At 65.0% G+C, this 57,671-nt stretch carries 46 protein-coding genes and 1 pseudogene (2 of these 47 cut by a window edge); 29 read left to right on the forward strand and 18 right to left on the reverse strand.

The features are described 5' to 3' along the window. The 20 genes and pseudogenes from F0P97_RS03310 to F0P97_RS03405 form a co-directional block, all read left to right on the forward strand. Window positions 1-1,926, forward strand: the 3' portion of a protein-coding gene (locus tag F0P97_RS03310; protein ID WP_182285607.1) for an Hsp70 family protein. 948 nt of this gene lie to the left of the window's left edge; only the last 1,926 of its 2,874 coding nucleotides appear in the window; its start codon lies off the left edge, out of view; its stop codon occupies window positions 1,924-1,926. A 195-nt stretch (window positions 1,927-2,121) separates the two neighbouring features. Beyond that, entirely contained in the window at window positions 2,122-3,150 is a 1,029-nt protein-coding gene (locus tag F0P97_RS03315) for a Bug family tripartite tricarboxylate transporter substrate binding protein (protein WP_182285608.1), read from the forward strand. A 12-nt stretch (window positions 3,151-3,162) separates the two neighbouring features. Next, window positions 3,163-3,588 (forward strand): DUF2809 domain-containing protein, encoded by a 426-nt coding sequence (locus F0P97_RS03320; RefSeq protein ID WP_232538112.1) that lies wholly within the window; start codon window positions 3,163-3,165, stop codon window positions 3,586-3,588. 6 nt (window positions 3,589-3,594) lie between these two features. Then, the gene (locus tag F0P97_RS03325) at window positions 3,595-4,920 is read left to right on the forward strand and encodes a nitrate regulatory protein (RefSeq protein ID WP_232538113.1); all 1,326 of its coding nucleotides are present in this window, start codon (window positions 3,595-3,597) and stop codon (window positions 4,918-4,920) included. Window positions 4,921-5,179: 259 nt separating this feature from the next. After that, window positions 5,180-6,451, forward strand: a complete 1,272-nt coding sequence (locus F0P97_RS03330) for a CmpA/NrtA family ABC transporter substrate-binding protein (RefSeq protein ID WP_182285609.1) — start codon at window positions 5,180-5,182, stop codon at window positions 6,449-6,451. 26 nt (window positions 6,452-6,477) lie between these two features. Continuing rightward, window positions 6,478-7,470 carry a nitrate ABC transporter permease gene (gene ntrB / locus F0P97_RS03335; protein WP_182285610.1) on the forward strand — a complete coding sequence of 331 codons (993 nt, stop codon included), beginning with the start codon at window positions 6,478-6,480 and terminating at the stop codon, window positions 7,468-7,470. 109 nt (window positions 7,471-7,579) lie between these two features. Next, window positions 7,580-8,392, forward strand: coding sequence for an ABC transporter ATP-binding protein (locus F0P97_RS03340; protein ID WP_012836969.1), 813 nt, complete (start codon window positions 7,580-7,582; stop codon window positions 8,390-8,392). A 367-nt stretch (window positions 8,393-8,759) separates the two neighbouring features. Continuing rightward, a complete protein-coding gene (nirB, locus tag F0P97_RS03345; protein WP_182285611.1) occupies window positions 8,760-11,234 on the forward strand; it encodes a nitrite reductase large subunit NirB in 2,475 nt (824 codons plus the stop codon). Between the two features lie 176 nt (window positions 11,235-11,410). Continuing rightward, a complete protein-coding gene (gene nirD, locus F0P97_RS03350; RefSeq protein WP_182285612.1) occupies window positions 11,411-11,809 on the forward strand; it encodes a nitrite reductase small subunit NirD in 399 nt (132 codons plus the stop codon). Between the two features lie 79 nt (window positions 11,810-11,888). Next, window positions 11,889-12,002, forward strand: coding sequence for a hypothetical protein (locus tag F0P97_RS27940; protein WP_182285613.1), 114 nt, complete (start codon window positions 11,889-11,891; stop codon window positions 12,000-12,002). Continuing rightward, entirely contained in the window at window positions 11,999-12,112 is a 114-nt protein-coding gene (locus tag F0P97_RS27945) for a hypothetical protein (protein WP_182285614.1), read from the forward strand. Before F0P97_RS27940 ends, F0P97_RS27945 begins: the two co-directional genes overlap by 4 nt. Beyond that, window positions 12,109-14,970, forward strand: a complete 2,862-nt coding sequence (locus F0P97_RS03365; protein ID WP_182285615.1) for a nitrate reductase — start codon at window positions 12,109-12,111, stop codon at window positions 14,968-14,970. Before F0P97_RS27945 ends, F0P97_RS03365 begins: the two co-directional genes overlap by 4 nt. Before the next feature lie 36 nt (window positions 14,971-15,006). After that, window positions 15,007-15,831: a uroporphyrinogen-III C-methyltransferase gene (gene cobA, locus F0P97_RS03370; RefSeq protein WP_182285616.1), complete on the forward strand. Its 825-nt coding sequence runs from the start codon at window positions 15,007-15,009 to the stop codon at window positions 15,829-15,831. 145 nt (window positions 15,832-15,976) lie between these two features. Continuing rightward, on the forward strand, window positions 15,977-17,419 hold the full coding sequence (locus tag F0P97_RS03375) for an NAD-dependent succinate-semialdehyde dehydrogenase (RefSeq protein ID WP_182285617.1): 1,443 nt from the start codon (window positions 15,977-15,979) through the stop codon (window positions 17,417-17,419). Window positions 17,420-17,673: 254 nt separating this feature from the next. Beyond that, window positions 17,674-19,626 (forward strand): TonB-dependent receptor plug domain-containing protein, encoded by a 1,953-nt coding sequence (locus tag F0P97_RS03380; protein ID WP_420093906.1) that lies wholly within the window; start codon window positions 17,674-17,676, stop codon window positions 19,624-19,626. 5 nt (window positions 19,627-19,631) lie between these two features. Continuing rightward, entirely contained in the window at window positions 19,632-20,528 is an 897-nt protein-coding gene (locus tag F0P97_RS03385; RefSeq protein ID WP_232538116.1) for a substrate-binding domain-containing protein, read from the forward strand. A 13-nt stretch (window positions 20,529-20,541) separates the two neighbouring features. Next, on the forward strand, window positions 20,542-21,093 hold the full coding sequence (locus F0P97_RS03390) for a DUF2478 domain-containing protein (protein ID WP_182285619.1): 552 nt from the start codon (window positions 20,542-20,544) through the stop codon (window positions 21,091-21,093). After that, a pseudogene (locus F0P97_RS03395) lies at window positions 21,087-22,135 on the forward strand (iron ABC transporter substrate-binding protein). Before F0P97_RS03390 ends, F0P97_RS03395 begins: the two are co-directional and overlap by 7 nt. A 155-nt stretch (window positions 22,136-22,290) precedes the next feature. Further along, window positions 22,291-23,259, forward strand: coding sequence for a FecCD family ABC transporter permease (locus tag F0P97_RS03400; RefSeq protein ID WP_182287093.1), 969 nt, complete (start codon window positions 22,291-22,293; stop codon window positions 23,257-23,259). Continuing rightward, entirely contained in the window at window positions 23,259-24,014 is a 756-nt protein-coding gene (locus F0P97_RS03405; RefSeq protein WP_182285620.1) for an ABC transporter ATP-binding protein, read from the forward strand. Before F0P97_RS03400 ends, F0P97_RS03405 begins: the two co-directional genes overlap by 1 nt. 5 nt (window positions 24,015-24,019) lie before the next feature. Here F0P97_RS03405 and F0P97_RS03410 read toward each other — a convergent pair whose 3' ends face one another. The 3 genes from F0P97_RS03410 to F0P97_RS03420 form a co-directional block, all read right to left on the reverse strand. Next, complete coding sequence (locus tag F0P97_RS03410; RefSeq protein ID WP_182285621.1) at window positions 24,020-26,014, reverse strand: FUSC family protein; 1,995 nt, start codon at window positions 26,012-26,014, stop codon at window positions 24,020-24,022. After that, window positions 26,011-26,502: a MarR family winged helix-turn-helix transcriptional regulator gene (locus tag F0P97_RS03415; protein ID WP_182285622.1), complete on the reverse strand. Its 492-nt coding sequence runs from the start codon at window positions 26,500-26,502 to the stop codon at window positions 26,011-26,013. Before F0P97_RS03415 ends, F0P97_RS03410 begins: the two co-directional genes overlap by 4 nt. Before the next feature lie 178 nt (window positions 26,503-26,680). Then, entirely contained in the window at window positions 26,681-27,769 is a 1,089-nt protein-coding gene (locus F0P97_RS03420; protein ID WP_182285623.1) for a YeiH family protein, read from the reverse strand. A 263-nt stretch (window positions 27,770-28,032) separates the two neighbouring features. Between F0P97_RS03420 and F0P97_RS03425 the strand changes: the two genes are divergently transcribed. Beyond that, window positions 28,033-28,977 carry a LysR family transcriptional regulator gene (locus F0P97_RS03425; RefSeq protein ID WP_182285624.1) on the forward strand — a complete coding sequence of 315 codons (945 nt, stop codon included), beginning with the start codon at window positions 28,033-28,035 and terminating at the stop codon, window positions 28,975-28,977. Window positions 28,978-29,116: 139 nt separating this feature from the next. Next, complete coding sequence (locus F0P97_RS03430; RefSeq protein WP_034357313.1) at window positions 29,117-29,338, forward strand: hypothetical protein; 222 nt, start codon at window positions 29,117-29,119, stop codon at window positions 29,336-29,338. 70 nt (window positions 29,339-29,408) lie between these two features. Here F0P97_RS03430 and F0P97_RS03435 read toward each other — a convergent pair whose 3' ends face one another. Further along, a complete protein-coding gene (locus F0P97_RS03435; protein WP_182285625.1) occupies window positions 29,409-29,909 on the reverse strand; it encodes a CreA family protein in 501 nt (166 codons plus the stop codon). Between the two features lie 272 nt (window positions 29,910-30,181). Here F0P97_RS03435 and F0P97_RS03440 point away from each other — a divergent pair, with 272 nt between their 5' ends. Then, complete coding sequence (locus tag F0P97_RS03440) at window positions 30,182-31,375, forward strand: MFS transporter (RefSeq protein WP_182285626.1); 1,194 nt, start codon at window positions 30,182-30,184, stop codon at window positions 31,373-31,375. Here the strand turns inward: F0P97_RS03440 and F0P97_RS03445 are convergent. The 4 genes from F0P97_RS03445 to cphA (F0P97_RS03460) all read right to left on the reverse strand — a co-directional run bounded on the left by F0P97_RS03445 (window position 31,372) and on the right by cphA (F0P97_RS03460) (window position 39,288). Beyond that, window positions 31,372-33,678 carry a TonB-dependent receptor gene (locus F0P97_RS03445; RefSeq protein WP_182285627.1) on the reverse strand — a complete coding sequence of 769 codons (2,307 nt, stop codon included), beginning with the start codon at window positions 33,676-33,678 and terminating at the stop codon, window positions 31,372-31,374. The two genes, F0P97_RS03440 and F0P97_RS03445, sit on opposite strands and share 4 nt — an antisense overlap. A gap of 94 nt (window positions 33,679-33,772) precedes the next feature. After that, a complete protein-coding gene (locus tag F0P97_RS03450) occupies window positions 33,773-34,147 on the reverse strand; it encodes a DUF2946 family protein (protein WP_182287094.1) in 375 nt (124 codons plus the stop codon). A 294-nt stretch (window positions 34,148-34,441) separates the two neighbouring features. Further along, window positions 34,442-37,012 (reverse strand): cyanophycin synthetase, encoded by a 2,571-nt coding sequence (gene cphA / locus F0P97_RS03455; protein WP_182285628.1) that lies wholly within the window; start codon window positions 37,010-37,012, stop codon window positions 34,442-34,444. A 95-nt stretch (window positions 37,013-37,107) separates the two neighbouring features. Continuing rightward, window positions 37,108-39,288, reverse strand: a complete 2,181-nt coding sequence (cphA, locus tag F0P97_RS03460; RefSeq protein WP_182285629.1) for a cyanophycin synthetase — start codon at window positions 39,286-39,288, stop codon at window positions 37,108-37,110. 225 nt (window positions 39,289-39,513) lie between these two features. On the opposite strand from cphA (F0P97_RS03460), the gene F0P97_RS03465 reads away from it, so the two are divergent. From F0P97_RS03465 to F0P97_RS03475, 3 genes are all read left to right on the forward strand, one after another. Further along, window positions 39,514-41,811, forward strand: coding sequence for an ABC transporter ATP-binding protein (locus F0P97_RS03465; protein ID WP_182285630.1), 2,298 nt, complete (start codon window positions 39,514-39,516; stop codon window positions 41,809-41,811). Next, window positions 41,808-42,299, forward strand: coding sequence for a DUF1854 domain-containing protein (locus tag F0P97_RS03470; RefSeq protein WP_182285631.1), 492 nt, complete (start codon window positions 41,808-41,810; stop codon window positions 42,297-42,299). Before F0P97_RS03465 ends, F0P97_RS03470 begins: the two co-directional genes overlap by 4 nt. A gap of 205 nt (window positions 42,300-42,504) precedes the next feature. Further along, a complete protein-coding gene (locus tag F0P97_RS03475) occupies window positions 42,505-42,942 on the forward strand; it encodes a hypothetical protein (RefSeq protein ID WP_182285632.1) in 438 nt (145 codons plus the stop codon). Between the two features lie 66 nt (window positions 42,943-43,008). Here the strand turns inward: F0P97_RS03475 and F0P97_RS03480 are convergent, their stop codons facing one another. The 4 genes from F0P97_RS03480 to gspF form a co-directional block, all read right to left on the reverse strand. Continuing rightward, on the reverse strand, window positions 43,009-43,476 hold the full coding sequence (locus F0P97_RS03480; protein ID WP_182285633.1) for an EF-hand domain-containing protein: 468 nt from the start codon (window positions 43,474-43,476) through the stop codon (window positions 43,009-43,011). A gap of 71 nt (window positions 43,477-43,547) precedes the next feature. Further along, a complete protein-coding gene (locus tag F0P97_RS03485; RefSeq protein WP_003074223.1) occupies window positions 43,548-44,465 on the reverse strand; it encodes a 5'-nucleotidase in 918 nt (305 codons plus the stop codon). A 61-nt stretch (window positions 44,466-44,526) separates the two neighbouring features. Continuing rightward, entirely contained in the window at window positions 44,527-45,729 is a 1,203-nt protein-coding gene (locus tag F0P97_RS03490; protein WP_182285634.1) for an ammonium transporter, read from the reverse strand. 131 nt (window positions 45,730-45,860) lie between these two features. Further along, window positions 45,861-47,084, reverse strand: a complete 1,224-nt coding sequence (gene gspF / locus F0P97_RS03495) for a type II secretion system inner membrane protein GspF (protein WP_182285635.1) — start codon at window positions 47,082-47,084, stop codon at window positions 45,861-45,863. A 160-nt stretch (window positions 47,085-47,244) separates the two neighbouring features. On the opposite strand from gspF, the gene F0P97_RS03500 reads away from it, so the two are divergent. Beyond that, on the forward strand, window positions 47,245-47,994 hold the full coding sequence (locus tag F0P97_RS03500) for an SDR family NAD(P)-dependent oxidoreductase (protein WP_182285636.1): 750 nt from the start codon (window positions 47,245-47,247) through the stop codon (window positions 47,992-47,994). A 72-nt stretch (window positions 47,995-48,066) separates the two neighbouring features. Here F0P97_RS03500 and F0P97_RS03505 read toward each other — a convergent pair whose 3' ends face one another. Continuing rightward, a complete protein-coding gene (locus F0P97_RS03505) occupies window positions 48,067-48,723 on the reverse strand; it encodes a glutathione S-transferase family protein (RefSeq protein WP_182285637.1) in 657 nt (218 codons plus the stop codon). Between the two features lie 93 nt (window positions 48,724-48,816). Next, window positions 48,817-49,506, reverse strand: a complete 690-nt coding sequence (locus tag F0P97_RS03510; protein ID WP_182285638.1) for a helix-turn-helix transcriptional regulator — start codon at window positions 49,504-49,506, stop codon at window positions 48,817-48,819. Between the two features lie 273 nt (window positions 49,507-49,779). On the opposite strand from F0P97_RS03510, the gene F0P97_RS03515 reads away from it, so the two are divergent. Then, window positions 49,780-52,206 carry a penicillin acylase family protein gene (locus F0P97_RS03515; RefSeq protein ID WP_182285639.1) on the forward strand — a complete coding sequence of 809 codons (2,427 nt, stop codon included), beginning with the start codon at window positions 49,780-49,782 and terminating at the stop codon, window positions 52,204-52,206. A gap of 90 nt (window positions 52,207-52,296) precedes the next feature. Here F0P97_RS03515 and F0P97_RS03520 read toward each other — a convergent pair whose 3' ends face one another. From F0P97_RS03520 to F0P97_RS03530, 3 genes are all read right to left on the reverse strand, one after another. Then, the gene (locus F0P97_RS03520) at window positions 52,297-53,295 is read right to left on the reverse strand and encodes an LLM class flavin-dependent oxidoreductase (RefSeq protein WP_182285640.1); all 999 of its coding nucleotides are present in this window, start codon (window positions 53,293-53,295) and stop codon (window positions 52,297-52,299) included. A gap of 45 nt (window positions 53,296-53,340) precedes the next feature. Continuing rightward, complete coding sequence (locus F0P97_RS03525) at window positions 53,341-53,625, reverse strand: hypothetical protein (protein ID WP_003058824.1); 285 nt, start codon at window positions 53,623-53,625, stop codon at window positions 53,341-53,343. A 101-nt stretch (window positions 53,626-53,726) separates the two neighbouring features. Beyond that, complete coding sequence (locus tag F0P97_RS03530; protein ID WP_182285641.1) at window positions 53,727-55,679, reverse strand: hypothetical protein; 1,953 nt, start codon at window positions 55,677-55,679, stop codon at window positions 53,727-53,729. A gap of 170 nt (window positions 55,680-55,849) precedes the next feature. Here F0P97_RS03530 and F0P97_RS03535 point away from each other — a divergent pair, with 170 nt between their 5' ends. Continuing rightward, window positions 55,850-57,028 carry a helix-turn-helix transcriptional regulator gene (locus F0P97_RS03535; RefSeq protein WP_182285642.1) on the forward strand — a complete coding sequence of 393 codons (1,179 nt, stop codon included), beginning with the start codon at window positions 55,850-55,852 and terminating at the stop codon, window positions 57,026-57,028. A gap of 3 nt (window positions 57,029-57,031) precedes the next feature. Here the strand turns inward: F0P97_RS03535 and F0P97_RS03540 are convergent, their stop codons facing one another. Beyond that, window positions 57,032-57,671 carry the end of a GspE/PulE family protein gene (locus F0P97_RS03540; protein WP_182285643.1) on the reverse strand. The gene runs 722 nt beyond the window's last position, so only the last 640 of its 1,362 coding nucleotides appear in the window; its start codon lies off the right edge, out of view; the stop codon is at window positions 57,032-57,034.

The following is a 57,671-nucleotide window of genomic DNA, read 5'->3' on the forward strand; positions in this document are numbered from 1 at the left end:
ATCGGCATCACCTTGCTCGGGGGCGGCAGCAAGCTGCTGGCGGCGACTCAAAGCGTCACGTTGACCCGCGAGCAGGTGCGGCAGTCGGTGGTCGACGGCTTTTTGCCGGTCGTGCAGATCAGCGATATGCCCGCCAGGCGGCAGGGCGCGCTGCGCGGCTTTGGTCTGCCCTATCCGGCCGATGCGGCCATCAGTCGTCATCTGGCGCAATTTCTCGCCCAGCATGCAAGCGGGGGGCTGCCCGATACCGTGTTGCTCAACGGCGGCGTGTTCCACGCCCATGCCATGGTGCAGCGTCTGACGGAATTGCTGGGCCGCTGGCGCGGCAGGCCGGTGCGCGTGCTGCACAACCCGCACCCGGACTGGGCCGTGGCGCGCGGTGCGGCGGCCTATGGGCTGGCCCGCCATCAGGCAGAGCTGGCGGCGACTCAGGTTGCCGCACCCAACCCGCCCGAAGCACGGGCCGGGCAGGCATCAGCAGCGATCAAAACCATGGTGCCGCGCATTGGCGGCGGTTCGGCACGCAGCTACTGGTTGCTGCTGCCGGGCAAGAGAGGCGAGGCTCCGCAAGGCCTGTGCCTGCTGCCGCGTGGCACGGAAGAGGGCGTGCGCATGGTGCTCTCTGGCCGGCGCTTTGCGCTCAAGCTGGGCCAGGCCGTGCGCTTCAGTTTGCTGGCCAACAGCCAGAGCCATGTGCCTGCGCAGCCCGGCCAGATTGCACCTTTGAGCGGTGAGGGCTGGGTAGAGCTGCCGCCCTTGGTCACGGTGCTGCCCGCGCCCGAAGGTCGGGCTGCGGCCCAGGTCGAGGTGCAGCTGCAAGCCTGCATGAGCGAGGTCGGCACGCTGGAAGTGCGCTGCGTGGCCGTGCCGGATGCAGGCCGGTCCTGGTTGCTGTCTTTTGCCGTGCGTGGTGCTGCAGCTTCCGAATCAATAGCTGACAACGTAGATGCGCAAAGCGCTGAGGACCGGAAATCTTCAAATTCTTTGATGGCCAGGCTGCCCGAAGCCGTGGCCCTGGTGGATCGCATCTTCGGCACGCAGGCGCAGGAGGTGACGGCCCGGGAAGTGCGCCAGCTGCGCCAGTCGCTCGAGAGAGTCCTCGGCCCGCGCGAGGGCTGGGAGCTGGGCCTGCTGCGTGCTTTGTTCGATGCGCTGCTGGCCCGTTCCAGGCGCCGCCGCCGCACGGCCGACCATGAGCGCGTCTGGTTCAATCTCGCAGGCTGGTGTCTGCGCCCCGGCGTGGGTGCAGAACTCGATGGCTGGCGCATAGACCAGGTCTGGTCCTTGTATGGCCAGGGCCTGGGTCATGCCAAAGAGGCCGCCAACTGGACGGAGTGGTGGGTGTTCTGGCGTCGCGTGGCGGCGGGTCTGAACGAGACCCGGCAGATGGAGCTGCTCGAAGACGTGGCCGGCCATATGCACAAGGCCGTGCAGCAGAACACGCGCGGCAAATCCAGCCATGGCAGCTATGACGACATGCTGCGCCTGTTCGCGGCCATGGAGGCCGTGCCCTGGCAGTACCGCCAGGAAATGGGGCAGTGGATGCTGCAGCGCCTCAGGCGCGAGGATGAAACCGTGCAGACCTGGTGGGCCATAGGCCGCCTGGCGGCACGCCAATCGCTGGCCGCCAACGCCCATCTGGTGATGCCGCCCGAGGCGGCTCTGGAGTTTGTGAGCGCCACGCTGGCCCAGGACTGGCGCAGGAACGAAACCGCGATGTTTGCCGCCGTACAGATGGCCCGCATGACGGGTGACCGCGCGCGCGACCTGCCCGATGCCATCAGAGCGCAGGTGCTGGAGAAGATGCGCAGCAGCGGTGCGCCCGAGCGCTGGATGACCATGGTCGAGCAGGTGGTGCAGATGGAGGCCGAGGACCAGAAGCGCAGCCTCGGCGACAGCCTGCCGCCGGGCCTGGTGCTGCTTTGATGAGGTCGATCCGCCGCAGCCAGGCTTGGGGTCACTGCATTTGCAGGAGGCTGCCCCTGCCAAACGCGATGGCTGAACAGTGAGCGCTGTTCAGGCCCTCCGGTCAGCGATGCAAGAATGGCCTGTTGCATGGGACGACAGGCCAGCATGGAGGGCTGGCAGCATCCATGTCCACCACCACAGGAAATGATTGCCATGAAGTTTGAAGAAGCTGCGCGCACCGAGATGGCGCGAAACGCTGTTTTTATCTCCGGAAACCAACGCCGCTCGCTGCTGCTTGCGGCGGTGGCTGCCGTGGTGGCGGCTCCTCTGACGCAAGCATTGGCGCAGGGCGGCAACTGGCCTGCCAAGCCGATTACCTTTGTCGTGCCTCAGGCACCGGGCGGTGCCAACGATGTGATTGCGCGAGCCGTGGCGCAGGGGCTGGAGAATTCGCTGGGCCAGCCCGTCATCGTGGAAAACCGCGCCGGTGCCAACGGCAATCTGGGCACGGGCCAGGTGGCGCGCAGCGCGGCCGACGGCTACACCTTTCTGGTGACGGCGCAAAGCGCCTACACCATCAATCCGGCGCTTTATTCCAGGGTGCCGTTCGATCCCATCAAGGATTTCACCCCCGTAATGCAGCTGGCCGTCGCGCCTTATCTGCTGGTGGTGAACCCGAACTTTCCGGCCAAAAATCTGGACGAGCTGGTGGCCTATGCCAAGGCGCATCCGGGCAAGGTGGAATACGCCTCTGCCGGCAACGGCACGCTCAACCATCTGCTGGGCGAGATGCTGAAAAAACAGAAGAACGTGAGCCTGCTGCATGTGCCTTACAAGGGGGCATCGGCCGCCGCCACCGATGTGGTGGCCGGCCAGTTGCCGGTGACCTTTGGCAGCTTTCCGGGCGTGATGCCTTTTGTCAGCAGCGGCAAGCTGCGCGTGCTGGGCGTGGCGTCCGACAGGCCGACCTCGCTGGCACCCGAGATCCCCGTGCTGGGCAAGGGCCTGGCCGTGACCAGCTGGTACGGCTTGTTCGCACCGGCCGGTACGCCGCAGCCGGTGGTGGACAAGCTTTATCAGGCCGTGAAGACCGTGCTGGCAAGGCCCGAGATGGCCGAACGCCTCAAGACTCTGGGCGCCGAGCGCGTGGAGTCCACGCCGCAAAGCTTCAAGGACATGCTGCCGGCCGAGCTGGCGTACTGGAAGCAGGTGGTCAAGGACTCCGGCGCGCATATCGACTAAAGGGGACGCAGCTTGTTGATTCATCTGGCCGCTGCCGGACCCTTTCGTCGCTCACGGATGGTGTTGACCCTGCTCATTGCGGCGGTCATCGCCATCGGGCTGGCCTCGCGCCGGGGCTACGTGCCCTTTCCCGTCGTGCTGGGCAACTATCCGGGCGATGCGCTCTGGGCCTGGGTGCTGCTGCTGTGCGTGGCCTGGCTGCGGCCGACCATCACGCGCGGCAGGCTCATGGCCTGGTCACTGGTCATCGCCTTTGCCATCGAGTTCCTGCAGCTCTATCAGGCCCCCTGGATGCAGGCCCTGCGTGCCAACAAGCTGGCCTATCTGGTGCTGGGCAACGGCTTCGATCCCCTGGATCTGCTGGCCTATGTCGTGGGAATCGGTGCGGGCGCCATGGTGGACCGGCTCTGGGAGAAGCGGCAGCGTCGCCTTGCCTGAGATGGCATGAATCGTGCTGATCGTCCATGGCATCAACATGACGACAAGCACTACCCCATGAAAACGCCTCTGCACTATCTGGTGGCTGCAAGGCAAAGCGAGATTGCCGAGCTGGAGCAGATCAGCCGCGCCAGCAGCCTGGTGGCGAGCGTGTCCGAGCTCGTCCATGCGCTGCAAAAAGAGCGCGGTCTCTCGAATATCTTTCTGGTCAGCGGCGGAGCACAGGCGCAGCAGAGCCTGCTCGACCATGGCCTGCATGTGGACCGGGTCATGGAGCGGGTCTGCCTCGCGCTTGAAGAGCTGGGCGCGCGGGCGCCGGGTGCGCATGGCGCTCGCCTGTTCAATGCGATCGCCAATGCGCTGCAAGGCTTTGAAGCCCTGCCGCTGCTGCGCCGCCGGCGCGATGCGCTGCAGCTCAGTGCCGAGGACTGCACTCAGGCGTTGATCCGCATGATTGCGGCCTGCCTGACCGTGGTGTTCGAGGCGGCGGACAGTGCTTGCGATCCCGATATCGCGAAATTGCTGGTGGCGCTGTTTCATTTCATGCAGGGCAAGGAGCTGGCGGGCCAGGAGCGTGCCACGGGGGTTGCGGCGTTTACCGCAGGGGTAGGCAGGACGGAGCGTCAGCGCCATTGGCTGCATCTGATCGAGTCGCAGGAGCGTTGCTTTCAGGTGTTTGCAGACTTCGCCAGTCCCTCGGGGATGGAGCGCTGGCAGCAGCAATGCGGGGCCTGCCTCGATATGACGGTGATCGAGCGGCTGCGTCGAATGGGCTGCACGGCCGGTGACGGCCTGCCGCTGGACCGCAGCCTGAGCTCGCCGTGGTTCGAAGCCTGTTCCAGCCGGCTCGACGCCATGCACCAGATTGAGGCATTCCTGGCCGATGAGCTGCAGGCTCAATGTCTGCGCAAGCTGGAGCAGGCCGGCGCCGCGCTCTGCCAGCAACTGGCGCTGCTGGAGATGCAGCCGCAGCCGGGGACTCGCGCCGAAGCGGCTGCAGCCTTTCTGGGGGCCACGCAGTCAGCCGCCTCCTTTCCAGCGGAGGGTGCGTACGGGTTGCAGCTCGAGAAAAGCATTGTCTTGCTGGTGCAGGAGCAATCCATGCGGCTGCAGGACATGCAGACCGAAATCGACAAGGCACGCGCCACGCTCAAGGAGCGCAAGACCATAGAGCGGGCCAAGGGCGTGTTGATGAACTACCGCCAGCTCAGCGAGGGCGATGCCTACAAACTGATCCGGCAGACGGCCATGAACCAGAACCGGCGCATGCTGGATGTGGCCGAGGCGATTCTGGCCACGGTGGACCTGCTGCCGGGCAGCACCAATTCATAGCCTTGGCTGCGCTGTGTTTGTTGCGCTGCACCAAATATGGGCCAAAACTGGAGGTGCAAAGCCTGCTCCGCCTCTGATCAAGGCCTGGCATGGTTTGTGCATGACTGTTGATGTCAAGCAGACCAAAGGCGGTCGCGCTTAAAGCGTTATTACGAGTGACCTGGGACAACGGCGTCCTTTTCTCCTCACACCCGAGGAGGGAAGGGCGCCTTTTTGTTTTCCGGATCGCCTTCACCACGATTCTTGATGGAGTTTTCTCATGAGCCAGCGCCTTCCTTCGTCTACTGTTCCTGCGCCCGAGCCCGTATCTGCCGGTGGCCGGCGTGAGTTTCTGCGCGTGGCCGGTGCTGCTGCCCTCTATGGCACGCTGGGCCACCATGGCGCCTGGGCCGCAGGCTCCGACGCGCCGGAGAAGAAGGAGGTCAGGATCGGGTTCATCCCGCTGACCGATTGCGCCAGCGTGGTCATGGCCTCGGTGCTGGGCTTCGATCAGAAATACGGCGTGAAGATCGTCCCCAGCAAGGAGGCAAGCTGGGCCGGCGTGCGCGACAAGCTGGTCAACGGCGAGCTGGACTTCGCCCATGTGCTCTATGGCCTAGTCTACGGCCTGCATCTGGGTGTGGGCGGCCCCAGGAAGGACATGGCCGTGCTCATGAGCCTGAACAACAACGGCCAGGCGATAACGCTCTCCAAGGCCCTGGCCGACAAGGGCGCGGTGGACGGAGCCAGCCTGGCCAAGGTGATGGCCAGGGAAAAACGCGAATACACGTTTGCCGGCACTTTCCCCACAGGCACCCATGCCATGTGGATGCATTACTGGCTGGCGGCTGCGGGCATCAACCCTTTGTCCGAGGCCAAGCTGATCACCGTGCCACCGCCCCAGATGGTGGCCAATATGCGCGTGGGCAATATGGATGGCTTCTGCGTGGGCGAGCCCTGGAATCACCGCGCCATCATGGACGGCATAGGCATTACGGCCAATACCACGCAGGATATCTGGAAGGATCACCCCGAGAAAGTGCTGGGCACCACGGGCGAGTTCGCACAGAAGAATCCCAACACTTGCCGCGCCGTGATGATGGCGATTCTCGAGGCCGGCCGCTGGATCGACGCCAGCCTGCAGAACAAGACCAAGATGGCCGAGACCGTGGCCCAGAAGTCCTATATCAACACCAGCGTGGACGCCATCAACCAGCGCATTCTGGGGCGCTACCAGAACGGACTGGGCAAGACCTGGGACGACCCCAACCACATGAAGTTCTTCAACGACGGGGCCGTGAACTTCCCCTATCTCTCGGACGGCATGTGGTTTCTTACCCAGCACAAGCGCTGGGGCCTGCTCAAGGCTCATCCCGACTATCTGGCCGTGGCCAGGCAGATCAATCGCATCGACCTCTACCAGCAGGCGGCAAGCCAGCTCAAGGTCAGCGTGCCCAAGGATGTGCTGCGCAGCAGCAAGCTGATCGACGGCGTGGTCTGGGACGGCAAGAACCCTGCCCAGTACGCCGACAGCTTCAAGATCAAGGCCTGAGGCCGCCACCCGACAGGAGAACCATCATGGTCAGTGCCGTACTTCACGCGCCGCTCGAACTCGACCCCCCGCACGATCCGCAACTGGCAGCCCAGGCGGCCAATGATGCGCTGCTCGAAACTTCAAAAGAGATAGCTTCTGGCGCAGAACTTGTAAAGGCTGAAGTGCAAAAAGATATCAAACCCAAAGCGATGGTCACGGCTGCGGTTGCGGTGGCACCCAGCCGCTTGCGCCAATGGGCTGAACAGCTATTTGGTCAGGCCCTGCCGCCGCTGCTGGGGCTGGCGCTGCTGGTTGGCCTGTGGTCGCTGGTATCGAGCAGCACCGGCAAGAGCATTCCTACCCCGGCGGAGACCTGGGAGCAGGCCTTGCAGGTGTTCAGCGATCCCTTCTACCGCAACGGACCGAATGACCAGGGCGTGGGCTGGAATGTGCTGTCCTCGTTGCAGCGCGTGGCCCTGGGTTTCGGTCTGGCGGCACTGGTCGGCATCCCTTTGGGCTTCGCGATCGGACGCTTCAGCTTTCTGTCGCGCATGTTCAACCCCTTGATCAGCCTGCTGCGTCCGGTATCGCCGCTGGCCTGGCTGCCTATCGGCCTGCTGGTGTTCAAGGGCGCCAATCCGGCAGCCATCTGGACCATCTTCATCTGCTCGATCTGGCCCATGGTCATCAACACCGCCGTGGGCGTGCAGCGTGTGCCCCAGGACTATATGAATGTGGCGCGCGTGCTCAATCTGTCGGAGTGGAAGATCGCCACCACCATTCTGTTTCCTGCCGTGCTGCCCTATATGTTGACCGGCGTGCGCCTGGCCGTGGGCACGGCCTGGCTGGTGATCGTGGCCGCCGAGATGCTGACGGGCGGCGTGGGCATAGGTTTCTGGGTCTGGGACGAGTGGAACAACCTCAACGTCAAGAACATCATCATCGCCATCTTCGTGATCGGCATCGTGGGCCTGGTGCTGGAGTGGGCCCTGGTCAAGCTGGCTTCGGCCTTTACGTTTGAAGAGGTCAAGACTTAACCCACCCCTGAGCCGCGCCCTCGGGCGCGTCACCCCCTCAAGGGGGCACCACCGGTGGCCCGGCAAAGCCGGCGCCACGGTGGCCTCGGAAAAAAGCAAGGAGTACCTCATGCATACATCTCTCAGCACCAAGTACATCGAGATCCACGGGGTGGAGCAGACCTTCAAGACCGCCAAGGGCCTGTTTCCCGCGCTGCGCGACATCAATCTGAACATTGCCAAGGGCGAGTTCGTCAGTCTCATCGGGCATTCGGGCTGCGGCAAGTCGACGCTGCTCAATCTGATTGCCGGCCTGACCATTCCCACGGGCGGTGCATTGCTGTGCGCCAACAAGGAGATCAAGGGCCCCGGCCCCGAGCGTGCGGTGGTCTTCCAGAACCACTCGCTGCTGCCCTGGCTGAGCTGCTGGGGCAATGTGCACCTGGCCGTGGAGCGTGTCTTCGGCAAGCGCGAAAGCAAGGCACAACTGGCGCAGCGCACCGATGCGGCGCTGGCCATGGTGGGCCTCAGCCATGCGGCGCAAAAGCGTCCCGGCGAAATCTCGGGCGGCATGAAGCAGCGCGTGGGCATTGCCCGCGCCCTGTCCATGGAGCCCCAGGTGCTGCTCATGGACGAGCCCTTCGGCGCCCTCGATGCCCTGACGCGTGCCAAGCTGCAGGACGAGTTGCTGGAGATCGTGGCACGCACCCAGAGCACCGTGGTGATGGTCACGCACGATGTGGACGAGGCTGTGCTGCTGTCCGACAAGATCGTGATGATGACCAACGGTCCCGCTGCCACGATTGGCGAGGTGCTGCATGTGGCACTGCCACGCCCGCGCAGCCGGGTGGAGCTGGCCGAGGATGCCCAGTATCAAAGCTACCGCAAGGCGGTGATCGACTTTCTCTACACGCGCCAGGGCCATGTGGAAAAAGCGGCCTGAGCCTCGCCTCGATGTCTGTTGCATGGCGCCCTGGGGCGCCATGTTTGTTTGGTGCACAGCAAAGCGGCGCACAGGCACAAGGATGGTGCATCTCTTTCTTGCCTGCTGCATTCCACGAGACGGCAGAGCTGGCATGGCAATTGCATGTTCCCTGTCGTGGCCAAGGTGGGCCACAGGGTGATGGTGCAAGGCTGGATCAGAACCCAAAAGACAAAGACGTCTACATGCTCATGCAAGTCATGAAGCATGCAGACGTCTTTTTTTGTTGCCGGGCCGTCTCAGGACACAGGCGCTTCTTCGGAGGTGTTGCTGCCAAGCGCAGGGGTTCTGCGCGGGAGGCCTTTTTCGCAAGCCCACGGGGACTCAGATGAAAAAATCCAAACTGGTCATGATTGGTAACGGAATGGCAGGCGTGCGCGCGCTGGAAGAGTTGCTGGCCATTGCTCCCGATCTGTACGACATCACGGTCTTCGGCGCCGAGCCGCATCCCAACTACAACCGCATTCTGCTGTCGCCCGTGCTCGCCGGCGAGCAGACGCTCGGCGATATCGTGCTCAACGACTGGTCCTGGTACCAGGATCACCATATCCTGCTGCACGCCGGCTATACCGTGACGGCCGTGGACCGGGCCCGGCGCACGGTACATGCGGTCAATGCCCTGGGCGAGACCGCCAGCGCCGAGTACGACCGGCTGATCATGGCGACGGGCTCCAAGCCCTTCATCCTGCCCATCCCCGGCAAGGACCTGGAGGGTGTGCTGGCCTACCGTGACATTGCCGACACCGAGGCCATGATCGAAGCGGCCAAGACACTCAGGCATGCGGTGGTGATCGGCGGTGGCCTGCTGGGACTGGAAGCGGCCAACGGCCTCATGAAGCGCGGCATGCAGGTCACCGTGGTGCATGTCGGCGACTGGCTGATGGAGCGCCAGCTCGACGATCAGGCGGGCCGCATGCTGCAGAAATCGCTGGCCGAGCGCGGCATGCAGTTCCGCATGCAGGCGCAGACGCAGGAACTGCTGGGCGACGAAGACGCAGGACGCAGCGGCCGCGTGCGCGCCGTGCGCTTCAAGGACGGCAGCGAGATACCCGCCGAACTGGTGGTGATGGCCGTGGGCATTCGTCCCAGCACCGAACTGGCCGAGTCCATGCATCTGCATGTGAGTCGCGGCATCGTGGTCAGCGATACGCTGCAGACCGTGACCGATCCGCGCATCTATGCCGTGGGCGAATGCGCGGCACACCGAGGCATTGCCTACGGACTGGTGGCGCCCCTGTTCGAGCAGGGCAAGGTGCTGGCCAACCATCTGGCCGAGTTCGGCATCGGCCGCTATCTGGGTTCCCTGACCTCGACCAAGCTCAAGGTCACGGGCATCGATCTGTTTTCCGCAGGCGATTTCCAGGGCGGCGGCGATACCGAGGAAATTCTCATGAGCGACCCCTACGCGGGGGTCTACAAAAAGCTGGTCATCAAGGACGACAAGCTGGTCGGTGCCTGTCTGTACGGCGACACGGTGGACGGCAGCTGGTACTTCAAGCTGCTGCGCGAGGGCCGCAGCGTGGCTGATATCCGCGACAAGCTGATGTTCGGCGAATCCAATCTCGGCGATACCGGCCACCAGGGGCAGAGCAAGGCCGCGGCCATGGCCGACGGCGACGAGGTCTGCGGCTGCAACGGCGTGACCAAGGGCGCGATCTGCAAGGCCATCAAGGACAAGGGCCTGTTCACGCTCGACGATGTGCGCAAGCACACCAAGGCCAGTGCCAGCTGTGGCTCCTGCACGGGACTGGTGGAGCAGATCATCATGTTCACGGCCGGCGGCGACTACTCGGCGGCCCCCAAGACCAAGGCCATGTGCGGCTGCACCGACCACGGGCACCAGGCCGTGCGCGATGCGATCCGCGATCACAAGCTGCTGAGCACCGATGCGGTGTTCCGCTTCATGGAGTGGCGCACGCCCAATGGCTGTGCCTCCTGCCGCCCGGCCGTCAACTATTACCTGATCAGCACCTGGCCCAAGGAAGCCAGGGACGACCCGCAAAGCCGCTTCATCAACGAACGCAGCCACGCCAATATCCAGAAGGACGGAACGTACAGCGTGATTCCGCGCATGTGGGGCGGCGAGACCACGGCCTCCGAGCTGCGCCGCATTGCCGATGTGGTGGACAAGTACCAGATCCCCACCGTGAAGGTCACGGGCGGCCAGCGCATCGATTTGCTGGGCGTGAAAAAGGAGGATCTGCAGGCCGTCTGGAACGATATCGGCATGCCCTGCGGCCATGCCTATGCCAAGGCGCTGCGCACGGTCAAGACCTGTGTGGGCAGCGAATGGTGCCGCATGGGCACGCAGGACAGCACCCAGATGGGCAAGGACCTGGAGCGCGCCATGTGGCGCATGTACGCACCGCACAAGGTGAAGTTCGCGGTCAGCGGCTGCCCGCGCAACTGCGCGGAGTCCGGCATCAAGGATGTGGGAATCATCGGCGTGGACTCGGGCTGGGAGATGTATATGGGCGGCAACGGCGGCATCAAGACCGAGGTCGCGCATTTCTTCACCAAGCTCAAGACCGCCGAAGAGGTGATGGAGTACACGGGCGCCTTCATGCAGCTGTACCGGCTGGAAGGCTGGTATCTGGAGCGCACGGTGCACTACATCAATCGCGTGGGTCTGGACTATGTCAAGCGACGCATTCTCGACGATGCCGAGGGCCGCAGGGCGCTGTGGGAGCAGCTGCAGTTTGCACTGGACGGCGAGCCCGATCCCTGGTTCGAGACCGACAAGGCGGCCGTGGACACGCGGCAATTCCAGGCTTTGCCCGCTGATGTGTCAGCTATTGCCTGAAACCGAGAACCTCTTTCAATTTTTCAGCAGTTTACGAACCTGGCGCGGCATAGCCAAGGGACGGTGAGCAAGGGCCTGGGCGGCCCCGCCGCCCCGTAGCGAGGCCGTCGCTCCCCTCCCGCAAAGCGAGAGAGGGGGAAGTCGCAAGGCGGCTCAGGGGAGCTTAGGAGATGCAAATGAGCGAATGGATTTCTATCTGCACGATGGACGACATCCCCGTGCTGGGAGCGCGCCGCGTGGCGCGCGCACAAGGGCTGGATGTGGCCGTGTTCCGCAATGCCGACGACGAGGTGTTTGCGCTGCTGGATCGCTGCCCGCACAAGGGCGGCCCGCTTTCGCAAGGCATTGTGTTCGGTCGCAGCGTGGCCTGCCCGCTGCACAACTGGACGATTGCACTGAGCAGCGGCGAGGCGGCTGCGCCCGACGAGGGCTGCACGCCCTATTTCAGCGTGCGTGTGCAGGACGGCGAGGTGCAGCTGCGCGCCGACGAGCTGGCCAACCGCGCCCTGGAGCAGACCCGCCCGCATGCCGGTCCTGCGCATTGCGCGGGCAAATCCGGCTGTGCCACGGCCTAGTGTCTATGTTGATATGAAATGAATAGCTGCATGCGCTTGTTCAGAAAGCGTTACAGCATGATTTCACTGAAAGTCTGCCATGCATGAGACTCGATCCACCTGTCCCTATTGCGGTGTCGGCTGCGGACTCGCCTTCGGCGGTCCGCGTAGCGGTGAACATGAACGCCGCCGCCTCTCTCTGGTGACGCCATGAAAGAAACCAAGTCCACCTGTCCCTATTGCGGTGTCGGCTGCGGACTCGCCTTCGGCGGTCCGCGTTGCGGTGACCATGGGCGCCGCAGCTTCTCTTCGGTGACGCCATGAAAGAAACCAAGTCCACTTGCCCCTATTGCGGTGTCGGCTGCGGCGTGGTCATCGAGTCCGATGGCCTGCAGATTACCGGCGTGCGTGGCGATCCCGAGCATCCTGCCAACTTGGGCCGTCTGTGCACCAAGGGCAGCACCCTGCATCTGACGGCCGCGCCCGCCTATGCCCAGCAGGCCCGCCTGCTGCAGCCCATGCGCAGGCTGGAGCGGACATCCGCGCCGCAGGCCGCGAGCTGGGATCAGGCCCTGGATGAACTGGCGGCGCGCATTGCCGGCATTCGCGCCGCCCATGGGCCCGATGCACTGGGTTTCTATCTCAGTGGCCAGCTGCTGACCGAGGACTACTACGTCTTCAACAAGCTGGTCAAAGGCCTGCTGGGCACCAACAATCTCGACACCAATTCGCGCCTGTGCATGAGCAGCGCCGTGGCCGGCTACAAGGCCACGCTGGGCGCCGATGCACCGCCGGCCTGCTATGAGGACATAGACCTGGCCGGCTGCATGTTCATCACGGGCAGCAATATGGCCTGGGCGCACCCCATTCTGTTCAGGCGTGTGGAAGAGGCCAGGGCGCGCAGTCCGCAACTCAGGATCATCGTGGCCGATCCGCGCCGTACCGAGACGGCAGAGCTGGCCGATCTCTATCTGCCGCTGCAGCCGGGCAGCGATGTGATGCTGTTTCACGGTCTGCTGCACATCATGCTGTGGGAGGGCTGGACGGACAGCGCCTTCATCGCGCAGCACACCAGCGGCTTTGCACAGCTCAAGGAACTGGTGCGCGAAGCCACGCCCGAGAAGGTCGCTGCCATCTGCGGCCTGCCCGTGCCGGACCTGTACCTGGCGGCGCGCTGGATGGCGCTGGGCGGTGCCGAGGAGCCGGCGGACGCGCGTCGTCCCACGCTCAGCCTCTACTGCCAGGGTCTGAACCAGAGCCGCAGTGGCACGGCCAATAATGCGGCGCTGATCAATCTGCATCTGGCGACGGGCCAGATCGGCAGGCCTGGCGCCGGGCCCCTGTCACTGACGGGCCAGCCCAATGCCATGGGCGGGCGCGAGGTGGGCGGACTGTCCAATCTGCTGAGCGCGCATCGTGATCTTTCGAACGCAGGGCACAGGGCAGAAGTGGCACGGCTATGGGGTGTGGAGTCGATTCCGCAGAAGCCCGGAAAGTCAGCGCTGGAGATGTTCGAGGCCGCTGCCGACGGCCAGATCAAGGCCTTGTGGATTGCCTGCACCAACCCCGCGCAGAGCATGCCCGAACAGGCCATGGTGCGCAGGGCGCTGGAGCGCGCCGAGCTGGTGGTGGTGCAGGAGGCCTTTGCAGCGACCGAGACCACGGCCTATGCCGACTGGTTGCTGCCAGCCTCCACCTGGGGCGAGAAGCTGGGCACGGTCACGAACAGCGAGCGGCGCATCTCGCGGGTGCGCGCCGCCGTGGTCGCGCCGGGGGCGGCACGCCATGACTGGCAGATAGGCGTGCAGCTGGCGCGGCGCCTGGAGCAGCATCTGCGGCCCTCGCTGCCAAGCTTGTTTCCCTATGACACTGCGAATGCCGACGCGGGTGCAGAAGCCATCTGGAACGAGCATCGCGAGTCCACACGAGGGCGCGATCTGGATATCACGGGTCTGAGCTGGGCGATGCTCGAGGTCGAGGGACCCCAGCAATGGCCCATGCCTCAAGGCGCTAGCCAGGGCCGGCAGCGTCTGTATGGCGATGCGGTGTTTGCGACCGAGGATGGGCGTGCACGCTTTGATGCACAGCCCTGGCAGACGCCGGCCGTGCCGCGCGATGCACGGCATCCGTTCAGTCTCAACACCGGCCGCCTGCGCGATCAATGGCATGGCATGACGCGCACTGGCCAGTTGGGGCGTCTGTTCGCCCATGCCAGCGAACCTCAGCTGCAGGTCAGTCCCCAGGACATGCAGAGGCAGCAGCTGCAGGACGGCGATCTGGTCCATCTGTCCAACCGCTATGGCGCCATCGTGCTGCCCGTGCAGGCGGACCCTGGCTTGCAGCCCGCACAGCTCTATCTGCCCATGCACTGGGGCAGCATGTACCTGAGCGGCATGGGCTCCAAGGGGCAGCGGCTTGCGGGCGTCAATGCCCTGACCACCCCCGAGCGCTGCCCGCGCTCCAAGCAGCCCGAGCTCAAGCATGTGGCCGTCAGGCTGCTCAAGGCCGAGCTGCCCTGGACCTGTCTGGGCATGGCCTGGCTTGATGACCAGCAGGTGCAGTCGGTTCGGCAGGCCCTGAGCGAACTGATGGCCGAGTTCGACTTTGCCAGCTGCGTGCTGTTTGGACGCGCCGTGCCGCTGGAGAAAGCGGATCAGGGCCGCACCGGCGTGCAGTTCCGCGCTGCAGCCTATGCGCAGCCCGGCGCCGAGGTGCTGGCGCGGCTGCACAGCCTGCTGCGGCTCGATGGCCCGCAGGCCATGCGCTATGCCGACGCGCGTCGCCAATGCAGCCGCGCCATGGCGATAGGCCGGCAGACCGATGAGCCCAGGCTCGATGCCTTTTTGCTCTGTGGCGATGCCAGCGCCGGTCGCTGGCTGGGGCCGGTACTGCGCGACGAGCAATCGGTGCAAAGCTATGGGCGTCTGCTGCTGTCCTCGGGGGCCAGGCCGCCAGCCGCCATGCCTGCCCGGTCGCCACAGATCTGTGCCTGCATGAATGTGGATGAGGCCAGCATCAACTCGGCACTGACCGCGTGCGAGGGCTCCGCCGACGAGCGGATCGCGCAGCTCAAGTCTTCCCTGGGATGCGGCACGCGCTGCGGCTCCTGCATTCCCAGGATCAAACAACTGGTGCATGCGACGCCTGCGCCGCAGTCGGCAAGCCTGTCGGTTGCCGCCTAGATGTCGATGTCCGGCAATGCATATGAAAGGCCAGCCATGACAAACAGCCATGCCACTTCCCTGCTGCCCGCGGGCCGCTGCTATCTGGTCGGTGCCGGCCCCGGCGATCCGGAGCTGCTCACGCTCAAGGCGCTGAGGCTGATCCAGTCCGCCACGCTGCTGCTGGCCGACGACCTGGTGTCTGCCGACATCGTGAAGCTTGCCAGCGCAAGCGCCCGCATCGTGCATGTGGGCAAGCGCGGCGGGCGCGAGAGCACCTCGCAGGAGTTCATTGAAAAACTCATGATCATGGCGGCTCGCCAAGGTGAGCTGGTGGTGCGCCTCAAGGGTGGCGATCCCTTCATCTTCGGCCGTGGCGGCGAAGAGGTCGAGCATCTGCGCCGGGCCGGGATCGCCGTGGAAGTGGTCAACGGCATCACCGCCGGGCTGGCCGCAGCCACCAGCCTGGGCGTTTCGCTGACCCATCGCGACCATGCCCATGGCGTGGTATTCATCACTGGTCATGCCAAGCCAGGCAGTGCCGGCCATGACTGGCAACTGCTGGCCGGCACGGCCCGGATGCTGGGGCTGACGCTGGTGATCTACATGGGTGTTGCCACTGCCGCCGTCATCCAGCAGCAGCTGCTGGCTGGCGGGCTGCCGGCTTCTACTCCGGTGGCTCTGGTCCAGAACGCCAGTCTGCCGGCACAGCAGCAAGTGGTGACCGAGCTGGGGCAGATGACGCAGGCGCTGGCTCGCAGCGGACTGGGCAGCCCCTGCGTGTTCGTGGTGGGCGAGGTGGTCAGGCTGGCCGCATCGTCCGCCGGGGGGCTGGGCGGGCTGATGGAGCAGGTGGAGCGACGCCTGGCCGTGGGCGCATGAGGTCGATTGCTGACAGCTGTCCCCCTTTTGTCTGAGTGCCGAGCCCGCATGACTAGAATTTGTTCGGTAACCCCTGAACATTTGTCACACCCGGTCGCGCCAGTCTGCAGGGGGATAGCGGCGGCCGACACCTATGAGTCATGCGATGAGCACTGCATATCCTGATACCCAGCTTTTGATCGACGGTCAGTGGCAGGACGCTGCCAGCAGCAAGAAAATTGATGTGCGCAACCCGGCAAGCGGCGAGGTGATTGGCCGCGTGGCCCATGCCGATATTGCCGACCTGGATCGCGCCCTGGCGGCGGCCGACAAGGGCTTTCAGGTCTGGCGCAAGGTGTCTGCCCATGAGCGCGGTGCCATCATGCGCCGTGCCGCAGCCCTGTTGAAAGAACGTGCCGACGAGATCGCCGCGCTGCTGACGCAGGAGCAGGGCAAGCCGCTGGCCGAGGCCAAGGTGGAAATCATTGCCGGCGCCGGCATCATCGAATGGTTTGCCGACGAGGCGCTGCGTGTCTATGGCCGCATCGTGCCTTCGCGTCGCCCCGAGCAGCAGCAACTGGTGATCAAGGAGCCCGTGGGCCCGGTCGCTGCCTTCACGCCCTGGAACTTCCCCGTCAACCAGATCGTGCGCAAGATCGGCGCGGCCCTGGCTTCGGGCTGCTCCTTCCTGGTCAAGGCACCCGAGGAAACTCCGGCCTCCCCCGCAGCCCTGCTCAAGTGCTTTGTCGATGCCGGAATTCCTGCCGGTGTCGTGGGTCTGGTCTATGGCAACCCCGCGCAGATTTCCGAATATCTGATTGCCCACCCCGTGATCCGCAAGGTGACCTTCACCGGCTCCACGGCCGTGGGCAAGCAGCTGGCGGCGCTGGCCGGCCAGCACATGAAGCGCTCCACCATGGAACTCGGCGGCCATGCTCCCGTGATCGTGGCCGAGGATGCCGATGTGCAGCTGGCCGTCAAGGCTGCGGGCGCGGCCAAGTTCCGCAACGCAGGCCAGGTCTGCATCTCGCCCACGCGCTTTCTGGTGCACAACAGCGTGCGCGAGGAGTTCACGCGCGCCATGGTCGCCCATGCCGAGGCATTGAAGGTCGGCAACGGCCTGGAGCAGGGCACGCAGATGGGCCCGCTGGCCAATCCGCGTCGCGTGACCGCGCTGACCCAGCTGATCCAGAACGCCGAACAAAGCGGTGCCAAGCTGATGACGGGCGGCGCATCCTTTGGCTCCGCCGGCAACTTCTTTGCCCCCACGGTGCTGGCCGACGTGCCTTTGACGGCCGACATCTTCAACCAGGAGCCTTTCGGTCCCGTGGCGGCGATTCGCGGCTTCGACAGGATCGAAGACGCCATTCAGGAGGCCAATCGCCTGTCCTATGGTCTGGCGGCCTACGCCTTCACGCGCTCGCTCAAGACGACGCACCAGCTGTCGCAGGATGTGGAAGCCGGCATGTTGTGGATCAACCAGCCTGCCCTGCCATCGGCCGAGCTGCCCTTTGGCGGCATCAAGGACTCTGGCTACGGCTCCGAAGGCGGCCCGGAGGCGCTGGAAGCCTATCTGGTGGCCAAGGCCGTGGCGATCAGCTGCGTTTGAATCTGCGAGGCATTTGATGCAAGGCCACCCTCGGGTGGCCTTTTTCATGGGTGATGTATGCCGTGCGGCTTATGGAGACTGTTTGTTGATCGTTATTCCATAAATGAATAGCGGTGGCTAGAATCGACATTTTTTACATTCGACAACAAATTCCAGCCCGCGCCATGCCATTGCACTTCACGGTTTCCCAGATCCATCCTCCGAGTCTTGTTCTTCGCCGCAGCTGGTTGTGGGGCGCGCTGGCCATCGCGCCCATGGGTGCGGTCTGGGCCCAGGCCGCGGCCGAAGCTGCCAGTCAGACTTTCACGCTGGGTACGGTGGAGGTCAGTGCGCGGCGCGAGGCCGAAGAGCTCGGGGCCGGCGACATGCAGCGCGTCGGCAGTGCCGAGATGGAGCGCATCAATGCCGGCACCGTGGCCGATGCCGTGCGCAATCTCCCCGGCGTGAGCCTGTCGCGCAACAACCGCAACGAGGAAATGATCAGTCTGCGGGGCTTTGACTCGCGCCAGGTGCCCATCTTTGTGGACGGCGTGCCGCTGTATGTGCCCTATGACGGCTATGTGGATCTGGGCCGTTTCACCACCTTCGACCTGGCCGAGATCAATGTGGCCAAGGCCGGTGCCTCGCTGCTGTACGGCCCCAATACGCTGGGCGGTGCCGTCAATCTGGTCACGCGAAAACCGGCCAAGCCCTTCGAGGGCGACGTGCGCCTGGGTGTGGGCAGCGGTGGCGAGCGCAGGGCGAGCTTCAACCTGGGGGGCAACCAGGGCAACTGGTACTACCAGTTGGGCGCCTCCTACCTGGATGCCGACAGTTTTCCTCTGCCCCGGGGCTTCAGGGATTACAAAAAGCAGCCCACCGATACCGGCAGCAAGCGCGAGAACGCGGACCGTACCGACAAGCGCCTGTCCTTCAAGCTGGGACTCACGCCCAATGCCACGGACGAATACGCCATTGGCTATGTGCGTCAGGAAGGCGAGAAGGGCAATCCCGTCTACACCGGCCAGTCCACGCAGAAGAACGCCGTGCGTTACTGGCGCTGGCCCTATTGGGACAAGGACAGCCTGTACTTCCTGAGCACCACCCGTCTGAACAGCAGCAATGTGCTCAAGACCCGCCTGTACCACGATACCTACAAAAACGGTCTCGACATGTACAAGGACGCCAGCTACACGGCCCACGATCCGACCAGCAGCTACAAGGATGTGAGCAAGGGGGCCAGCCTGGAGTGGGTCAACTACGCCTTCTCCGGTCATGAGCTGCATGCGGCCTTCCACTACAAGCAGGACGAGCACACCGACGCGGCCTCGGGCAAGGACCCGCAGAAGCACTACCGCGATGTGACCACCTCGCTGGTGCTCGAGGATCACATCGCCCTGGCCGAGCGTTGGCGCCTGACGCTGGGCCTGAGTCACGACCAGCGCGATGCCAAGCAGGTCTACCAGTGGCCCACGGGCTCCACCAGCGCCACCAACGGTCTGGCACGCCTGAGCTATGCGCTCACGGCCCAGGGCGACGAGGTCTATCTGATTGCCTCGCACAAGACCCGCTTTGCGACCATCAAGGACCGCTATTCGGCACGCATGGGAACGGCCCTGGCCAACCCCGACCTCAAGCCCGAGGTGGCCAACCACCTGGAGCTGGGCCTGAGCGGCAAGCCCTGGCAGGGCGGCAAGGGGCAGGCGGCCGTGTTCTACAGCCGGGTGCGCGACCAGATCCAGACCATGGTCCTGGACTCCACGGCCTGCGGCGGCAAGACATGCAACCAGGCGCAGAACGTGGGACGCACGCGCAATGTCGGTCTTGAGGTGTCTCTGGCGCAGCAACTGTCGGCCCAATGGGCTCTGCATGCGGGCTACACCTATCTGAGCCGCACCAATCTCAGCGACCGCAGCATCACCTTGACTGACACGCCGCGTCAGCGTCTGACTGCCGCCCTGCAATGGAGTCCGCAAGCCCAGTGGCAGCTGCGTGCCGAGCTGGAGGCAGAACAGGGCCGCAAGGTACCGCTGTCGGCCAGCGGCCAGGCACAGGTCTATCAGATGGCCGGCTACGGCGTGGCCAATCTGCGCGCGCGCTATCTGCCGCGTCCGGACACCACGCTGGACTTCGGCGTGGCCAATCTGGGCGACAAGTGGTATCAGCTGGCAGACGGTCTGCCCATGCCTGGCCGCAGCTGGTACATGAACCTGGGCTACCGGTTCTGATGGCCATGGAACACCTGCTTCAGACATCGCTGGCAAGGCGTGACTGGCTGCGGAGTCTGGCTGCCCTGGGCATGGCCGGTGGCCCGGCCCTGGCGGCGGGAGCAAAACCCGCTGCGAGCACAGGCGTACAGGTGGCAGCCGTGGGCGGACTCGTGCTGTGCGGCGTGTGGCCGCGCGTGGCCGAACAGGCCAGCCAGGCCCTGGCCATGCCGGTCACCACCGTGGCGGCCGCGCCCAAGGAGGGCGTGGTGCCCGCCTTCGCGCGCGGCCAGGCGCAGATGCTGCTGATTCACGCCAGCGACGAAGCCATGGCACTGGAGGCCAGCGGCATGGCGGGTGCTGCGCGCGTCTGGGGCTGGAACCAGCATGTCATTGCCGGCCCCGCTCATGACCCCGCCGGCGTGCGTTCGGTCGCTGACGGCACGCAGGCGCTGCGGCGCATTGCCGAAACCGGCGCCCCCTTTATCGCGCTGCGCGATCCCGGCAGCTATACCGTGGTGCAGCGTCTGTGGCGGCGCGGCGGCATACGCCCCGATGCGCGCTGGCTGCGCGCCGACACCGGCCCGCGCCCGCAGGCCGTGCTGGAGCTGGCGGCGCGCGAGCAGGCCTATGCCGTGGTCGGCCATATTCCCCTGGCTTTCGGCAAGATGGGCGCTCCCGGCATAGAGCTGCTGCTGCATGGCGATCCGCTGATGCGCAGACCCTATGTGCTGCTCACGCCCGGCCCGCGCCATCCGGCCACGCCGGAGCAGCGTCGGACGGTGAACCTGCTGGCCGAGTATCTGCTGTCGGCGGCCGGCCAGCATGTACTCGAAGCCGCCAGCGGCGCAGGCGGCCCCTGGGTGTTTGCGCGCGACAGCGTACCCGCCGGCATGAACACCGGCGCCGATGGACAGACATGATCGAAGGAGCTGCATGAGCCCCTATCCTGACCGGCCGCCGCTGGCGGCAGTGATCTTTCCCGATGACCGGCACGATATCGAAGCCATGCTGGAGAGCGTGGCGCGGCGGCTGCAGCAGTCGGGGCGCTGCGTGGGCGGGCTGGTGCACCGGCAGAGCCGCTATGCCAATGGCAACAAGTGCATGCGCCTCGTGGATCTGCGCAGCGGCCAGCAATTCGAGATGACCGAGGATCTGGGGGCGGCTTCGCGGGCCTGCAGCCTTAACCCTCAGGCCCTGGCCCGGGCCAGCGTGGTGCTGCGCCAGGCGCTGGCCGATGGCGTGGAGTTGGCCGTCGTCAACTGCTTTGGCCAGCTCGAAGCCGCAGGCGGCGGTTTTGTCCAGGAGATCGCTGCTTTTGTCGAGGCCGGCATTCCCATGATCACGGCGGTCGCCGCCCGGCATGAAGCCGGCTGGCAGGAATTTACCGGTGGCGCCTTTGTCGGCCTGCCGGTCGATGAGCAAGCGCTGCTGCAGTGGTGCCGGCAGCAGCTGGAGCGCGAAGACCAGGGAGACAGGTCATGCTGACGCGTCGCCAATGGCTGCAGGCCTCTGCGGGAGCGCTGGCCCTGGGCGTTCAGCCAGGAGCGGCCTGGGCGCAGGATGATCGCTCCGTCATTGCCGCCCGCTTTGGCTCGCTGCCGGCACGGCCGGGCCGGGTCTTCGCTTCGGGGCCGCCGGCCGGCGTGCTGCTGGCAGCGCTGGCGCCGCAGCAGTTGCTGGGTTGGCCCATGCAGCTTGGCGATGCAGCGCGCGCCCATCTGGGTGCGCCACTGCAGGCCTTGCCCTATCTTGGGCGCCTGTCGGGCCGTGGCAGCACGCTGCCGCTCGAAAAGCTGCTGGCTCTGCAACCCGATCTGGTACTGGACTCCGGGACTTCCGACGCCACCCATGTCTCAGCCGCAGAGCGCCTGGCGCGCCAGACGGGCCTGGCCTGCGTGCTGGTACAAGGCAGCCTGGGCGACCATGCGCGCCAGCTGCGCGAGGTGGGAGCTTTGCTGGGTGCGGCCGGGCGTGGCGAGACCCTGGCCCGCCATGCGGACGAGGTCGCGGGTCTGGTGCGAGCCGTGACTGCCGGTCTCGATGAGCAGGCCCGGCCGCGCGTCTATCTGGGGCGGGGCACCAACGGTCTGGAAACCGGGCTGGCCGGCTCCATCAATGTCGAGGTGATCGACTATGCGGGCGGCCGCAATGTGGCGGCCCAGGCAGGGGCGGACTCACGCGCGTCTCCATGGAGCAGATCCTGGCCTGGGACCCCGAAGTCATACTGACCCAGGAGGCGGGCTTTGCCGAGCGCGTGCGCCAGGACCCCTTGTGGCGTGGCGTCAGCGCCGTGCGCAGCGGCCGTGTGCACTGCGCGCCTGTGCTGCCCTTTGGCTGGCTGGACGGCCCGCCCAGCGTGAACCGGCTGATCGGAGTGCGCTGGCTGGCTGAGAAGTTGCATCCGGGCCGGCTCGCGCGGCAGGGCGCCAAGCCCCTGGAGCAGGCGGTGCGCGAGTTCTATGCGTTGTTCTATGGCGTCCAGCTGTCGTCGGCACAGTTGCAAGCGCTGCTGGAAGTCGCGCGCTGAGTGTCTCTGGTTTTATGAAGCTATTCGGCGCTAGCCCAGACAGGGTAATCGGTGACAGCTCTATTTTGAGGAGCAAGGCAAGCCGCAGCCATCAACGCGGCCATGTTCGTAGCAGCACGGCCTGGGGCTGGCCTTTGGCCCTGCTCTTGCTGGCTATGGTGCTGCTGTGGGCGTTGTGCTCGGGCCAGTTTGCGCTCGCGCCGGCACAGCTGGCCGAAGCATTGTGGGCTCGGGCCACGGGGGCGGCTTCGCCGCTGCCGCCAGCGGCCGAAACCGTGCTCTGGAATATCAGGCTGCCGCGCATCGCAGCCGGCATGGCGGTCGGTGCGATGCTGGCTGCAGCCGGTGCGGCCTACCAGGGCATGTTTCGCAACCCGCTGGTATCGCCTGACATTCTGGGCGTTTCGGCCGGTGCCGGCCTGGGCGCCGTCGTCGCCATCTATCTGGGCCTGTCGATGTTTGCCGTGCAGTGGCTGGCCTTTGGCGGCGGACTGGTCGCCGTGGCTGTCGTGGTGCTCATCAGCGCCTGCGTGCGCAGGCACGATCCGGTGCTGGTGTTGGTACTGGCCGGTATTGCGCTGGGCGCTTTGCTGGGTGCCGGCATCGCCCTGATCAAGACCCTGGCAGACCCGAACACCCAGCTGCCGTCCATCACCTTCTGGCTCATGGGCGGACTGTCGGCCGTGACGCTGCAGGAAGTGGCCGCCACGGCACCCGTGATGCTGGCGGCCTTGCTGCCTTTGCTGCTGCTGCGCTGGCGCATCAATCTGCTGGCTCTGCCCGATGAGGAAGCGCGGGCTCTGGGCGTGCCGGTCGGGCGGCTGCGCCTGGTGCTGGTGGTTGGCGCCACGTTGGGCACGGCGGCGGCCGTGTCGCTGGCCGGCATCATCGGCTGGGTCGGACTGGTGGTTCCGCATGTGGCGCGCCTGCTGGTCGGTCCTGATTTCGTGCGCCTGCTGCCGGCTTCGGCCCTGCTGGGCGCGGGCTTTGTGGTGGCTGCCGATACGCTGGCCCGCACCATGGCGCGTATCGAGCTGCCACTGGGCATTCTGACGGCCCTGGTCGGTGCACCATTCTTTCTGTATCTGCTGGCCCGCACGGGTCGCCGTGAAGGAGATGCCTGATGGCGGTGCTGGACTTGCAGGGTCTGAGCACCGGCCATGGCCGCAGCGTGGTCAGCGAATCCGTGGATCTGTCGATTGCTACGGGCGAGGTGCTGTGTCTGCTCGGCCCCAACGGCTGTGGCAAGACCACGCTGTTTCGCACGGTGCTGGGCCTGCTGCCGCCGCTGGCGGGTCGGGTGCTGGTGCAGGGCCAGCCGGTACAGCACTGGCCGCGCGCGGAGTTTGCGCGCCGCGTCGGCTATGTGCCTCAGGCCCAGGCCGGGGTGTTTGCCTTCGAGGCGCTGGACATGGTGCTCATGGGCCGCGCTGCGCGCCTGCCCCTGCTGGCCAGACCCTCCGGCGCAGACCGTGCCATGGCACTGGCCTGCATGGAACGGCTGCAGATCGCCCATCTGGCCGCACGCCGCTACACCGAGCTCAGCGGCGGCGAGCGGCAGTTGGTGCTGATTGCACGCGCGCTGGCGCAGGAGCCGGCGCTGCTGGTCATGGACGAGCCCACGGCCAGCCTGGACTTCGGTAACCAGATTCGCGTGCTGGAGCAGATCGAGGCGCTGAGCGCCCAGGGCATGGCCATGCTGTTGTCCACCCACCAGCCCGAGCATGGCTTGCGTGTGGCCAGCCGGATCGCCCTGCTGGGCCATGGGCGGCTGCTGGGCGTGGGCGAGCCGCGCGCCGTGGCCATGCCCGCAGCGCTGGCTGAGCTCTATGGTGTCAGCGAGGCGGCGATTGCCGCCCATCTATCGGGCGGCCGCTGAAGCGGTCAGCGCAACGCGGCGCTGGAGGCAAAGAAGGCCGGGTGCTCGCTGATGTCCTGGGCGGCCAGCCGCAATTGCAGCGCCTGCTCGGGCTGGCGCTGTTGTATGCGCCGGGCCAGGGCTTGCAGCAGCGGCACGGCCCTGGCGGGAGCGCTGGGCAGTTGCTGCAGTCTCTGCAGCGCGCTGCGCACACCGCGCAAGCTGCTTTCGGACAGGAGTACATCCGCCTGCAACTGGTGCAGGATCAGCACGGCCTTGCCCACCCGCAGCGCGGCCAGACCGCAGTCGGCCGCGTCCTGCACTGCGGGGGCGCTGACTTTTTCGGAGGCGCGCACCAGGCGCAGCAGGCGGTGGTAGAGGCGGGCGCGCCACACGCGCACGTCGCGGGCGTGCACGGGGGCGGAGGCCATGTCCTGCAGCTCATGAACCATCATGGCGCGCAGGCCGTTGAGCCTGCCTTGCGCGGTGACGGGCAGGATGAAGCGATAGGCGGCCCAGCCGGCCAGCGGGCCGGTGACGATGGCAAAAGCCATGGACAGCGAGTGGCCCACATCGAGCTGATAGGGGAAATGCGGCGACAGCGCCAGCAGGATCACCATATTGCAGTCAAAGCCGTACAGCGTGGTGCGGCGGTGGCTGAGAAGCAGGGCGCCAAGGAAGATGAAGGGCAGCATCATCAGCACCATCTGCAACTGGCTGTTGGCAAACGGCCAGGCAAACCACTGGCAGGCCAGCGCCACGCCCGCGCCCATGGCCTGGCCCAGAATCACAAAGCGCATGGTGAAGGCCGGGTTCTCGAACGAGGAGAACACGGTGATCATCACCGACAGGCCCAGCAACATATAGGCGCCGCCATGCCAGCCAGTGAGTACCCAGATCAGGCCGACCAGAAAGATGGAGCTGAAGGCCCGCAGCATGGCCCTGCGCGCACCCACCCAGTCGCTGTGCAGGACCACGGGCAACTGGCGTGCGCGATGGTGGGCCGGCAGAGTCAGGTCGCTGGCGGCCACGAAATGGGCCTGCAGGGCCAGGCCGATATTGCCCAGGATTTCCTCGGCATGACCCCAGCCCGCTGCGGCGCTGCGGGCCGTGGCGATGGCGTCGATGGCGGCCAGCGGGGCGGGCTGGGTTTCCAGCAGCTTGGCGGCCTGCTCCAGTGCAGCCGTCATGGCCTGGGCTTGGTCGGGCGAGAACTCGGGAGTGATGGTCTTGCCCGTGCTGTCGCGCAGCCAGAGCAGGGCCGAGATCTGGGTATTGATCAGGCGGCGCAGCGCCCGCACGGCGCGGCGCGAGCGCTGCGAGCCGGCGGCATGCGGGTCCAGTCCTTCCTCGATGGCAGCCATCACGGCCAGTCGCTCGGCCAGGTCCCTGGGGCTGAGGGCGCTATGCCCGTTGGCCGTGGCCTGTGCCGCATCGGCGATATCGCGCAGCAGACGCGCGCAGAGTCGTCGTACCCTGCCGTCGCCGGGGATTTCGGCGCCCACGGGCGTGAACAGCCAGCCCACGACGAGGGCGGCGGCCACGCCGGTCAGCGCCGTGAACAAACGATCCCAGCCCAGCGCGTAGACATGGGTGGGGTTGCCGTTGTCCAGCAAGGCCACCATGGAGGCCGAATAGCCGGCCAGCATGGTGCCGTAGGAGGCAAAGCTGCGCTGCAGATTGCCCAGGCCCGCGCATATGCCTATCCACACCGCCAGTCCCGTGACTAGCCAGAGCAGATCGCCATTCGCCACCAGTACCAGCACCACGCCGGCGGCCGTGCCGGCCAGCGTGCCCGTGGTGCGGAAAAAGCTTTTCTCCAGCAACTGGCCGCGCAGCGGCTGGGAGGCGGCCCAGACCGTCATGCCCGCCCATTGCGGGTGTTCCAGCCCCAGGGCCCAGGCGGCGAACACGGCAATGCAGGCTGCAAAAGCCGTGCGCAGATGCTGGCGCAGGCGGGCGCTGTCAAAGTCCCATCGCGTGGCGCTCTCCAGCAGGCGGTCGTAGGCAGCCACGCTCATGCGCGCTCCTCGGTGCCGGGCTGGGCCTGGGCTGAGTGCTGCTCGTGCATCTGCTCGATGCGGGCGCGAATCTTGTTGACGCCGTCCAGCATGGCTTCGACCTCGCAGTCCTCAAGGTCCTGCAGCAGGCTGAGCTCGGCCTCCAGCATGGTGGCGCGGACATGGTCCACGGCGCTATTGCCTTCGGCCGTGAGAAAGATGCGCTTGCTGCGGCGGTCGGCCGCATCGGCGCGGCGCTCCACCCAGCCCTTGCCTTCGAGAATGTCCAGCAGGCGCACCAGGCTGGAGCCGTCCAGGCCCACGCGCTCGGCCAGCTCCTTTTGCGTCACGCCGTCGCCCCAGGCGCGCAGGTGCAACAGTGGCGTCCAGGTGGCGTCGGTCAGGCCGCTGGCGGCCAGCTGTTCTTCGACAAAACGCCGCCATTGGCGGGTCAGGGTGACCATGAGAAAGCCCAGGCGGTCGCGGGAGGGAGCATCGGCAAAAGACATGGCCAAATTTTGATGCTTGCTCAATTAATTTGCAATTCAAACTAATTGAGTCTGCATTTATAGCAAGGGTATTCCCTTGTATTTATGCAGCAAAAAAAGAGAGCGACAAGCGCTCTCTTTCAAAGGGTTTCAGACCTGTAGATGTTCTAGTTCTAATCCAGTCAGGCGCAAGCCGCTATCAAAACAGTGTTGGAATCCAGAGGTTCAATGCCAGGCCGGCGATCAGCAGCCAGGCAAACAGCGCCAGGGCCAGAATCAGCGGCCGGGTGCCCGCAGCACGCACGGCGCGGATATGGGTGGTCAGGCCCAGAGCGGCCATGGCCAGGGCCAGCAGCGCGTTGTCGAGTTGAATGCCAACGCTGACCACTTCCTTGGGCAGCACGCCCAGGGAGTTGACGCCGGCCATGGCCACGAAGCCCACGGCAAACCAGGGAATGGTGATCCGGTTGCCGGGCTGGCCGTCGTTCACGCCCAGGGCCCGTTCGCTGCGTGTCAGCCACATGGACAGCACCAGCAGGAAGGGCGCCAGCATCATCACGCGCACCATCTTGGCGATCACGGCCGTGTCCGCAGCCTGGCTGCCTATGGCCTCGCCGGCGGCCACGACCTGGGCCACCTCATGCACGGTGGAGCCGACGAAAACGCCGTACTGCTGCATGCTGGTGTCTATCCAGCCGTACTCGGCATTCCAGTGGAACAGCGCCGGGTAGAGAAAAGTGCCTATGGTGCCGAACACCACCACGGTTGCCACGGCCACGGCCACGTCCTCGGCGCGCCCCTTGACCACGGGCTCGGTGGCCAGCACGGCGGCCGCGCCGCAGATGGAAGCGCCGGCTCCCACCAGCATGGTGGTGCGCTTGTCCATGCCCAGCAGTTTCTGGCCTATCCACTGCGCCAGCAAAAAGGTGCTGGACAGCACCAGTGCATCGATCACCACGCCGGCCATGCCGACCTGGCCGATGTCCTGGAAGGTCAGGCGCAGACCGTAGAGCACGATGCCGGTGCGCAGCAGGCGGGCCTTGGTGAAGGCGATGCCGCTGGCGCACTGGCTGGCGATGGCGGGATAGACGGTGTTGCCGACCAGCAGGCCGATGATGATGGCCAGCGTCAGCGCGCTCAGTCCGTTGTTCCTGATGGCCGGAAACTGCGCGGCCCAGGTGGCCACGGCAGCGATGGCGCCCGCCAGCAGCAGGCCCGGAATCATCCCGCCGGTCTTGTGCATCCAGCCTTGCGAGGGTGCGGAGTTTTTCAGTGTTGTAGTGTTCATCGTGACCTTTCGCAGCAGGCAAGACAACAGGTCTGATTGCCGGCATGGAGGTCACTTTAGATTTCTTGGTTATATTTGTATAACTAATAGTTTTTGTAAGATCAACCTATAAAACAGGTAGATTGGGCTTTCTGGCTCCTGCAAATCGACTCAATCATTGATTGGATGAGCCGATGCTGGAGAGGCTGGTTGCCCGTTTTCGGCTGGGGGCAGGGGCTACTGGCTAGCCTGCTGTTGTCGATACGAATATACGAATCATCGTCATGCTGCATCTCACCTTGCGTCAGTTCGAGATCTTCTGCGCCGTGGCTCAAAGCGGGACCACGGTGGCTGCCGCAGAGGCCGTAGCGCTCTCGCAGTCGGCCACCAGTGCCGCGCTGCAGCAGCTGGAACAAGGCCTGGGCGTGCAACTGTTCGAGCGCGTGGGCAAGCGCCTGGTGCTCAACGATGCCGGCCGCGCGCTGCTGCCCCAGGCCCTGAGCGTGCTGGAGCAGGCAAGAGGCATAGAACAGACGTTTTCCGCGCGTGCGGCCAATATGCCGGTGCGCCTGCGCGTGGCTGCCAGCACCACCATCGGCACCTATGCGTTGCCCGAAGTGCTGGCGCGGCTGGCACGCTCGCATCCGCTGGTGCGCGTGGACCTGCAGATCGCCAACACCCAGGAAGTGGGCGAAGCCGTGCTGGCCATGGAGGTCGACATGGGCCTGATCGAGGGCAGCAGCCACTGGCAGGGGCTGGAGGTCGAGCCCTGGCTGCGCGATGAACTGGTCATCGTGGCATCGCCGCAGGACCCGCTGGCCGAGCAGGCGCGCAGCAAGCCGCTGGGCGTGGCAGCGCTGCGCAAGGCGGCATGGCTGCTGCGCGAGGCGGGCTCGGGCACGCGCGAGATGGTCGAGCATGCGCTGCTGCCGCATCTGCACCAGCTGCCTGCAAGCGCCACGCTGGGCAGTTCCGAGGCGATTGCACGCTGTGTCGAGCAGGGGCTGGGCATCAGCTGTCTGTCGCGCGTGCTGGTGCAGTCACAGCTGCAGGCTCGGGCGCTCGAAATTCTGCCCACCACGCTGCCGCGAATGTGGCGCAACTTCTCTCTGGTGCAGCGCGCCGGCAAGCGCCGCTCGCCCGCGCTGCAGGCCTTTGTCGACGCCTGCAAGGCCGGCGGGCAGCCGCCGCCCGATCCGTCCGCGGCTCAAGCGCCAAGCACGCTGTAGCGCTTGAATGACAGTCGCAGGCAGCTATGGTTTTCTTGACAATGATTTTGCTTGCGGCGGCGGTTTTTGCCCCTATATTGGATAGACAAGTCGGGCGTGGGTTGTACAGCGCCGGCTTTCACAAGCAGGGAGGAACACCATGAAAACCATCGATGAAATGCTGCACCTGGACCTGCTCACTCATGAACAGCATCTGCAGATCAGCCACTGGATCGACGATGCGCAGTCCCCCGAAGCCATCTTGCAGATGCCCGCCGGGCTCTGGCAGGCCGTGGAGCGCGCCAGCCAGGCCATGGGCGTGAATGAGGATTTGCTGCGCCCGCCGGCGCTGGACGCTGGCGGCCTGATTTTCAGTCAGTAGGTCGCGGGGCCTGGCCTTGAGTCAAAACTGCCTCAAACGCAGGCTGCACAAGCTCAGCCTGCTCTGATTTCTATTTCAACGGGATAGCCGTGCCCTGGGGCACGGCCACGGCGGTGACGCTGTTCTGAGGCGAGCCCTCGATCACCCGGTCCGAGTAGGTCATATAGATCAGGGCATTGCGCTTGGCATCGACCATGCGCACCACACGCAGGCGCTTGAACAGCAGCGAGGTGCGCTCGGTAAACACTTCTTCCTGCTGCCTGAGCGGCGCGGGGAACTGGATACTGCCCGTGGCCTGGCAGGCGATAGACGCCTCCGAGCGATCCTCGGCCAGACCAAGGCCGCCCTTGATGCCGCCGGTCTTGGCGCGCGAGACATAGCAGGTCACGCCCGGCACCTTGGGGTCGTCATAGGCATCGACCACGATCTTGTGATCCGGGCCAATCCACTTGAAGACGGTATCCACGGCGCCGATCTGTTCGGCATGGCTCATGCCGACAAAGGCCATGGTTCCTACGGTGGCGGCCCCAAGGGCCAGAACGGCGGAGAGCAATTTCATGGTGGTACGCATAGGTTGTCTAGGGTTAACCCTTGGATTCTGGCAGGGCATTGTGCCTCGGACGTGAGACCGGAAGCCGGCCTGAAGACAATACCGGCTGCTGCAGAGCTTTCTGTATTGCATCACGGTTTGCCCCGACCTGCTGGCGGGCGCCGGCAGCTGAGACGCTGCCACAGGCATGACACAGCGCATGCCGGACTTCCGAACTCCCTCTTTGATCAGCGACTGCCCCTCGGGTGGTGGCTCCATGCAAGCGCCGCATCCGCCGGATGTGGCTGTTATCTATGTCGGTGAACGTTTCCGCGCCCGGTCTGAGCGCTTCCTCCCTTTTGTTGATGGCACTGGCCTGCGGCCTGTGTGCAGGCGGCAATTATTTCAACCAGCCGCTGCTGCACTCGATTGCCGCTCACTTCTTGGTCAGCGAGTCGGCGGCCGCGACCAGCGTGACACTGGCCCAGGTGGCCTATGCGGCAGGCCTGCTGCTGCTGGCCCCTCTGGGCGACAAGCTGCAGCGCCGCGGCCTGGCGGTGAGCCTGATGCTGCTGGCGGCCCTGGGGCAGGCGCTGTGCGGCCTGGCGGGCCAGTTCGATCTGTTTCTGCTGGGCACGCTGATGGCGGGCCTGTTCTCGGTTGCGGCCCAGGTGCTGGTGCCCATGGCGGCGGCACTGGCCCAGCCGGGGCAAAGCGGGCGGGCCGTGGGCTGGGTGATGAGCGGTCTGCTGCTGGGTATCTTGCTGGCCCGCAGCGTGGCCGGCATGGTCTCTGAGGCCTGGGGCTGGCAGGCCGTCTACCAGGGCGCTGCGCTGGTGATGGCCGTGGTGGCGCTGTGGCTGTGGAAGGCGCTGCCGGCATCGCGCAACCCCAGCCCTGTCAGTTATCCACAGGTGCTGAGAAGCATGTGGCATCTGCTGCGCAGCCAGCCGGGTCTGCGCCAGCGTACCCTGGTCAGCGCGCTGGCGTTTGCCTCGGTCAGCGTGCTGTTCTCGACCATGGCGCTGCAGTTGTCCAGCGGTCCCCTGGGCCTGGATGATGGGCAGATCGGTTTGACCGGTCTGGCCGGCGCGGCGGGTGCCCTGGTGGCCACGCAGGCGGGGCGGCTGGTGGACAAGGGTCTTGGGCGCGTGAGCTGCGCCATCGGGGCGCTGGCCCTGCTGCTATCCTGGCCCCTGCTGTGGGTGGGCGGAGCACATCTGGGCTGGTTCGTGCTGGGCATGGTGGTGATCGATCTGGGCCTGCAATGCCTGAACATCACCAACCAGGCCACGGTGGCCCAGTTGCTGCCCGCGGCGCGCGGCCGCATGAATGCCGTCTATATGACGGGCTATTTCACGGGCGCGGCGGCGGGCTCGGCACTGGGGACTCTCGCCTGGCGCATCGACGGCTGGCAAGGTGCCTGCGTGCTGGGCCTGGCCCTGGCGCTGCTGGCCTGCCTGGGTACATTCAGGATGCGCAAGACCCACAGGCTTGTGGCCGCTTAAAGGTCCCAGCGCAGGGAAGCGCTAAAGGTTCTCTGCGGATAGGGATGGAAGTTCCAGTACCTGGCATTGTTGGCGTTGTCTATGCCAAAGGCTGCCGATAGCTGTCTGTCGATCTGATAGCGGGCCCGCAGATCGACGCTGAAATACTGGCTGGCACCCATATAGGTGTCGGCATGCGCATCGCTGTTGTCCAGATTCGAGTACTGGCGCCCGCTGTAGCGCGCGGCCACCGTCAGGGCCCAGCGTTCATCGGGCTTGTAGGTGGCCCAGGCCGTGGCACGCCAGCGCGGCACGCGCGGCTGCCATTTACTCACGCTGGCCGGATTGGCGGCATTGGCCGTGATGCGCGAATTGGCCCAGGTCAGGCTGCCGCCCAGGTCCAGCCCCCGAATCCACACCGATTGCGCCGAGTAAGCCAGCTCCAGCCCCGAGGTCCTGACCTGATCCACGTTCTGCACCGCAGAGATGGTTGTGCCGGCAATCAGCTGGCTGTAAAGCGCATCACGCGTGCGCTCGTGGAACCAGGTGGCGCGCAGCAAACCATTGCCCAGGTCTTGCTCGGCCGTCAGCTCGCCCGTCCAGGACTTTTCGGGTTTCAGATTCGGGTCGTTGATGAAGGACAGCGCGCCGCCAGAGGTCGCGCCATACAGCTCGCCCACCGTGGGAAAGCGCACGGCACGGCCCAGCGATGCCTTGAGCATGGTGCTGCGGGCCAGCTGATAGGCCAGCGCGGCCTTGGGCGAGAAATGCGATTCGCTGCGCTGGGCGTAACTCAGCTGGCTGCTGGCCGTGGCGGTGTGGCCCTGGCTGGCCGTCCAGTCCTCCCAGCGCAGGCCCAGCACGGCCTTCCAGTCTCTGGCCAGCTGCCAGCTGTCCTGTGCCCAGGCATAGCGGGTCTCGGCCCTGCCGCCGACCTGGCTGACGATGGACTGCTCGTTGGCCGGGCCGGACTGCCAGTCGCCGAGCACGTTGTATTTGCCGATGTTGAGCTTGTAGGCATCGCGGCCCAGGCCGAAATCCACGATATGTGCGCCTTTCATTCCCTGCGGCCGCCATGTGCCCTTGGCAGCCAGCGTGTTCCAGCCCGTGCCGTCCTGATCCTGCAGCGTGCCCTTGCCGCCCAGATTGGCAGCCGGCTGGGCCACGATGGGCACGCGCTGCTGATCCTTGCCGTAGTCATAGAGACTGGCGCTGAGCTCCCAGTCGAGCTCGCCCTGGGTATGGCTTTTGAGCGAGACGCCATGCATGGTGTGGGTCTGCTGGTCCTGGCTCAGTCCGAATGCGGTGTCTGCCAGCTTGTAGGTCTTGCCGTCGATATTGATATTGCCGCTGTAAACCGGCTGGCCGTCCGGCCCGCGCAGATAGGTCTCGGAGCTGCCTCGGGCGCTGTTCTGCCACCAGCCCAGCGTGTAGCTGGCGCGCAGCGTGGGCGTGATGTCATAGGCCAGCTTGATCTTGGCGTGATCCTGCCTGGTACGGTACTGCGTGCCCGCACCCAGGATGTACCAGGGCTGGTTGGTGGTGCTGAGCCCGGCGATTGCGCCAGTCACGCGCGTGCCGGCACCGCCCGCCACGCCGGCGGACTGCAGCACGGTGGGGAAGGTCATGGGCTGGCCCTGGCTGTCGCTGCGGCTCAGATTGATCCAGTACGACCAGTCGCCGCTTCTGCTGCCTATGGAAGCGCTGGTATTCCAGCTGCGGTAATGGCCGCTGCTGCCCAGCACGCCGGCGCTCTGGTGGGCATAGCCCGCCGCCACATGGGCTTCGAGCTTGTCGGGCATGCGCGTCACATAGTCCACCACGGCGCCGGCGGAATTGCCGGGGTAGGCGGCCGAGAACGGGCCGTACATGACGTCGACGCGTTCGATCTCCTCGGGCGTCACCAGGCCCCAGCGCGGTGCGTAGTTGCTGCCGTTGGCAATGCCGTTGCCCAGATAGTTGGACAGCAGAATGCCGTCGGCATAGACGGCCGAGCGCGCGCTATTGCCCGTGCCCGAAGCCCGCGTGGAGAGGATGGCGTGGTTGTAGTCGCCGATATAGCGCTTGCGCACCAGCAGGCTGGGCAGATATTTCAGGGCATCTTCGCTGTCGGTGGCATTGATGCGGGTCTCTATCTCCTCGCGCGTGATGCCTTCGATGGTGGTCGGAATCTGCGTGGGCAGCGAGCTGGGCTGGCCGCCGTTGACGGTGACCACGCCCAGGGTCCGGCTGCGCTCGGGCAGATCGCTGGATTCGGTGGCAGTCTGGGCCAGGCACGGCCAGGCGATGCCACCGACCACGAGTGGCAGAAAAATCTTGTTCATGGATGCTTACCTCGGGACATGCGGCAAGCCGCGATGTCCTGCAAAACGAATGGCGGCCAGCGCATGTCAGTGCTGCGCCGGAGCCGGGAAACGTTCAGAGATAAGCGCCGGGCGGTCCGCGCGCAGGCAGGGGCGCGGCGGTAAGGGAGGCGATGCGTGCGCGCTGCACAGGCTGCAGTGCATGCCACAGCGGCGACTGGGTAGGGGGCGGCAGCTGCAGCGCGGGCGGAGGCGGTGCTGCATGGGGCAGGCACATGGGGCAATCGAGGTGGCCCGCACCCAGGGCACTGCCGCCGTCTTCGCCCTTGACGATCAGCTTGACCGCGCCGGTGCTGGTGCAGATCAGCTCAAGCCCCTGAGATTGGATCAGTGGAGCGGCCGCCGCCACTCCCATGGACAGTGCCATCCATGCCAGCACGCACCGGCCCAGCAGGCAGGTGGCTATGCGGCGAAGCTGTTGCAAGGTCATGGGGTGGGCGCTGCTGATATGCGTGCGCATCATACGTCGTCTGCCGCCTCAGACCATGCGTGAAAACCGCCGCCCAAGCCCTGCTGCAGGTGCAAAGTGCTGTGACTTCAATGACAAAACCCGGCGCAAGGCCGGGTCGGTATGGAGGTGCCGAGGGTTCATGCACGGCTCCTGGGCTGGAACATGGGCACTTGCTCAAGCGAGAGATGGCAGGCAAGAGCCTGGCCGGCCGCGCCGCCTCGCGGCGAGGCCCTCGTCCCCCTCAGGGGGAAGGCGCGTCAGCGCCTCAGGGGGTCACTGTCCATTCACATGCTTGCGCAGATGCTCCAGAGCTTCTTCCACCTGATCCACCAGCACCAGGCACAGGTCGCCGGGCTGCAGGCGGGCCAGGGCATGGTCGATGGCGAGGAACTCGCCATGGATCTCTGTGCTGTAGCTGGTGCGCGGCGCGCCTTCCAGGCCCTTTTTCAGCAGGGCCAGCACTTCGCCATCCACGCGGCCACGTTGGCAGGCGTCCTGATAAAGCACCACATCATCGAACACCTTGCCCAGAATCTGGGTCTGTTCGGTGATGTCCTGGTCGCGGCGATCGCCGGCGCCCGAGATCACCACGCTGCGGCGCTTGGCAGGCATGGCTTCCACGGCCTGGGACAGCGCGCGAATGGCGTCCGGGTTGTGGCCGTAGTCGGCAATGATGGTGGCGCCCTTGTAATCCATCACGTTGAAGCGGGCAGGGGCGTTGTCGCTGTCGTTGAGGAAGCCGGCCAGACCGCGGCGGATGGTCTGCCAGGGCAGGCCGGCCGCCCAGGCGGCGCCGATGGAGGCCATGACGTTTTCCACCTGGAAGGTGATGGTGCCGTTGCGGGTCAGCGGAATGTCGCGCAGCGCGATGCTCTCGCGCCAGGAACCTTCTGCAGCCACGATGGCGTCGCCATCGACATAGACCACGCGGCTGCCCTGGGCACGGTGCGTGGCCATGACGGGGTGGTGGCGGTCTGCGGCAAAGAAGATGACCTTGCCGGGGCAGACATGGGCCATGGCCGCGACCAGCGGATCGGCGGCGTTGAGCACGGCATAGCCCGTGGGAGCCACGTTCTGCACGATGACGCGCTTGAGCACGCCGACATCTTCCTTGGTGGTGATGAAGTTCAGACCCAGATGGTCGCCTTCGCCCACATTGGTGACCACGGCGACCTGGCAGCGGTCAAAGCCCAGGCCTTCGCGCAAGATGCCGCCGCGTGCGCATTCCAGCACGGCTGCATCGGTCTCGGGGTGGGCGAGGGCGTTGCGCGCACTCTTGGGGCCGGAGCAGTCGCCGCTGTCGATCTGGCGGCCGTTGACGTACACGCCATCGGTGTTGGTCATGGCAGTGCGCCAGCCATGCGAGGTGAACAGATGGGCGATCACGCGCGTGGTCGTGGTCTTGCCGTTGGTTCCGGTGACGGCGACCAGGGGGATGCGGCCGTCATCACCGGGCGCGAACAGCTCGTCCACCATGGGCACGCCCACATTGCGGGGACGGCCGAAGGAGGGCGCCAGGTGCATGCGCAGGCCTGGAGCGGCGTTGACTTCCACAATGCCGCCACTTTGCTCTTCCAGGGGCTTGAGCATAGTTTCGCAGACCACGTCCACACCGCAGATATGCAGGCCTATGGTCTGTGCGGCCTCGATGGCGCGGGCGGCGATTTCGGGGTGCACGTCATCGGTCACGTCGGTGGCGCTGCCGCCGGTGGACAGATTGGCGTTGTTGCGCAGCACCACGCGCTGGCCCTGGGCGGGCACGCTGTCAGGCGTCAGGCCTTCGCTGGCGATGCGCGCGATGGCGATATCGTCCAGACGCACCTTGGTCAGCGCCGTGCCGTGGCCCGAGCCGCGGCGGGGGTCCTGGTTGACGATGTCCACCAGCTCGCGGATGGTGTGCTGGCCGTCGCCCAGGACCTGGGGGGGCTCGCGGCGAGCGGCTGCCACCAGCTGGCCGCCAACGACCAACAGGCGGAAGTCGTGACCGGGCAGAAAGCGCTCGACCATGATTTCATCGCCGAACTCTCTGGCAGTCTTGAAGGCGGCCTCCAGCCCTTCGCGGGTGGTGATGTTCACCACCACGCCCTTGCCCTGGTTGCCGTCCTGGGGTTTGACCACCACGGGAAGTCCCACTTCCTGGGCCACGGCCCAGGCGTCTTCCACGTCGGTGACGGGGCGGCCCATGGGCACGGGCACACCGGCTGCATGCAGCAGGCGCTTGGTCAGGTCCTTGTCCTGCGCAATGGATTCGGCCACGGCGCTGGTGGAGTCCAGCTCGGCGGCCTGAAAACGGCGCGCGCGCGAGCCCCAGCCCAGCTGTACCAGCGAGCCGGTGGTCAGGCGACGGAAGGGAATGCCGCGCGCTACGGCGGCATCGACGATGGCGCCGGTCGAGGGGCCGATGCGGTCGTCCTCGTCCAGCTCGCGCAGCTCGGCAATCGTTGCGTCGGCATCGAAGGCGGTGTCCTTCAGTGCGGCCTGAATCAGGGCTTCGGCACGCTCCATGGCCAGCTTGCCCACGGATTCCTCGGTGTACTCGACCACCACCTGGAAAGTGCCGTGATCCACGGTCTCATGGGTGCGGCTGAAGGTGACTGGGCAGCCTGCCTGGGCCTGCAGCGAAAGGGCGGCGACTTCCAGCACATGGGCCAGCGACAGGCGCTGGTCTGCGCCGTGCGGCTGCAGCGTGCCGATGGTGGGGAAACGCGCACGCAGCTTTTCTTCAAAGCCGGGCATGGCGGTGTACAGCAGCTCGCTGTCTTCGCAGTGCACGATGGCTTCGATGGCGGTGCTGCGGGTCCAGAGGTTGGGGCCGCGCAAGGCTCGGGTGCGAGTGATCTGCATAGTGTTTCTTTCAGCTGGATTTCAAGCTATTTCTTGGTTTGACGCTTATCTGATAAGCGTCAGCAGCTATATCTGTTGAAGCGTTTATGAGGCAATCAGGCCTGGTATTCAAAGGTCTTGATGCCGGCGCCGATCAGCTCGGGCGTGATGTCCAGGGCCCAGGCGGTGGCAATCGCAGCCAGCAGTGCCGAGGTGTCGGGGCGCTTGCCGCCGGCCAGGGACAGGGCATCGAGCGTGCCCAGCACGCGTTCCTGGGTGCCGGTGGCCAGCACCACGCTGTTGCCCTTGATGAAGACGGCGCGGCCGCCTTCGTGACGGGCTTCGGTGTTGGCGCGGTGGGCGGCGACAAATTCGTTGTCGGCGCTGGTGGCGTACAGAATGACTTCGCCGTCGCAGAGCTCGGCCAGATCGGCCACCTCGGGCAGGTCGGCGTTGAGCACGCCTGCACCGTCGTCCAGCACCACGTCGATCTGGGTGCGCATCACGCGGCGCATCTGGCCGGGCTCCAGCACATCGTGATCGGCCAGTTGCTCGTAGCCGTCCATGTCGGTGACCACGCCGACCAGGCAGCGGTCATAGGCCAGGCCTTCTTCCAGAATGGAACGGGCCGTGGTCTGGATGACGGCGGCTTCGGCCAGACGGTTGGTCAGCAGGCGATGGGCACCGGCCCAGTTGGCGGTATTGGTCTTTTGTGTCTGGCGATTGGCGAGGAACATGCCTTCGCCGCTGGCCACGCCGGTCAGCTTGCCCGACAGCTGCAGCAGCCAGCCGACCAGGCGCGAGATGAAGGCGTTGTTGCGTGTGCCCACAATGCCGACCACGGGGATGCGACCGGCGCCGGCACCGTCTTCGCGGGGGAAGAGATGGTCGGCAATGGCCATGCCCACGGGGCGCGGTGCGCCGCTGGTGGGCTTGAGGTGCATCAACAGGCCGGGGCCGGCGTTGACTTCCAGAATCGCTCCCTGGCCCTGCATGGGCTTGGAGACATCCTTGAGGATCATGTCCATGCCGGCAATGTCCAGGCCGACGATCTTGGCGGCCAGCACGGCGTAGTAAGCCACGTCGGGGTGCACGTCGTCCAGGCAGTCGATGGCCATATTGCCATTGCGCTGCAGCAGCACGCCCTGACCCTGGGGAATCACGCTGTCGGGCGTCACATGCTGGCGATTGAGTTCCAGCTTGACGGCGCCGGCTTCCAGATTGATCCAGTCCAGCGGGTATTCCTGCTCGGGACCGCGGCGCGGGTCCTGGTTCAGCACTTCCACCAGCTCGCGCAGCGTGGCATTGCCGTTGCCGTAGACGGAAACCGTCTCGCCCTTGGTCGCTGCCACCACCTTGCCGCCCACGACCAGCAGGCGGTGCTCGACGCCGTCGATGAATTTTTCGACGATCACGTCCGAGCCTTCGGGCTGGGCCAGTGCAAACGCGGCCTTGATGTCCGCTTCCTTGGACAGCTCCAGGGTCACGCCACGGGCATGGTTGCCGTCCGAGGGCTTGACGGTGACGGGAAAGCCGATGTCCTGCGCCACTTCCCAGGCTTCCTCGGGGCTGGCCACGATCTGGCCTTCGGGCACGGGAACGCCGCAGGCGGCCAGCAGGCGCTTGGTGAAGTCCTTGTCCTGGGCAATGCCTTCGGCGATGGCGCTGGTCTGGTCGGACTCTGCCGTCCAGATGCGGCGCTGCGCTGCGCCATAGCCCAGCTGCACCAGATTGCCGTCGTTCAGGCGGATATGGGGGATGCGGCGCTCGCTGGCGGCATCGACGATGCAACCGGTCGAGGGGCCCAGGTAGCGGTCGTTGATGGCCGTCTTGATGGCATGCACGGCGGGCTTGAGGTCGAACGCCTCGTCATTGATGGCCGCCATCAGCAGCTTGTGCCCGTATTCCAGCGCCACGCGGGCCACGGCCTCTTCGGGGCAGCGGAACACCATGCGGTACACGCCGCGCCTGGATATTTCTCGGGTCTGACCGAACTCGGCGGGCATGCCGGCCAGGTTCAGCAGCTCGATGATCACATGTTCCAGCACATGGCCCATCCAGGTGCCGCCTTCCAGGCGCTGGATGAAGCCACCGCGCTCGCCGACGCCGCAGGTGTGCTCGATCAGGTCGGGCAGCCAGCTGGTCAGGCGCTCGTTGAGGCCGGGAATCTTGTTGGACGGATAGTCTTCCAGCTCTCCCAGATCCAGCCAGACCTCCAGTACCGGGCGGTAGGTCCAGACACTGGGGCCACGCAGGAAAGTTGTGCGCAAGAGTTGGATGTCGTTGAATTTCGCCATGTTGATCAGCGGATAGGAATGAGGAGAGCAGGTTTTCTTAAACTCCTGCCCCTGATAGGTTGGCATTGTGCGCCCAGAATCTGCATTGTGAAGCTTGTCAGCCTAAATGCAGGTTCGCGCGTTAACCAGGGTATATCGGACGTCAGGCGCAGCCATATTCACCATGCCGATGCGGTTGCCCGCATGACTCTTGGAGCCGCCATCGGCGGAGAAAAATAACTCAACATGCAACATCACCATACTGTGGACGCCTCGGCAGTCTTTGCCGGCCCCCTGGGGGGCGAGCTGCGAGCCAGGCTCGCTGAACATGAAAACGTATTAGCCGTCGTCCCGGTTGACCTGAGTGCGGATTTGCAGTTCGGCAGCGGCCTGCTGGCCCTGACCCAGGAGCGTCTGCTGGCCTGCGATCCCGAGACCCGGCAGTGGCGTGAATGGGCTCTGGCGGTAGATCAAAGCCTGCGCCTGCAGGATCATGGCGGTGTGGGCAACCTGGAACTGCATGACAGGAGCGCGCGTCTTGCGCAGTGGCTGATCACGCTGAAGCACCAGACCTCCATGCTGCAGCTGATGCAGCAGTTCGACCGCCAGCGCGAGCGCATCGCCCGTCAGGAGGTCTATAGCGCGGTCAGCGATGAGGATGTGGCGCATTGCCCGGTCTGCCACTCGGTGCTGCCGCCCGATACCGAAGAATGCCCGGCCTGCGCACGCCAGCAGGCGCCCCAGACCTCCACCTGGGTGCTGCTGCGCCTGTGGCGTTTTGCCAAACCCTATCAGGGCCAGCTGCTGCTGGGCTTCTTGCTGACCCTGGCCACCACGGCGGCCCAGTTGGTGGCGCCTTATCTGACCATCCCGCTGATGGACAAGATCCTGATTCCATTCCAGAACGGTGAAAAAATCGACCGGGATCTGGTTTTCTTCTATCTGGGCATGCTGCTGCTGTCGGCGCTGCTGGCCTGGGCATTGGGGTGGGGGCGTACCTTCGTGCTGGCCAAGGTGTCCGAGCGCATAGGCTCCAATCTGCGCACCACCACTTACAACCACTTGCTGAACCTGTCGGTGGATTACTACGGCAGCAAGCGCACGGGGGATCTGATGGCGCGTATCGGTGCCGAAACCGATCGCATCAATCTGTTTCTGTCGCTCAACGCACTTGATTTTGCGACCGATGTGCTGATGATCGTGATGACATCGGCCATCTTGTTCTCCATCAATCCCTGGCTGGCGCTGGTCACGCTGGTGCCGCTGCCCTTCATTGCCTGGATGATCCATACCGTGCGCGACCGCCTGCGCACGGGCTTCGAGAAGATAGACCGCGTCTGGTCCGAGGTGACCAATGTGCTGGCCGACACCATTCCCGGTATCCGCGTGGTCAAGGCCTTCGCCCAGGAAAAGCGTGAAGCCGACCGCTTTGCCGACGCCAACCTGATCAATCTGCAGGCCAACGACAAGGTCAACAAGACCTGGTCGCTGTTTACCCCCACGGTGACGCTGCTGACCGAGGTCGGCATTCTGGTGGTCTGGGGCTTCGGCATCTATCTGGTGGCCGGCGGCTCCATCACGGTCGGTGTGCTGACCGCCTTCATCGCCTATATCGGCCGCTTCTATACCCGCCTGGATTCGATGAGCCGCATTGTCTCGGTCACGCAGAAGGCGGCGGCCGGTGCCAAGCGTATCTTCGATATCCTCGACCATGTCAGCAATGTGCCCGAGCCCAGCAACCCCGTGAAGCTGCCCGGCAAGGCCAAGGGCGCCATCACCATGGAGGATGTGGGTTTTCGCTACGGCAGCCGTGCCGTCATCAAGCATCTGAACCTGGAGATCAAGCCCGGCGAGATGATCGGCCTGGTCGGTCACAGCGGCTCGGGCAAGAGCACCCTGGTGAATCTGATCTGCCGCTTCTACGACGTCTCCGAGGGCTCCATCCAGCTCGATGGCGTGGACGTGCGCCGCATGTCCGTGTCCGACTACCGCAGCAATATCGGCCTGGTGCTGCAGGAGCCCTTTTTGTTCTTCGGCACGATCGCCGAGAACATTGCCTATGGCAAGCCCGACGCCACGCGCGAGGAAATCGTGGCTGCGGCGCGTGCCGCCCATGCCCACGAGTTCATCCTGCGCCTGCCCCACGGCTATGACTCCCTGGTCGGCGAGCGCGGCCAGGGACTGTCGGGTGGCGAGCGCCAGCGCATTTCCATCGCGCGTGCGCTGCTGATCGATCCGCGCATCCTGATCCTCGACGAAGCCACCTCGGCCGTGGATACCGAGACCGAAAAGGAGATCCAGAAGGCGCTGGACAATCTGGTCCAGGGGCGCACCACGATCGCCATTGCCCATCGTCTGTCCACCTTGCGCAAGGCCGACCGTCTGGTGGTCATGGATCGTGGCGAGATCGTCGAAGTGGGTCCGCACGACGAGCTGATGGACCTCAAGGGCCATTACTTCCGTCTGTACGACGCGCAGGCGCGCCGTGCCGAAGAGGATGCGCAAGCGGCCGGCCTGAAGTTGCAGACCAAGGAACCCCAATGATCGAAGCTCCCCAATCCAATCTGAACGGCATGCAGCTGGTGCGCAACGCCCATGGCCGTCTGGTGCTGACCCTGGGCAACGGCCTGGTCTACGAAGCGGTGGTTCCCGTGCGTGCATTTCCCATCGCGGCGCCTGCCGAAGGGCTGTCGCTGATCGCCGCCGATGGCAAGGAAGCGTTGTGGGTGGCCCGCATGGCCGACCTGCAGCCCGAGCATCGTCAGCTGATCGAGCAGGACCTGGCAGTGCGGGAGTTCGTGCCGACCATAGAGCGCATCCTCAAGGTCTCCAGCTTTTCCACTCCCAGCACCTGGGATCTGCAGACGGATCGCGGTGCTACGCAGATGGTGCTCAAGGCCGAGGAAGACATCCGCAAGCTGGCCGGGCGTACCAGGCTGCAGATCACGGGCCAGGATGGCGTGCAATACCGGATTCCCGACAGCGGCAAGCTGGACCGGCATTCGCGCAAGCTGCTGGAGCGTTTTCTGTAAGCCGCGCAGCACAACGATTTCGAGGGTCTCGTATGAACGCGAGTCCCTTTTTTGTATCAAATTGCGCAGCGGTGCTTGATATATATAGACTAATAGCTATCAAAACAGGATTGAAAATAATCCTACAGTTTTCTCAAGCGTGGCCGATAACAGGGCGAGATAGCTGTTTTTCCGCCTGCACCTTTTTACTGCCGAGGGCCAAGCCATGCAAATTCCACCTCTAGACCGGACACAGACGCCCTGGCGTACCCAGGGTGCGGATTTGTACTCCACAGGGGCTTCGGGCGCCGCGCCGGTGCGCCCCGTAAACGCCGTGAATGCCCCAGAGTCTGTGGACAAGATCGGCGAGGGCCGCACGGTGCGCGAACCGGAGAAGCCATCGGCTCCCGACACCGAGAACCGTGACTGGACCCTGGCCGAGGAGATCAAGCAAAAGGAAGAGGTGGAGGAGCCGCCCAAGGAGCCTATCTCCAAGCAGCTGATCGAGTTCATCCAGTCCATGTGGCGCGCCAGCGCCCAGGCGGTGGAACAGGCGCAGGAGACCAGCAAGTCGGAAGATCTGCTGCAGAGCAAGCAGACGGCACGCAATGAGCCGCTGACTTATTCCGAGCCCAGGGTCAAGCGTAGCGGCAACGCCAAGTAAGGCGTTTGCTTTGATTTTGAGAGCTGATTGCGCTTGATATTCAAGCGCTTCAGCTATTTTTATATCTTATTTGCTTTCAGGGCCTGCGCTATAAGCTTCTGATTTGTGAGCGTCGTCCTTGGCCGGCGCAGCAGCCACGGCGTCGGCGGCCTTGGCCTTTTCACGCGCTGCACGGTACTTGACGGCAAAGGCGCGCACTTCCTCATAGGTGACGAAGCCGTCCTTGTTGGTGTCGGTTTCGTCAAAGGCGGCGGCCAGCTTGGGGATGATGGCCACTTCCTTGCGGCTGAGCTTGCCATCCTGATTGAAGTCCAGCATCTTGAATTGCTGCTGGGCCTTGATCTCGCCCTTGGAGAGCTGGGTTCCCTGTCTTTCCCCGATCTTGTCGCCGGCGGTTTCTTCGGCGCGCACCGTGGGCAGCAGCAGCACGGCGCTGGTCAGCAGCACGCCCATGGCGGTCTTCATGACCGAGCTGCTGCGCGCGACGATGGGGTGTTTCTTGGCTTTTGACATAGCGATATAGATGAGGGCCATGACGGCATTCTCAACCTCCGGCCCGTCGCACTTTCAAAGTTTTGCATTCGCTTGCCGGACTTTGCCAAGCTTTACGTAGGCAGAGCCGCCTTGTCATGGGCAATGCCGCTGCGCACATGGCCCGAGGGAACATGTCCGGCCGCATTGCGCACATGGCCGGTCTGGTCGTCGAAGAAGAAATCGGGCTCGAACTCGCGCAGAAAACCGCCCTTGGCCAGTCCGCCGAGGAACATGGCCTCATCGACATCGATCTTCCAGTCCATCAGCGTATTGAGTGCGCGCTCATGGGCCGGGGCGCTGCGCGCCGTGACCAGGGCCGTGCGCACGCGCATGCCGGCTACATCGGCCTGCTGCAGCCGGTGCAGGGCCGCCAGCAGGGGCTTGAACGGGCCTTCGGGCAGCGGCTGGGCGGCTTTCTCCAGCTCATGCTGCTGGAAAGCCTCCAGGCCCTGGGCCTGGAAGATGCGTTCGGCCTCGTCGGAAAACAGCACGGCATCGCCGTCGAAAGCGATGCGCACTTCGCGGGGATGGCTGCTGCTGGCGCGCATGGAGTCGGTGAACACATGGGCGGCCGGGTAGCCCAGCTGCAGTGCCTGGGTCACGTCATCGGCATTCGCTGACAGAAACAGCTGGGCTCCCAGCGGGCGCAGATAGCCGAAAGGGTCGCGCCCCTGGGTGAATACGCCGCGCTGTATGGAGTGCAGGCCGTGGGCCTTTGCCGAGCGGAAGACGCGCATGCCGCTGACGGGGTCGTTGCGCGAGAGCAGCACCACTTCCACATGCTGCTGTCCTTCCGTGTTGAAGGCCAGCAGCTTCTTGACCAGCGAGAAGGCCACGCCGGGTGCGGCAGGCACGTCCAGCCGCTCGCGCTGCAGGCGCAGGTAGCTCGCCGGGTCGCTGTCCTCGAAGAGGCGGTTTTCCTCCTCGAAATCGAACAGGGCTCGCGAGGAGATGGCGACGACGAGCTTGTCGTTCAGGGTCATGGCCATGGCGGTACGGCTTCAATCGGATGTGCAGACAAGCTCTGATGATACGCAGGCCGCCGCGCCCTCACCAGTTGGCTTCGCGCTCGGGCGTGGCACTGATGTGGTGAATGGACAGATCGGCTCCGTCGAATTCCTGCTCCTGGCTCAGGCGCAGCCCCATGGTCTTCTTGAGCAGGCCGTAGACCAGCAGGCCACCGAGGGCCGCCCAGGCCACGCCCATCAGCGTGCCTATGAGCTGGGCCAGCGGATGCACGCCGCCAAGCCCGCCCAGTGCCTGCGTGCCGAAGATGCCCGCCGCAATGCCACCCCAGGCGCCGCACAGACCGTGCAGCGGCCACACGCCCAGCACATCGTCGATCTTCCATTTGTTCTGCGTCAGCGTGAACATGAAGACAAAGATGGCGCCGGCGGCGGCCCCCACGACCAGCGCCCCCAGGGGGTGCATCAGATCCGAGCCCGCGCAGACGGCGACCAGGCCGGCCAGCGGGCCGTTGTGCACAAAACCCGGGTCGTTCTTGCCCACGGCCAGGGCTGCCAGCGTGCCGCCCACCATGGCCATCAGCGAGTTCACGGCGACCAGACCGGAGATCTTGTCCAGACTCTGGGCGCTCATCACATTGAAGCCGAACCAGCCCACGATCAGAATCCAGGCGCCCAGCGCCAGGAAGGGAATGCTGGAGGGGGGCGTGGCGGCAATCGCTCCGCCCTGGCGGTAGCGATTGCGGCGCGGGCCCAGCAGCAGCACGGCGCCCAGGGCGATCCAGCCGCCCACGGCATGGACCACCACGCTGCCGGCAAAGTCGTGGAATTCGGCGCCGGTCAGCGCCTTGATCCAGGCCTGCACGCCGAAATGCTGGTTCCAGGCAATGCCCTCGAAGAAGGGGTAGATCAGGCCCACGATCATGGCCGTGGCGATCAGCTGGGGCCAGAACTTGGCGCGCTCGGCGATGCCGCCCGAGATGATGGCGGGAATGGCGGCCGCGAAGGTCAGCAGAAAGAAGAACTTGACTAGGCCATAGCCGTTGAGTGCCGTCAGCTGCTCGGCGCCCACGAAAAAGTGCGTGCCGTAGGCCACGCCATAGCCGAGAGCGAAATAGACCACGGTGGAGACCGAGAAGTCGACCAGGATCTTGACCAGGGCATTGACCTGGTTCTTGCGGCGCACGGTGCCCAGTTCCAGGAAGGCGAAACCGGCGTGCATGGCCAGGACCATGACGGCGCCCATCAGAATGAACAGGGCATCCGCGCCCTGTTTTAGTGCTTGCATGAAAACGCTCCAGCTGAAATTTGCTATTTATTGGTGCGAAATTGCGGAAAAAACCCGCAATGCACTAAAAGAAAGCAAGAATTGCGCCAAGCTGGAGTGGGTGCTTCCGCACCGTTGCGGGCGCGGCCGGCCTATTTGACGAACTGGTTGAGCTGGATGATGGGCATGAGCACGGCCAGCACGATGAGCATGACCACCAGTCCCATGACGACGATGAGCAGCGGCTCGAGGATCGTGGCCAGGTGCATGGCACGGCGCTGGACCTCGGTGGACAGCTGGGTGGCGGCACGCTGCAGCATCAGCGGCAGCTGGCCCGTCTGCTCGCCCAGCCGGGCGAACATGGCGACCAGGCCCGGAAAGCGCTTCTTCTGAGCCAGGGCCGAGGCCAGTGGCGCGCCTTCGCGCACCAGCACCAGCGCATCCATGGCATCGGCGCGCAGGGCGCGGTTGTTCAGCGTCTCGGCCGCGGCCTGCAAGGCCTTGAGAATGGGCACGCCCGCTCCGGCCAGCATGGCCAGCGTGCCGGCAAAGCGCGCCGCGTTATAGCTGCGCGAGAGCCGGCCTATGAGCGGCAGACGCAGCCACTGGGCATCGAAGCGCTCGCGGAATGCCTCGTTCCTGAGAGCCAGCCGAAAGCCCACGGCAGCCAGCAGCACCACGGCCAGCATGAACCAGCCGTAGTGGCGCACAAAGTCGCTGATGCCGAGCATGACCACGGTGAGAAACGGCAGCGCACGCTTGGTGCCGGCAAACACGCCGGCCACCTGCGGCACCACATAGCTGACCAGAAAGATCACGATGACGATGGCCACCAGCGTCACGATGGCCGGATATAGCGAGGCGCCGATAAGCTTGGACTGCAAGGCCTGGCGCGCCTCCAGGTCGTCGGCCAGGTTTTCCAGCACCGGACCCAGGCTGCCGCTGGATTCTCCGGCGCCGATCACGGCGCAGAAGATATCGGAAAACTCGCGTGGATGCTGTTCCAGCGCCCTGGCAAAGCTGGAGCCTGCATTGACCTCTGCCCGCAGCGCTGCAACCAGCTGATGCTGGCGTTCGTCCTCGGCTTCCTCGGACAGAGCGGCCAGTGCGCGTTCTATGGGCAGGCCGGAGCTGACCAGGCCCGAGAGCTGGCGGGTCCATACCGCGAGGCTGGTGGAGTTGAAGACCGGGCGCGTGAACCATCCGGAAGCGCCGGTGCGGCCCTGGCCCTTGCCTGCGGCGACGGGCTCGACCTGCAGCGGCACCAGGGCCTGGCTGCGCAGTTGGCTGCGCGCGGCACGGGCGTTGTCGGCTTCCAGGGTGCCCTTGCGGGTCTGGCCCTGGGCATCCAGGGCTTCAAAGGTAAAGGCGGGCATGCGCGAATCGATCTGACGGGTGAGGGGTTGGTGCAGATGGTAGCGACTAATGATGTCAGCACTTCGGCGTTGGGGAGAGCGAACCCGGCTTGATGCAGGTCATGGCTGCCGCGGGTGAGGTCGGCACAATGGTCTGCCGATTCAAGAATGCGAGGTTTTGATGCTCAAGGACAAGGTTGCATTGGTGACGGGGGCTGCATCCGGCATAGGCCGTTGTGTGGCGCTGACATGGGCCCGGGAAGGCGCGCGGGTGGTGCTGGCCGACCTCAACGAGGAGCAGGGCCAGGAGACCGCGGCCCTGGTGCGAGAGCTGGGTGCCGAGGCACAGTATCTGCGCGCCGACGCCGGCAGCCCGGCGGATCATGAAGCGCTGGTGGCCCTGACCATGCGCCACTTCGGCAGGCTGGACGTGGCCTGCAACAACGCCGGCATCGGCGGAGCCAGCGCGCCAACCGCCGACTATCCACTCGATGCCTGGGAGCAGGTGCTGCGCGTCAATCTCTCGGGTGTCTTCTATGCCTGCAAATACCAGATTGCCGCCATGCTGCAGGGCGGTGGTGGCTCCATCATCAATATGGCGTCCATCCTCGGTGCCGTGGGCTTTGCCAACTCTGCGGCCTATACGGCGGCCAAGCATGGCGTGCTGGGCCTGACCAAGGCGGCGGCACTCGAATATTCGGCCCGGGGCGTGCGAGTCAATGCCGTGGGGCCGGGCTTTATCCAGACCCCCATGATCAGCGGTCTGGAGCAGGACCCGGCCACGCATGCGGCGCTGGTGGCGGCCCACCCCATGGGACGCCTGGGCCAGCCTGAGGAGATTGCCGAACTGGTGGCCTGGCTGGCCAGTGACCGCGCGTCGTTTGTGACGGGTGCTTATTACCCGGTCGACGGCGGTTACCTGGCACGCTGAGTGGTTTGCAGCGGTTTGCTATAGGTTTTGATGGCCCTGCTCTTGACGGACGGTCGCTGCGGGCCAAAACCTTTAAACGACTGGCGCCATGGCTGCGGCTTGCATATCGCCGTCGATCTCGTCGGCGCGCACCGAGGCTGCACGCTGCAACAGCGGCGTGGCATAGGCCTCGAATTCGGGCCGTCTGGGCAAGCTGCCGTCCATCATGCTCCAGCCGATATAGCTGGCCAGATACAGATCGGCGGCCGTGAAGTGGTCGCCGCAGACATAGCGTTTGCCGGCCACCGCATGCAGCAAGGTGTTCAGCACATCGTCAAAGCGGCCAAAGCCCGCGCTCATGGCCTGCTGATGCGTTTGCGATTTCAGCCAGCCTTCGTTGCGGGCGGTTGTGACGGCCTCCACCGGCCCGGCGACAAAGAACAGCCAGCGAAAGTAGCTGGCGCGCTCCGGGCTGCCCATCGCCGGGGCCAGTCGTTTCTCGGGGAAAAGCTCGGCCAGATAGGCAAGGACGGCTCCGGTCTCGGTGACCACGGCGTCGCCATGCTGCAGCGCCGGGACCTTGCCCATTGGGTTGATGGACAGGTACTCGGGCGACTTCATCTCGGGTCCGAATTCCAGGTCAACGGTTTCATAGTCGGCACCGCACTCCTCCAGCATCCAACGCACCATGCGGGCGCGTGATCTGGGGTTGCTGAAAAAGCGCAGCTTGGGCTGGTGAGGTGTGGACATTGCGGTTCTCCTTGGCGGGCTGTTGTGACATGGCAAAAACGCCATGCAGCCAATGTAGAGACCGGGGCTGACAGTTTCTGTCAGCAGTGCCGCTCAATCCAGCGTGTAGCCGGTTTCTTCCAGCCAGCGCTGTATCAGGGCCTGACGTCGCTGTGGATAGCGTTCGCCCAGATCTTCGAGCGCGTCCACGCGGTCGGCGCGAAAGTGACGAAAGGCTTGGCGCAACTCGCACCAGGCAGAGACCACGCGGCTGCGCTCGAAGTAGGCCATGGCAAACGGCCAGACCCGGCGCTGGCTCGGCACGCCATGCTGGTCCCGGTAGTGCAGCACGACCTTGTGTTCGGCGCGGATGGCGCGGCGCAGCGCGGCCTGCCAGGGCTCGGCCGGAGGGTCTGTCTGCATATTGGGAACCAGCAGGCCGCTGGTGTCGACGGCGATGCGCAGCTCCAGAGGCAGTGCCGAGCGTATGCGGTCCATGGCGGCGGTGGCGGCCTGGGCCAATTGCGGATCGGCTTGCAGGCTGGCCCAGCGCGCGCCCAGCAGCAGTGCCTCCAGCTCGTCGGCGTTGAACATCAGGGGCGGCAGCAGAAAGCCGGGCCGCATCTCGAAGCCTATGCCGGGGTCGCCCAGAATGTCCGCGCCCTGACTGCGCAAGGTGGCGATGTCGCGGTAAATGGTGCGCAGGCTCACGTCCAGCGCCTGGGCCAGTTGCGGCCCGGTCTGTGGCAGACGTGCACGGCGCAGGGCATCCAGCAGCTGCAACAGGCGGGCGGAACGACTCATGGCGTGGGCTTTCTTGGCTATCGACGGTTTGTGGAACTGCCGGAGTTCAGGACAGAGATGGGCTGCAAGGATCATCTCGATGGTGCCCCGCGCGGAGAGCGGATCACAGCGCTGAGCAGCGGCCTGCGCGGGCAGTGGAGGCTGAGGGAAGTATGCAGGCCGCAGAAGAACCATTGGGAATTTACCCCGGGTCTGAAGATTTTGTAACACCTAAGATGGTTTGTTGAATGGCACGGTCGTGCTATTCCTCAAAACGACAACGGAGACAATTTCATGCCCATTCATCGAGTCGGGTACGCACGGTACCTCGCCCTTTCTTCAATTGCCGCCGCCGCAGCCTTGCTGGCAAGCTGCGGCGGCTCGGATTCACCTGTGAAGCCGCCAGAGAGCAAGTTCAGCGCCGAGATCCGGCGCACCACAATGGGTGTTCCACATATCAAGGCCAAGGACTGGGGCTCCCTGGGTTACGGCGTTGGGTATGCGCAGGCGCAGGACAATCTGTGCACCATCGCCGATTCGATGCTGACCTACCGCGGCGAGCGTTCCCGCCATTTCGGCGGCGAAGCCCTGGCGGTCTACAACAGCACCATTGCGCAGCCGCGCAACATCGACTCCGATTTCTATTTCCGGCAGGTGATTTCCGACGAAAACATCGTCGCCATGGAGGCCGCACAGCCCGAAAAGCTGATCAGGATGGTGGAGGGCTTCGCTGCCGGCTACAACCGCTATGTGAAGGAGGTGAAGTCGGGTCAGTCAAAGGCCAATGCCGCCTGTGGTTCACAAGACTGGGTACAGCCCATCACGGCCGACGATATATGGCGCCGTGCCTATGCAGCAGGGCTGGCTGGCGGATATGCCAATTTCGTGGCGGCGATCGCCAATGCCCAGCCGCCGGTGACCAAGACGGCGAGCGCCAAGTCGGCAAGCCTGCAATTGGCAGCCATGAAGGCGCCCGAACTGCAGGTCGGCGGTAAGGCCGGTATCGGCAGCAACGTGTACGGCTTCGGCACCACCGGCACGGCCGGAGACAGTCCACTGCTGTTCGGCAACCCGCACTGGTACTGGAAGGGGCCAGATCGTTTCTATCAGATGCAGCTCACCATCGACGGCGAGGTGGACGCGAGTGGCGCGGCCTTCCTGGGCCTGCCCATCGTGCAGATCGGCTTCAACAACAACGTGGCCTGGAGCCACACGGTGTCCACCGCACGGCGCTTCGGTTTCTTCGTGCTGGGCCTGGATCCAAAGGATCCTACGCGCTACATGATGGACGGCCAATCCGTGCCGATGACAGCCAAGGATGTCACCATCGGCGTGCGCAATGCCAATGGCGGTGTGGATCAGGTCACGCGCACAATGTACCAGTCCGAGCATGGCCCCATCGTCAATCTTGCAAGTCTCAATCCGGCCATGGGCTGGACCGCGCAGAGCGCTGTCGCCATCCGCGACATCAATGCCGGAAACTACCGCACGCTGCGCACATGGATGCGCTGGAACCAGGCCAAGTCGTTGGACGAGTTCACCCGGATCCAGCGTGAAGAAGCGGCGATTCCCTGGGTCAATACGGTCGCCGTGGGCAGGGACAGCAAGCAGGCCTGGTATGCCGATCTGGGCGCGGTGCCGAATGCACCGGATGCGCTGCTCAAAACCTGCACGACGCCGTTCAGTGCCGCCGCAGCTGTGGCGCTGCCGCGCGTGCCGGTCTTGAGCGGTGCGAGCGCGGCCTGCAAGTGGGTGACCGATACCGATTCGGTGCAGGCCGGGGCCATCGGCGTGAGCCGCATGCCGACGCTGATGCGTGAAGATTACGTGGGCAATATGAACGACAGCTACTGGCTGAGCAATGTGAATCAGCCGCTGACGGGCTTCCCGGCGATCTTCGGACAGGCGGGCACGCAGTCGCAATCGCTGCGCACCCGGCTCGGCCATACCATGGCCGTGCAACGTCTGGCAGGCTCCGATGGCTATGCAGGGAAATCTGCCACCAGCGAGATCGTGCGCCAGATGGTGCTGGATAGCCGGGTGCAGTCGGCGCAGTTCAAGGACCAGATCCTGGCGCTGGTTTGCGGATCCAGCGCCAGTGGGGATCGTGCTCCGGCCTGTTCTGCACTGGCCGCGTGGGATGGCAAGGGATCGAAGACTTCGACCGGCTCGCATGTGTGGGATGAGTTCTGGACGAACCTGATCGCGCTGTCCGTGCCCGAGGCCACGCTCTACAAGGTTCAGTTCAATCCGGCGGATCCGCTCAATACACCGCGGGATATCAACCCCGCAGCGGCGGCGCAGATCGGCAAGGCATTCGATGCCGCAGTCGCCACGGTCAAGGCCAGCGGCATTGCGTTCGACGCAGCGCGCGGCAGCGTGCTGTACGTGACGCGCAGCGCGCAGCGCCTGCCGCTGTTTGGCGGTTGCAGTGCGGTGGGCTACTTTACCGTCGATTGCTCGCAGGCGGCGCTGAACCAGGCAGGCTACGCGATGGACAACCAGCCGCACGGCAATTCGTACATGCAGGTGGTCTCCTTTCCGAAGGGCGGAGTCGACGCCTACACCTTCCTGACTTTCTCGCTGTCCGACGATCCGGCTTCGCCACACTACGGCGACTACACCCAGGCTTACAGCGCACAGCAGTGGCTGAAGGTGCCGTTCACGGAAGCCGAGATTGCCGCCAACCCGGAACTGGTGAAGATGCAGCTGTCCGAATGAGCCGTATGGCGGTGTGCAGGTGACCGCCTGCCACCTCATGTCTGAGGATATATCGCCCCGTGCCTTGCGCCGGGGCGATTGCCTTGGGCTTTACCGGAACGCGCCAGCCGTGATTTCCAGGCTGCGCAGGCGCAGAGCGGCGTCGAACACATCACTGACCATCATGAACTCGTCGGCCTGGGTTTCATCGGCCAGCTTTTGCAGGCCTTGGCGCACGGTATCAGGCCCGCCGACAACACCCACGGCCAGAAAGTCGCCGATGGCCGACTGGGCACGCGGGTCCAGTTGTTCCCAGAAGTTCTCCACTGGTGGCATGAGGCGGCTGCGGTTACCCGTCAGAATGCCCAGCACGCGCTGGTAGGTGCTGCTGGCCAGGAACTGGGCTTCTTCATCGCTGGGCGCCGCAATCACAGGCACGCCGACGATGGCATAGGGCTTGGCCAGTGTGGCGCTGGGCTTGAACGTCTGACGATAGATGGCCAGAGCCTGGTGCAGCATGCGCGGCGCAAAGTGCGAGGCAAAGGCGTAGGGCAGGCCCAGGTGCGCGGCCAGCTGGGCCGAGAACAGGCTGGAGCCCAGCAGCCAGATGGGCACATGGGTGCCGGCACCGGGCATGGCGATGATGCGCGCACCATCCTGGTCGTCGCCCAGCAGGCGCTGCAGCTCCTGCACATCGCGGGGGAAGTCTTCCTCGGTCTCCACACGGTCGCGGCGCAGCGCACGCATGGTGGGGCCGTCGGTGCCGGGCGCGCGGCCCAGGCCCAGGTCGATGCGGCCCGGGTAGAGCTCGGCCAGCGTGCCGAAGGCTTCGGCCACCACCAGCGGTGCATGGTTGGGCAGCATGATGCCGCCCGAGCCCACGCGAATCTTCTGCGTGGCGCCTGCGATGTGGCCGATCAGCACGGCCGTGGCCGAACTCGCAATGCCCGGCATATTGTGGTGCTCGGCCAGCCAGTAGCGGGTGAAGCCCAGCTTTTCAGCCTGCTGCGCGGTGCGCACGGCAATCTGCAGAGCATCGGCCACCGTTCCGCCTTCGCGCACGGCGACCAGGTCCAGCATGGACAGCTTGACGTTGTTCAGGGATTTCATGGCGATTGATCTTTATGGTTTTGATAGCTTGCAGCGTTTTCTGGGTCAGCGCTTGCGGCCGATTTCACGTCCAAAAACAATGCCGACCAGCACGCCCCAGGCCAGCAGCACGGCTGCCATGGCGTAGTAGGTGCTGCCAGCCTGCATGGCGAATACCGAGCCCAGCAAGGCCACCAGCGCCGCCATGCGGATCACGCGGCGCAACTGGTCCACGGGCAGACGGGCCTTGAGGTTGAACAGCACGGCGAGGCTGATGACAGCCAGGGCGATCAGCAGCAGAAACAGATCGCCGCCATAGGGCTGGACGGAGGTGCGAAGGTTTTCAAGCATGGCAACGATTCTGGCAAAGGCTCAATGACCGCTGCTGGCTGAGGCCATGCATGAAAAAAGCCCACCGAGAGGTGGGCTGTGCAGCCAGGCGGGGCCTGGTATCAGTTCAGACCGAGGGCGGCAAGCAGCGCATCGGCGGCCGTGCCATTGAGCCGCTGCTGATTGCTGACCATCTGCTTGTCCCGATAGCCGACATAGGTGATGCCGCCGCGTTCGACGAACAGGCGGTAGTTCTGAAAGTTGCTGACATTGAGCTGGGTGGGCTCCTGCGTGAAGCGCAGCACCTTGGCATCCGCCTGGGTGGCGATGCTGTAGTTGCTGACCAGGATGGTCTTGCAGGTGGACACTCCGTTGATGAACAGGGTCCGGTTGTTGGGCAAGGTGCTCATATCGCCCTCGCATTCATAGAAGCGCGCGCGCTGCTCGCCGCCGTTCTCGAAACCCACCATATAGCGCTTGTAGGCAGCGCTGCCATCGGGCTTGAGATAGTCGCGGCGGCTGACCAGCACGCGCGAGTTGTTGCCGTGCACATCGGCGGCCGAGATGTTGGGCGCGAAGTCGCCGGCGTTCCAGGCGATGAACTCCGCAAGCGTCGCGCTGCGCCAGGTGCTGGAGTCAGGGTTGTTGGGGGCGTCGACACGGGCAATGGTGGCGCGGTTGCCGTTGTTGCTCAGGTAGTAGTCGCTGCCGCCCAGGTCGGTGACGGTGCGATAGCTGAGCGTGGAGCCGCTGGGGAAGGTCGTGTCGGCGGGAACCTGATCGGGTCTGGGGCCCCAGTTGGCAAAGCTGCCATCGGCCGCGTCCTGCCAGGGGGCGGAACGGATTTCGGTGACGATATCGCGCATCTTCAGGCCGGCGATATTGCGCACGCTCTGCTTGGCTCTGCTGGCCAGGCTCTTGCAGTACAGGGATTCGGTCTCGCCGCTGGTGAGACTGGTGACCTGCTGCACGAAATCGGTGGGACAGGCAAACCATTCGCTGCCCGTCCAATAGACCTGCGGCCGGGTCCAGGGCTGCTCCTGGCCGCCGACCACGCGCTCGCGGAATTCCGTGAAATAGCGTTTGCCGTTGGCATCGGGCGTGTTCTGTTCGGCCGTGGCTTCGAAGGCGCGAATGTAGTAGTTGCTGGTGTCGGTAAAGCTGAGCCAGCGCAGCTGAGTGCTCGGCGCGGGGCCGCCGGCCTCGGGGCTGCTGGATTGCGACTGCATGGCTGCGATCAGGCCCACATTGCCGGCCGTGACGCCCGAAGCGCCGGCAACTTGCCGGGCGGCGGTTTCCATGGCGGATTGCTTGTCCTTCATGGAGGTGCTGGTGTCGCTGAGGGTGGGGTTGTCCAGCACGGCCGTGGCCAGTGTTTGCAACTGCTGCAGCAGCACGCTGTTGACGGCGGCATTGAGCTGCACCGAGGTCAGCGGCGCGCCGTCGACGCCTGTGGCACCGGCCGTGTTGGTGAGCTGGGTCTGGGTGGTCACCACGATCAGACGCGCCATGGTGGCGGCCAGCTTGCCGGCGTTGCTGCCGTCCTGGGTGAAATCCGCCAGCGCCGAAGTGCCCAGGCCCAGCTGGCTCTGGATGGCAGCTGCCGCATCGCTGGTGCTGCTGCCCGTGGCCTGGCTGTGTGCCTGGACCAGGGTGCTCAGCGGGCTGACGACGCCAGGCTGATCGGCGGGCGCTCGCAACATGAAGGCCACGGGAACGGCGCCGGTGTCGGCATCGACGGAGTCCCTGGTGACCAGGGCCAGAATCGGGTACTTGCCCACATCGGACTCGGGCACTTCCAGGCTGGCCTGACCGGAGGCATTGGTGACGGCACTGGGTTCTCCACTGTCACAGCTGCCGTTGTCATTTCTGTCCAGGCAGACCTTGACGTTCTGCAGGGCTCCGTCGATCACGGTGGTGGAGACCGAGGTGGTGGCGGGTGCCGGAGCGGGCGATGGTGCGGGAGAAGCGCTGTCGCTGCCGCCGCCGCAGCCGGCAATGGAGGCAATCAGGACCAGGGCGCCCAGGGACACTGAGCGGCGGATGAAGGGTGTGGTGGTGGGTGCTTGTGACATGACAGCCTTTGCTTGAGAGTGGTTGCCTTGTTTGTAAGCACTTGTTGTCGCGAAAACATCACCAAAATGGGTGAAGGGTTTGCAGTGATTTCAAAGTGTGAGTAAATGAAATAAATCCCCGGCGAAGGGCCATCAGGCGCTTGCTGTGGCGAGCCTTGGAAGGGGGCTCTATGGCGGTAGCGCATCTGTCTTTGATGTTGCAGGAGAGGGTTCCTGCATTGATAGCGGCCATCTACGAGTCGGCGCTGGAGCCGGCTCGCTGGCAGGGCTTTCTGGCCTTGTTCGGTGCGGCCCTGCGTTCGCCGGCCAGTGTGATCTGGGCCAACGACTTCGCGCAGCGGACGGTGGATCTGGACGGGGGCTTCGGCACTTTCGGCGCCAGCCAGGGCTTTGCCGCCGCCGAACTCGAAAGCTTTGCCGAGCACTACTGCCAGTGCAATGTCTGGCTGCAGGACCAGAGCCTGCATAGACCGGGCACGGTGGTGAATTCCTCCACCCTGTTTCCCGACCGGAGCCTGCCGGGTACCGAATGGTATGGCGACTGGCTGCAGCCTCAGGATCTGTTCTATTCCTGCGCGGCCGTGGTCGACAACCAGCACGATCGCTCGTTCAACATCACCGTCGTCAGGCCGCATGCGGTGGGTGCCTACAGCGCCGAAGAGCTGGGCCTTGTGCAGCAGCTCATGCCGCATCTGCAGACCGCGTTTGCGATGCACCGACGCCTGTACCGCACCCAGGCATTGCTCAATGCATCGCTGTCCGTGCTGGAGGATCTGCCGCTGGGCGTGGTTCTTCTGGACGAACATGCGACCGTGATGCATGCCAGCACACGGGCCCTGCGCCTGATGGAGCAGAGCCAGCTGATGTATCGCGGGGCCGATGAGAGCCTGCATGCCACCAATGCCGCAGACCAGCGCTGGCTGCACAAAGCCATGCGCGACTGTGTGGCCACGGGGCTGGGCAAGGGGCAGCAGCACGGGCGGGCCAGCCGCTTCACAGGGCTGGCCGGACAGCAGTTGCAGGTCATGGTGTCGCCGCTGCCCGTGCACAGCAGCCCCTATGGCGAGCGCAGCGCCGCCATGCTGCTGATCAGCGATCCGGCGCTGAGCATTCCCTCGCTGCAGGAGTTGCTGCGCAATCTGTACCGGCTCACGCTGGCAGAGGCTCAGCTAGCCCAGGCGCTGATCAATGGCTGGACCCTGCAGGAGTTCGCCGAGAGACAGGGCCTGTCCATCCATACCGCGCGTTCGCAATTCAAATCGGCGGCGGTCAAGGTCGGCGTGGGGCGGCAGGCCGATTTCGTGCGGGTGCTGCTCACGGGTCCTGCCATGTTGCGCTGGCGCGAGTGAGCCTCAGTCCCGCGTCACGCGCATGACCTCGGCCTGGGTGGTGATGCCTTCGCGAACCAGGCGTTCGCCATCCTCGCGCATCAGCTGCATGCCTGCCGCCATGGCGGTCTCGCGGATCTCGGCCTCGCTGGCCCCGCGGTGGATCTGGGCGCGAATGGCATCGTCCACCGTCAGCAGCTCGAAGATGCCGGTGCGGCCCCGGTAACCGCTGGGCTCGCTCTGGTCGACCTTGCGTACCAGGCGCTGTGCCAGCACTCCCAGCAGCGAGGAGGACAGCAAAAAGGGCTCGACCCCCATGTCGATCAGCCGGGTGACGGCGCTGGGTGCGTCGTTGGTATGCAGCGTGGCCAGTACCAGGTGGCCGGTGAGCGAAGCCTGGATGGCGATCTGCGCGGTTTCGAAGTCGCGGATTTCGCCGATCATGATCACGTCCGGGTCCTGACGCAGCAGGGCGCGCAAGGCCTTGGCAAAGGTCAGCTCGATCTTGGCATTGACCTGGGTCTGGCCCACGCCGGCCAGCTCGTATTCGATGGGGTCTTCCACCGTCATGATGTTGCTGTGGCTGGCATCCATGCGCTGCAGCGCGGCGTAGAGCGTGGTGGTCTTGCCCGAGCCCGTGGGGCCGGTGACCAGCACGATGCCG

The organism is Comamonas testosteroni (assembly GCF_014076415.1).
In the GTDB taxonomy this organism is placed as follows: Bacteria; Pseudomonadota; Gammaproteobacteria; order Burkholderiales; family Burkholderiaceae_C; genus Comamonas; species Comamonas testosteroni_F.

Bases quoted from the DNA above. Each gene is read 5' to 3' on its own strand.
- F0P97_RS03435 (WP_182285625.1), bottom strand. From the start codon at position 29,909: ATGCGTACCACCATGAAATTGCTCTCCGCCGTTCTGGCCCTTGGGGCC.
- F0P97_RS03490 (WP_182285634.1), bottom strand. From the start codon at position 45,729: ATGCAAGCACTAAAACAGGGCGCGGATGCCCTGTTCATTCTGATGGGC.
- cphA (WP_182285629.1), bottom strand. From the start codon at position 39,288: ATGGCGAAATTCAACGACATCCAACTCTTGCGCACAACTTTCCTGCGT.
- F0P97_RS03515 (WP_182285639.1), top strand. From the start codon at position 49,780: ATGCCCATTCATCGAGTCGGGTACGCACGGTACCTCGCCCTTTCTTCA.
- F0P97_RS03445 (WP_182285627.1), bottom strand. From the start codon at position 33,678: ATGAACAAGATTTTTCTGCCACTCGTGGTCGGTGGCATCGCCTGGCCG.
- F0P97_RS03410 (WP_182285621.1), bottom strand. From the start codon at position 26,014: ATGAGCGTGGCTGCCTACGACCGCCTGCTGGAGAGCGCCACGCGATGG.
- nirD (WP_182285612.1), top strand. From the start codon at position 11,411: ATGAGCGAATGGATTTCTATCTGCACGATGGACGACATCCCCGTGCTG.
- F0P97_RS03340 (WP_012836969.1), top strand. From the start codon at position 7,580: ATGCATACATCTCTCAGCACCAAGTACATCGAGATCCACGGGGTGGAG.
- F0P97_RS03365 (WP_182285615.1), top strand. From the start codon at position 12,109: ATGAAAGAAACCAAGTCCACTTGCCCCTATTGCGGTGTCGGCTGCGGC.
- F0P97_RS03415 (WP_182285622.1), bottom strand. From the start codon at position 26,502: ATGTCTTTTGCCGATGCTCCCTCCCGCGACCGCCTGGGCTTTCTCATG.
- F0P97_RS03510 (WP_182285638.1), bottom strand. From the start codon at position 49,506: ATGAGTCGTTCCGCCCGCCTGTTGCAGCTGCTGGATGCCCTGCGCCGT.
- F0P97_RS03430 (WP_034357313.1), top strand. From the start codon at position 29,117: ATGAAAACCATCGATGAAATGCTGCACCTGGACCTGCTCACTCATGAA.
- F0P97_RS03475 (WP_182285632.1), top strand. From the start codon at position 42,505: ATGCAAATTCCACCTCTAGACCGGACACAGACGCCCTGGCGTACCCAG.
- F0P97_RS03450 (WP_182287094.1), bottom strand. From the start codon at position 34,147: ATGACCTTGCAACAGCTTCGCCGCATAGCCACCTGCCTGCTGGGCCGG.
- ntrB (WP_182285610.1), top strand. From the start codon at position 6,478: ATGGTCAGTGCCGTACTTCACGCGCCGCTCGAACTCGACCCCCCGCAC.
- F0P97_RS03500 (WP_182285636.1), top strand. From the start codon at position 47,245: ATGCTCAAGGACAAGGTTGCATTGGTGACGGGGGCTGCATCCGGCATA.
- F0P97_RS03525 (WP_003058824.1), bottom strand. From the start codon at position 53,625: ATGCTTGAAAACCTTCGCACCTCCGTCCAGCCCTATGGCGGCGATCTG.
- F0P97_RS03535 (WP_182285642.1), top strand. From the start codon at position 55,850: ATGGCGGTAGCGCATCTGTCTTTGATGTTGCAGGAGAGGGTTCCTGCA.
- F0P97_RS03390 (WP_182285619.1), top strand. From the start codon at position 20,542: ATGAGCCCCTATCCTGACCGGCCGCCGCTGGCGGCAGTGATCTTTCCC.
- cphA (WP_182285628.1), bottom strand. From the start codon at position 37,012: ATGCAGATCACTCGCACCCGAGCCTTGCGCGGCCCCAACCTCTGGACC.
- F0P97_RS03520 (WP_182285640.1), bottom strand. From the start codon at position 53,295: ATGAAATCCCTGAACAACGTCAAGCTGTCCATGCTGGACCTGGTCGCC.
- nirB (WP_182285611.1), top strand. From the start codon at position 8,760: ATGAAAAAATCCAAACTGGTCATGATTGGTAACGGAATGGCAGGCGTG.
- F0P97_RS03420 (WP_182285623.1), bottom strand. From the start codon at position 27,769: ATGAACACTACAACACTGAAAAACTCCGCACCCTCGCAAGGCTGGATG.
- cobA (WP_182285616.1), top strand. From the start codon at position 15,007: ATGACAAACAGCCATGCCACTTCCCTGCTGCCCGCGGGCCGCTGCTAT.
- F0P97_RS03375 (WP_182285617.1), top strand. From the start codon at position 15,977: ATGAGCACTGCATATCCTGATACCCAGCTTTTGATCGACGGTCAGTGG.
- gspF (WP_182285635.1), bottom strand. From the start codon at position 47,084: ATGCCCGCCTTTACCTTTGAAGCCCTGGATGCCCAGGGCCAGACCCGC.
- F0P97_RS03465 (WP_182285630.1), top strand. From the start codon at position 39,514: ATGCAACATCACCATACTGTGGACGCCTCGGCAGTCTTTGCCGGCCCC.
- F0P97_RS03330 (WP_182285609.1), top strand. From the start codon at position 5,180: ATGAGCCAGCGCCTTCCTTCGTCTACTGTTCCTGCGCCCGAGCCCGTA.
- F0P97_RS03325 (WP_232538113.1), top strand. From the start codon at position 3,595: ATGAATCGTGCTGATCGTCCATGGCATCAACATGACGACAAGCACTAC.
- F0P97_RS03400 (WP_182287093.1), top strand. From the start codon at position 22,291: ATGGTGCTGCTGTGGGCGTTGTGCTCGGGCCAGTTTGCGCTCGCGCCG.
- F0P97_RS03425 (WP_182285624.1), top strand. From the start codon at position 28,033: ATGCTGCATCTCACCTTGCGTCAGTTCGAGATCTTCTGCGCCGTGGCT.
- F0P97_RS27940 (WP_182285613.1), top strand. From the start codon at position 11,889: ATGCATGAGACTCGATCCACCTGTCCCTATTGCGGTGTCGGCTGCGGA.
- F0P97_RS03505 (WP_182285637.1), bottom strand. From the start codon at position 48,723: ATGTCCACACCTCACCAGCCCAAGCTGCGCTTTTTCAGCAACCCCAGA.
- F0P97_RS03530 (WP_182285641.1), bottom strand. From the start codon at position 55,679: ATGTCACAAGCACCCACCACCACACCCTTCATCCGCCGCTCAGTGTCC.
- F0P97_RS03485 (WP_003074223.1), bottom strand. From the start codon at position 44,465: ATGGCCATGACCCTGAACGACAAGCTCGTCGTCGCCATCTCCTCGCGA.
- F0P97_RS03480 (WP_182285633.1), bottom strand. From the start codon at position 43,476: ATGGCCCTCATCTATATCGCTATGTCAAAAGCCAAGAAACACCCCATC.
- F0P97_RS03470 (WP_182285631.1), top strand. From the start codon at position 41,808: ATGATCGAAGCTCCCCAATCCAATCTGAACGGCATGCAGCTGGTGCGC.
- F0P97_RS03380 (WP_420093906.1), top strand. From the start codon at position 17,674: ATGGGTGCGGTCTGGGCCCAGGCCGCGGCCGAAGCTGCCAGTCAGACT.
- F0P97_RS03315 (WP_182285608.1), top strand. From the start codon at position 2,122: ATGAAGTTTGAAGAAGCTGCGCGCACCGAGATGGCGCGAAACGCTGTT.
- F0P97_RS03440 (WP_182285626.1), top strand. From the start codon at position 30,182: ATGTCGGTGAACGTTTCCGCGCCCGGTCTGAGCGCTTCCTCCCTTTTG.
- F0P97_RS03405 (WP_182285620.1), top strand. From the start codon at position 23,259: ATGGCGGTGCTGGACTTGCAGGGTCTGAGCACCGGCCATGGCCGCAGC.
- F0P97_RS03385 (WP_232538116.1), top strand. From the start codon at position 19,632: ATGGAACACCTGCTTCAGACATCGCTGGCAAGGCGTGACTGGCTGCGG.
- F0P97_RS27945 (WP_182285614.1), top strand. From the start codon at position 11,999: ATGAAAGAAACCAAGTCCACCTGTCCCTATTGCGGTGTCGGCTGCGGA.